Consider the following 57179-nt stretch of genomic DNA (forward strand, 5'->3'; position numbering starts at 1 on the left):
CGCGCCCAGTAATGGGCGCTGGCGCACGCTTCCATGCCAATCAGGCAGGGCGCTTGCCCGGCAAAATAGCTGCGCACTTGCCGGCGCGTGAGCGTTCGCTTGACCTGCACCGCTTCGTGCCGATCCACGCCATGCACCTGAAATACTTGCTTTGCCAAATCCACTCCAACGCGCGTAAGGTTCATCTTGGACTCCTTCCTTCGTTTGACTGGTTGGTGACAACTCCAGTCTGGCACATCGATGCCGGTGGAAGGGAGGAGTCCATCCCATTGGCCTTCGCCGGAATGACGTGGCTTCCTTCTTGATTGGCTTCTTCCTAGAACGGCGAATCCGGGAAGTAGAACTTGCTCGCGTTCTCCTTGGTGATCAGCTCGGAAGGAATGATGTAGGTCGCCGGAAGTTTCTCGCCCTTCAGGCGCGCTTCCGCGGTGAGCTTGATCGAGTCATACATGAACTTCGGCGAATACGAGACGTTGGCCACGATGCGCGGGTCCTTGCCGTCCATCAGCGTCTTGATCATGCCCTTGGCACCGGCGCCACCGAAGACGATCTTGATGTCCTTACGCTTCGACTGGTCGATGGCCTTCAGCACGCCGACGGCCATGTCGTCGTCGGCTGCCCAGACGGCGTCGATCTGCTTGAAGCGCGTCAGGTAGTCCTGCATCACCTTGAACGCATCATCGCGATTCCAGTTGGCGTACCGGGCGTCGAGGATCTTGATATCCGGGTGGTTCTTCATGACGCCGGTGAACGCGTCCCAGCGCTCGTTGTCGAGCGTGGTGGCGATGCCGCGCAGGGCGACCAGGTTGCCCTTGCCGCCCATCGCCTTGGCGAGATACTCGGCCGGGATCTTGCCGAAGGCGGTGTTGTCGCCCGAGACGTAGGCGTCCTGCGCGCTGGTGTCGGTCAGGCCGCGGTCGACGACGGTCACGTAGACGCCCTTGTTATGCACTTCAGTCACCGGTTTCGTGAGCGCCGCCGATTCGAACGGGAAGACGACCAGCGTGTTGATCTTGCTCACGGCCATCAAGTCCTGCAACTGATTGGCCTGCTCGGCGGCGTTGGCGGCGGTCTTGACGATGACTTTCAGGTCCGGGTTGGCTTTCTCCAGGTCTTTCTTGGCCTGGTTCGCCCAGAACACGATGCCGCCGGTGAAGCCGTGCGTCGCGGCCGGGATGGCGACGCCGAGCACGACTTTCTCGGCGGCAGTGGCGGGCGCCATGCCCACAGCGGCGAAGGTAGCCAGAGCGGCGGCGGTAAGCGTCAGTTTGCTGATGATCGATTTCATTGCGAATGTCTCCTTGTATTGCCGATTGATCGGAATTGCTGGTGACTGCGGTGGGTGAAACCTGTTGCGATGAAAACTCCGTTTTATCGCCGGCTGCGTTGCAGGAAGGCGACGATGATGATGACGATGCCCTGTACCGCGGCATTGAGATACACGCTGATGATGCTGGTCAGGTTGAGGATGTTGCTGATCACCGAGAGCAGGATGGCGCCGATCACGGTGCCGGAAATCCTGCCTTCGCCACCCTTCAAGGCCGTGCCGCCGACGATCACCGAGGCAATCGCTTCCAGTTCCCACAACAGGCCGGTCGTCGGCGAGGCGGAGCCCAGGCGCGGCACGTAAAGCACGGTGGCAATGCCGACGCAGATGCCGAGCACGACGTAGGTGAGCATCTTGATGCGGTCGACTTCGACCGCGGCGTAGCGCGCCACCTGCTCGTTCGAGCCGATCGCCTGCACGTAGCGCCCGTAGCGCGTGCGGTTGAGCACCAGCGCGCCGACCAGCGCGGTAAGCAGGAAGACCCAGATCGGGATCGGCAGGCCGAGCACGCTGCCGTAATAAACCGGGCTATAGACGTCGGAGACGGCGTTGTCGAGCGTGATCGCGCCGCCGTTGGCGAAGTAGGTGAGATAGGCGCGGAAGATGCCGAGCGTGCCAAGGGTGACGATGAACGGCTCGATCCGCCCCTTGGTGATCAGCAGGCCGTGCGCCAGCCCGAACAGCGCGCCGAGCAGGAGCGCGAAGACGATGCCGAGGGTGACGACGAGATACGGCGACTCGATCGCCGCGCTGATCGCGTTCATCAGCAGGATCATCGCGCCGGCGATCAGCGCCGCCATTGAACCGACCGACAGATCGATGCCGCCGGCGATGATCACGAAGGTCATGCCGACAGCAATGATGCCGATGAAGGCCGTGCGCGTAAGCACGTTGAGCACGTTGGCGGCGGTCGCAAAGTCGGGGTTCAGCACCCAGCCGGCAATGCACAGCAGGATCAGGCCAAGCAGCGGCCCGAGGTCCTGCAGGCGTTGCGCCAGGCGGCTGCCCTGGCTCGTCGCGAGGCTGGCTGCGGGAGAGTTCGCCAGCGTGCTGGTGGTGGCGTCAGTGGGTACCGGTGGCATGAGCGATCAACTCCTCTTCGGTTAGCTGGTCGGCGTTGAGCGTCGCCTGCACCTTGCCGGCGCGCATCACGACGACGCGGTGACAAAGGCCGATCAGTTCGACGAGCTCGGACGAAATGACGACGACGCCGCGCCCTTCGCGGGCCAGCCGCTGGATCAGGAAATAGATGTCGCGCTTGGCACCGACGTCGACGCCGCGCGTCGGCTCGTCGAGCACGATGATCTTCGGGTCGGCGTGCAGGAACTTGGCCAGTGCCAGTTTCTGCTGGTTGCCCCCTGAAAGCGATCCGGCCCGGTTGTTCAGGTCGCCGGTGCGGATACCGAATTCCTCGACCTTTTCGCGCAGGGCGACGCGCTCGGCCTTCGGGTCGAGCAGCGGATGCGCGTAGCGTTCGAGCGTCAGCAGCGTCAGGTTTTCGCGCAGGCCGAGCTTGACGTGCAGTCCCTTGCCCTTGCGGTCTTCCGACAGGTAAGCGATGCCGTGGCGCACCCCCTGGCGCGGGCTGCGCAGATCGACGACCTGGCCGTCGATCTCGATCCGCCCGGCACTGCGCGGACGCAGGCCGAGCAGCCCCTCGAACAGCTCCGTGCGGCCGGCGCCGACCAGCCCGGCAAAACCGAGGATTTCGCCCGGACGAATCTCGAAACTCACATCCTTCGCCCAGCCGGGCACGCTGACGCCGCTGGCCTTGAACATCGGTTCGGCGGCGGGCGGCACGTCCTTCGGCGGGAACATGTCGGAGACGTCGCGCCCGACCATCAGGTTGGCCATCTGCTGGCGCGTCGTTTCGGCGGTCGGCGCGCGCGCGACGAAGTTACCGTCGCGCAGGACGACGATCTCGTCGGTGACGCGTTCCACCTCCTCGAGCTTGTGCGAGATGTAGATGATCGTCACGCCCTCGGCTTTCAGCTGCGCGATCAGCGCGAACAGACGCTCCGTCTCGGTCGGCGTCAGCGTCGCCGTCGGCTCGTCCATCACCAGCAGGCGGGCGTTGCGCGATACGGCCTTGGCGATCTCGACGAGTTGCTTTTCGGCGACGATCAGCCGGCGCACCTTGGTTTCCGGATCGGCTTCCAGTCCGATGCGTTGCATGGCCGCCTTGGCGGCAGCGTTCATGCTGCGGTCGTCGAGGAACAGCCCCTTCTGTTTTTCGTGGCCGAGGAAGATGTTCTGCGCGATGGTCAGGTCTTCGGCGAGGTTGAATTCCTGGTGAATCAGAACAACGCCCTCGCGCTCAGCCTCGCGCGAGTTGGCGAAGCGATGCGGCACGCCGTTGATCGTGAAGTCGCCGTCGCTGGCCTGCTCGTAGCCGGAGAGGATCTTCACCAGCGTCGACTTGCCGGCACCGTTCTCGCCGAGGAGCCCGACGACCTTGCCCGGCTCGAGCGAAAAACTGACGCCGTGGAGGACTTCGACGAGGCCGAAGTTCTTTGTGACAGAACGGAAATCGACGGCAAGGCTCATGGCTGCCCCCCGGGTAACACGCCGCGCACGCGCATCGTTTCCTGCAAGGCCATGGCCGCGCAGCCGATCACGCCGGCGCGGTCGCCAAGCGGCGCGTAGAGGATTTCCAGGTGGCGCGTCGACAGCGGCAACGAGCGCTGGTAGATGCTCTGGCGGATCGCTGCAAGGAACATCGGGCCGATATGCGAGATGCCGCCAGCGATGAAGATGTGCGACGGGTTGAAGAAATTGACGACGGTCGCGAGCATCTGGCCGATCAGCTTGCCGGAGAGCTTGATGATCGCGTTCGCCGCCACGTCGCCGCCGCGGCTTGCCTGGCCGACGTCCTCTGGCGTGATCACGCCGTTGGTCGCCAGCACCTGCGCCAGCTGCGGGCTCTTGCCGGCCTTCGCCGCCTCGGTGCCCTGACGCGCGATCGCCGGGCCTGCTGCCATGATCTCGACGCAGCCCTGGTTGCCGCAATGGCAGCGCTCGCCGGCGGGATCGACGCAGATGTGGCCGACGTCGCCGGCCGAGCCGTTGCTGCCGCGATAGATCATGCGGTTGCAGACGATGCCGCAGCCGATGCCGGTGCCGACCTTGATGACGAGGAAGTTGGGCAGCTTGCGGTGCAGCCGCCACAGTTCGCCCATGGCCATCACGTTCACGTCGTTGTCGATGAATACGGGCGCAGCGTACTCGTCGCGCAGGTATTCACGGATCGAAAAACCTTCCCAGCCGGGCATGATCGGCGGCGCGACGAGCAGGCCGCTGTCGAACTCGACCGGACCGGGCACGCCGATGCCGATGCCGATCACCTTCTCGGCGCGGACATTGCAACGCTTGCGCAGGTCGCGCAGGATGTCCTTGACGCGCGAGAGGACGACGCCCGGACCTGCGGCGATTTCGATGGCTTCGGTGTGGTGGGCGAGAACGGTCATGTCCGGCGCCACCAGCGCGACGTCGACGCTCGATGCGCCGAGGTCGATGGCGGCGAGGACACCCATGCTGGCGGAGAGCAGCAGAGTTTCGGGACGACGGCCACCGGAGGATACCTGCGGCCCGGTTTCGTCGAGCATGCCGCGCTCGATCAGCGCCGCCGTCGCCATGTTGGCCTTGCTGCGCGAAAAACCGGATTGTTCGGCGAGTTCCGAACGCGAGATGCCCGACGACCAGAAAACCGTCTCCAGCACCGTGATCTCGGCGGGCGAAAGATCGTCCCAGCGAACCGTCACTTACCCCTCCTTATGGTCGAACACGAATGTCCGTCGGCTGACTTCACCTGTTTGGAGTGATGATAGGCAACGCCACTTCGGATATACAAGGCCAAACTTCGGCCAAATTATGTCTTAAGTCGCGCAGACGCGGAGAGAGAACCGCTTCGCCGCTACTGGAAGAATCGTACGATAAGTCGACGAGATCAGCGTGGCACGGCGGCTCCAGCGGAGCCGCCGCCAGGAGGTTGCTGCGTTATCGACTCACGCCAACCGTTCAGCGCCCGCTCATCGCAACGTAATCCCGCGCCTCCGGCCCGGTGTAGATCTGCCGCGGGCGGGAAATCTTCTGCTCGCTGTCGGTGAGCAATTCGAGCCAGTGCGCAACCCAGCCGCAGGTGCGCGGCACGGCGAACATCACGGTAAACATCGACGCCGGCAGCTTCATCGCGCGATAGATCAGGCCGGAGTAGAAGTCGACGTTGGGATAGAGCTTGCGCGAGACGAAGTAGTCGTCCTGCAGCGCGACCCGTTCGAGTTCCAGCGCGACGTCGAGCAGCTGGTTGTGGCCGGTTACCTTGAACACTTCCTCGGCGGTGGCCTTGATGATCCGACAGCGCGGATCGTAGTTCTTGTAGACGCGGTGGCCGAAGCCCATCAGGCGCTCGCCCTCGCCCTTCTTCACCCGCTCGATGAAGGCCGGGACGTTCTCCGGCGTGCCGATGTCCTCCAGCATGCGCAGCACCGCCTCGTTCGCCGCGCCGTGCAGCGGACCGTACAAGGCCGCCGCCGCGCCGGCCAGCGCCGAGTAGGGATCGGCCTGCGACGAACCGATCACGCGCATGGCGTTGGTGCCGCAGTTCTGCTCGTGGTCGGCGTGCAGGATGAACAGGATGTTGATCGCCCGCTCCAGCACCGGATCGGGTTCGTACTTGAACTCGGTCATGCGGAACATCATGCGCAGAAAATTGCCGATGTAGCTCAGGCTGTCGTCCGGGTAATTGACCGGCCAGCCGTGGTTGTGCCGGTAGGTGAAGGCGGCGATCGTCGCCACCTTGGCGATCATCCGCTCGACCTGCAGCCGGCGGTTGGCCGGGTCGGTCACCCGCCGCGAATCCGGGTAATGCGTGGACAGCGCGCCCACGGCGCTGATGAAGACACTCATCGGATGCGCGTTGAAGCGGAAGCTCTGGATCATCTGCTCGATGTTGGTATGCAGCAGCGTGTGGCGGCTGATGTCGAACTCCCACTTCGCCAACTGCTCCGCCGTCGGCAGTTCGCCGAAGATGATCAGGTAGGCGGTTTCGAGATACGAGCTTTGCGCCGCCAACTGCTCGATCGGGTAGCCGCGATAGCGCAGGATGCCGGCATCGCCGTCGATGTAGGTGATGGCGCTGCGGGTCGAGGCGGTATTGGTGAAGCCCGGATCGTAGCTCATCAGGCCGAAATCCTCCTGATTCACCTTGATCTGGCGCAGATCCATGGCCCGCACGGAGCCATCCACGATCGGGACCTCGTAAGACGTCCCGGTGCGATTGTCGACAACGGAGAGTGTGTTTTTTGACATGGCGCTTAACGTATAAGTAAGTAAAAATTTAACAAACAGAAGAAATTGGAAAGCAAAGCGATTATTCCAGAAATTTCTTTACTTGTGCGCATTGCGCATCATGTTGTGCGTATTTTTCACAATATACTAATAGGCGTGCGCAAGTCGCCGTCAGCACGGCCGGCTATTGGCTCACCGTTCTGCGTTGCTTACAGGAAGCGTCGAATCCGCTCGACAGCCTCAGCCAGCCGCTCGACGCTCGTCGTGTAGGCGAAGCGCAGATGGGATTTCGGCGCGCACTTGCCGAAATCGAGCCCGGGCGTCACCGCCACGCCGGCCGTCTCGAGCAAGCGGCGGGCGAAGGCGTCGCTGTCGTCGGTCAGCTGGCTGCAGTCGGCGTAGATGTAGAACGCGCCTTCGGGTTTGGCCGTCAGGCGGAAGCCGAGCGATTCGAGCGCGGGGGCAAGAAAATCGCGGCGGCGCTTGAATTCGGCGCGGCGTGATTCGAGGATTTCCAGCGTTTCCGGTTTGAACGCCGCCAGTGCTGCGTACTGTGCCGGCGTCGGCGGAGAAAGGTACAGGTTCTGCGCCAGCACCTCGACCTGACGGACGAAACGCTCGGGCACGATCGCCCAGCCGAGTCGCCAACCGGTCATGTTGAAGTACTTGGAGAAGCTCTGCACGACGAAGATATCGTCGCCGTATTGCAGCGCCGTCGGCACGTCGCGTTCGTAGGTCAGCCCGTGGTAGATCTCGTCGAGGATCAGTTGGCCGCCCTTCTCCCGAACACGGCTGGCGATGCCGGCCAGCACGGCGTCGTCGAACACCGTCCCGGTCGGATTGGCCGGAGAAGCGAACAAGGCCCCGGCGGTGCGCCCACTCCAGTAGCGATCGATATCGGCAACCGTCGGCTGGAAATTGCTCGCAGCATCGACCGGAATGGCGACCGGTATCCCCTCGAAGCAGCGGATGAAGTTGAGATTGCACGGGTAGCACGGATCGGTCACCAGCCATTCACTGCCGGGCTCGACGAGACAGGCCAGCGCCAGCAGCAGCGCCGCCGAGGCGCCGGACGTGACGACCACGCGCGACGCGGGAACGCTGACGCCGTAGCGCGTCCGGTAGAAATCGGCGATGGCGGCGCGCAATTCGGGCAGGCCGAGCGCCGGGGTATAAAACACCCGCCCGGAAGCGATGTGTTCCTGTGTCGCGGCGATGATCGGCGCCGGCGTCGGAAAATCCGGCTCACCGACCTCCATGTGAATGATGTCGCGCCCCTCCTGTTCCAGCTGGCGCGCGCGAGCCAGCAGTTCCATGACGTGAAACGGGGCGATATTGGCAAGGCGGGAAGCGGGATTCAGGGACATGTCGATCCATGGCGGAAGAAGGAGAGACGCAAAGTCTACACGCTTGCCTCTGCCCTGCGCGCAATGACGCTCATGGCGTGGCGCGTCTTTTCCGCCGACACGCAAGCACTCCGAACAATGCGAATGATGCGAACAACCCGGCCAGCCAGTCGACTCCGACCACCGGATAGAACGTCCGCGTCGGCAATCCGCTCGATGCGCTCTCGGGAAAAGACAATACTTCGACGAAAAAGCCCCCAGCTTGGCTGAGGGCTATTTCGTACAGAGACACTCTCCCTGACTATCCGCGCCTTAGCGACTCGTTCAACGCTTCCAGCGCCTCGGCGCCCGGGCAAAGTTCGGCAAGACTCAGCTGATTGAGCGGCGTTTCCACCGTATTGAGGTAGCGGTGCAGTTCCTCGCCGGTGCTGTCGACATAGATCAAGCCGGTGACGATCTCGCCGAGGGCGTGCCGTTCCTGCAAGTAGTTCATCGCCCCGACGCGGTCGGACGGATCGTAGTCCTCGCCGAGCTTGCGCAGGCACAGAACCGAACCGTCGTGCTGGACGACGCGGCGCAGTTCACCCGGAGCGTAGGTCGCGGAGATCTTGTCCTTGGGCAGGATCACGTCGAGCCTGTTGATCGCCTCGTTGTGCTCGCGCACGTAGTCGTAGCTCTTGGTCGAGCCGGCGTGGTTGTTGAAGGTCACGCACGGGCTGATCACGTCGATCAGCGCCGGACCACGGTGGCGCATCGCGCCCTTGATCAGCGGGATCAGCTGCTCCTTGTCGCCGGAGAAGCTGCGCGCGACGTACGTGGCTCCGAGTTGCAGGGCGAGCGCCACGAGGTCGATCGGCGAGTCGTTGTTCACTACGCCGCGCTTGCTCTTCGAGCCCTTGTCGGCGGTCGCGGAGAACTGGCCCTTGGTCAGGCCATAGACGCCGTTGTTCTCGACGATGTAGACCATGTTGACGCCGCGCCGCATGGCGTGCGCGAACTGGCCGATGCCGATCGAGGCGGAGTCGCCGTCGCCGGACACGCCGAGGTAGAGCAGGTCGCGGTTGGCCATGGCGGCGCCGGTCAGCACCGAAGGCATACGCCCGTGCGTGGTGTTGAAGCCGTGCGAGTTGCCGAGGAAGTAGTCCGGGGTCTTCGACGAGCAGCCGATGCCGGAGAGCTTGGCGACGCGGTGCGGCTCGATGTCGAGGTCGAAGCAGGCCTGGACGACGGACGCGCTGATCGAGTCGTGGCCGCAGCCGGCGCAGAGGGTGGAAATCGCCCCTTCGTAGTCGCGCTTGGTGTAGCCGAGCGCGTTCTTCGGGGTATCAGGGCGCAGTAGTTTGGGTTTGGCAAGATAGGTCATGAAGCCACCTGTTGACGCAACGGGGTCACGTTGTTTTGCTTGACGATGTCGGTGATGCGGCCGGCGATGAAGCCGGCGGTGATCGGCGTGCCGTCGTAGTGCAGGACGCGGATCAGGCGCTTCGGATCGATATCGCCTTCGTTGATGATCATCGTGCGCAGCTGGGCGCTTTCGTTCTGCTCGACGACGAACACGTAGTCGTGGTCAGCGATGAAGTCCATCACCTCGTCGGCAAACGGGAAGGCGCGGACGCGCATCAGATCGACATGCACGCCCTGCTTCTCGAGCATGGCGAAGGCTTCGGCCATCGCCGGGCTGGTCGAACCGTAATAGATCGCGCCGTAGCGGGTCGGCTGGCTGGCCTTCTGGCTGACCGGTGCCGGCACGAGCTTGCGCGCCGTGACGAACTTGCGGCGCAGGCGCTCCATGTTGTAGACGTAGTCGGTACCGGCTTCGCTGTACTTCGCGTAGGCGTTGCGCGTGGTGCCGCGACTGAAGAAGGCGCCCTTGGTCGGATGCGTGCCGGGGATCGTGCGGTACGGGATGCCGTCACCATCGACGTCGAGGTAGCGGCCGAAGTTCTTGCCGGCATCCAGATCGGCGGCGCTCATCACCTTGCCGCGGTCGTACTGGCGGCTGTCGTCCCAGTCGAAGGGCTTGCACAGCACTTCGTTCATGCCGATGTCGAGGTCGGACATCACAAAGACCGGGGTCTGCAAGCGCTCGGCGAGGTCGAAGGCCTGCGCGGTGAGGGTAAAGCACTCATACGGGTCTTCGGGGAAAAGAAGGATGTGCTTGGTGTCGCCGTGCGAGGCGTAGGCGCAGGCGATCAGGTCGGACTGCTGGGTACGCGTCGGCATGCCGGTGGACGGGCCACCGCGCTGGACGTTGACGACCACCGCTGGAACCTCGGCGAAGTAGGCGAGGCCAAAGAACTCCTGCATCAGCGAGATGCCAGGACCGGAGGTGGCAGTGAAGGCCCGAGCACCGTTCCACGAGGCGCCGATGACCATGCCGATCGCGGCAAGTTCGTCTTCGGCCTGGACGATGGCGTAACGGCCCATGCCGTTGTCCGGGTCGGTGCGGAACTTGCGGCAGTAGCTGATGAAGGCTTCGATGACCGAGGTCGACGGCGTGATCGGGTACCAGCCGACGACGGTCGCGCCACCATAGACGGCGCCAAGGCCGCAGGCGTCGTTGCCGTTGCTGAAGATGCGGTTGCCAACGCCGTCAGAACGCTCGACGCGCAGGCCGATCGGGCACGGCAGATGGGCCTTGGCTTCGTCGTAGCCGAGCTTCAGGGCCTGGACGTTGGAGGCGATCAGCTTTTCCTTGCCGCGGAACTGGTGCGAAATCAGCCCTTCGACGACCGAGAAATCCATGTCGAGCAGCGCGGTGAGCGCGCCGACGTAGAGGATGTTCTTCATCAGCTGGCGCTGGCGCGGGTCGGTGTATTCGCGGGTGCAGATTTCGGTCAGCGGCAGGCCGAGGACATTGATGTCGTCACGGAAGCGCGAACGCGGCAGCATCTTGGTGTTGTCGTAGAACAGATAGCCGCCCGGCGACAGTTCGGCGACGTCGCGGTCCCAAGTCTGCGGGTTCATGGCGACCATCAGGTCGCAGCCGCCTTTGCGCCCGAGCCAGCCTTCGCCGGAGACACGCATTTCGTACCAGGTCGGCAGCCCCTGGATGTTCGACGGAAAGATGTTGCGCGGTGCCACCGGGACGCCCATGCCCATCACGGCCCGGGCGAAGAGTTCATTCGCCGACGCGGAGCCGGTGCCATTGATGTTGGCGAACTTGATGACGAAGTCGTTGATTTTCTGCAAGGGTTGCACGGTACTCATGTTCTGGGAGCCTCTCTGCCGGCCTGGGCGGTCTCGATGTAGAACTTCTGCATGTCCCAGGCGCCGGTCGGGCAGCGTTCGGCACACATGCCGCAATGCAGACAGATGTTTTCGTCCTTGACCATGACCCGTCCGGTCTTCAGGCCGTTGGCGACGAGCAGATCCTGGGCCGTGTTTTTCGCAGGGGCCTTGAGCCGCCCGCGCAGGTCCTCTTCCTCACCGTCCGCGGTGAAGGTGATGCATTCGGTCGGGCAAATGTCGACGCAGGCGTCGCATTCGATGCAGGCCTTGGGGGTGAAGACGGTCTGGACGTCGCAGTTGAGGCAACGCTCCGCTTCGGAGCAGGCCATCAGCGGATCAAAGCCGAGTTCGAGTTCGAGCTTGATGTCCTTCAAGGTTTTTTCCAGCGCCTTGACCGGGACCTTCTTGCGCTCTTCCTCGGAGACCTGGTTGTCGTAGCTCCACTCGTGGATGCCCATCTTCTGGCTGGTGAGAGTGAAGGCATGCGGCGGCCGGTCGGCGGTCTTCTTGCCCTTGCAGAAGAGGTCGATGGAGATCGCCGCTTCGTGGCCGTGGGCGACGGCGGTAATGATGTTCTTCGGACCGAAGGCGGCGTCGCCGCCGAAGAAGACTTTCGGCAGGGTCGACTGGAAGGTCTTTTCGTCGAGGACCGGCAAGCCCCATTTGTTGAATTCGAGGCCGATGTCTTTCTCGATCCACGGGAAAGCGTTTTCCTGGCCGATGGCGACCAGCACTTCGTCGCATTCCATGAAGACGTCGGGTTCGCCCGTCGGGACGAGGTTGCGGCGGCCCTTCTCGTCGTATTCGGCCTTGACGATCTCGAACTTAACGCCGAGGAGCTTGCCGTTCTCATGCACGAATTCCTTGGGCACGTGCATGTTGATGATCGGGATCTGCTCGTGCAGGGCTTCTTCCTTCTCCCACGGGGAGGCTTTCATTTCCTCGAAGCCGCTGCGTACGACGACTTTCACGTCGGCGCCGCCGAGACGGCGGGCGGAACGGCAGCAATCCATGGCGGTGTTGCCGCCACCGAGGACGATGACGCGAGGCGAAACGGTGGTGGTGTGGCCGAAGGCGACATTGGCCAGCCATTCGATGCCGATGTGGATGTGCTTGGCGGCTTCCTGGCGGCCGGGGATGTCGGCGTCACGGCCGCGCGGAGCGCCGGTTCCGACGAAGACGGCATCCCACTGGTCGCCGTCGGTCATTTCCTTGAGGCTTTTGACCCAGTGGTTGAGCTCGAGCTTCACGCCCAGATTGAGGATGTAGTTGCATTCCTCGTCGATGACGCTGTCGGGCAGACGGAACTTCGGAATCTGCGTGCGCACCATGCCGCCGGGCGCCTTGCCGTTGTCGAAGATGCTGACTTCGTAGCCTTGCAACGCGAGGTCGCGCGCGACGGTCAGGGAAGCGGGGCCGGCGCCGATGCAGGCGACGCGCTTGCCGTTCTTCTTCTCCGGTGCCACGGGCAGCCGGTCGGAGATGTCGTCCTTCATGTCGGCCGCGACGCGCTTCAGCCGGCAAATCGCCACCGGCTCCTTGTCGATCCGCCCGCGCCGGCACGCCGGTTCGCACGGCCGGTCGCACACCCGTCCCAGAATTCCGGGAAAGACGTTCGACTTCCAGTTGATCATGTACGCTTCCGCGTAACGCCCTCCGGCAATCAGCCGGATGTATTCAGGTACCGGTGTGTGCGCCGGACACGCCCACTGGCAGTCCACTACCTTGTGGTAGTAAGCGTCTCCGCCTGTATTCGTCGGTTTCACGTGTTGAGAACTCCACTTGCTAACTAAATGGTCGACAGAAAAGTCGACTCCCGAAAAAAGCCCAGCGAAAATGAGTGTAGCACTCAGAACCTAGCGTTAGGAATTGCTAAATATTTCGTTAAATGTGACTAATCGGAACAACTCCAAAAACACAAAATACGCTAACCTTCTCAGTACTCAATAATCTCCAGGAGTTCCCTATGGCTTTGCGCGCAATCATTTTTGATGTCGACGGGACGTTGGCCAATACCGAGCGAGACGGGCACCGCCCCGCTTTCAACGCCGCATTCGCCGAACTTGGTCTGCCCTGGCACTGGGACGAGTCGTTCTACGGGACGCTGCTGGTAAAAGGGGGCGGTCTGGAACGCCTGTATTTCTATGCCGAGCATTTCGACCCGGCAACGCGCGCCCGTCCGGATTTCGACGAAATGATGCACCGGGTGCATGAGATAAAAACGCGCAACTACCAGCGTCTGCTGGCTGCGGGAGCCATTCCGCTACGCGCCGACATCGGACAACTGATCTGCGATGCGCGCACCGAAGGCGTCCGGCTGGGAATCGCGTCGAGTTCCAAGCAGGAAAACGTCGTCGGCCTGTTGCGCGCCAACCTCGGCCCGAACGCCGACGCGTGGTTCGACGCCATCGTTTCCGGCGAGCTGGTGCAGGCGAAGAAGCCTTCGCCGGACGTTTACAAGAAAGTGCTCGAGCAACTCAGTCTCCCGGCGCGTGACTGTCTCGTCGTCGAGGATTCGGCGCACGGCCTCGCCGCCAGCCTGGCGGCCGGCATTCCGACAGTCATCACGTTGAGCGATTACACGCACGACGAGGACTTCGAAGGGGCGCGCATGGTCCTGCACGAAACGGATCACCTATCACTGGAGGAGCTGCGCCTGTGGCACGCCACGGCGAGCACGAGCTGAGCTTCTCCCGTCTTTCCCGTTTGCCAAGGCCTGACCGTTTGGATCAGGCCTTTTCTTTGAGCGACCGTTTAGCGTAGACGTCGAAGCGACCGGCATTCCCTTCGAGCGAAAAACTCACCTTGCCGCCGGCAAGAGCCGGTGCCTTGCGCGGACGCTTGACCACGACGCGATGCGACGCCAGCGCCAGCGCCGCGTCCAGAAGTTCGTCGGCGTCCAGGTCATCACCGACCAGCGGGCGAAACAGGCGCATCTCCTTCTTGACCAGCGCGCTCTTGTCGCGATGCGGGAACATCGGATCCAAATAGATCACTTGCGGCGCTTCCTGCGGCACTTCTGCACCCCACGTTCGCATAATCTGAATGGCGTCCCCGACCCGCAGATGCATTTTCGCGATGATCGGCGCAATTTCCGCATCCTCGCGAGCGCGCGCCAAACCGTCCTCGAGCAGAACGGCAATCAGCGGCTGACGCTCGATCAGCGTCACCTCGCACCCCAGCGTGGCGAGAACGAACGCATCGCGCCCCAGACCGGCCGTCGCATCGACCACCGTCGGCCGGACGCCGGGCTGAACACCCACCGCCTTGGCGATCATCTGGCCGCTCCCCCCGCCGAACTGGCGGCGATGCCCGACGGCACCGCCAACGAAATCAACACGGACCGGACCGGGCGCCCCGGGGTGGAGATCCACCAGTTGCACGCCGAATTCACCGCCCTGAGCCCCGCACTGAAGGGAAAACTCGGCCTCACCTCCGAGGGGCAAACCGAGCCGCGTCGCCAAGTCCTTCGCCCGCTCCTCCGCATCGGCGGAAAGCGCCTCGACGCGCACCAGCACGTCCGGTCGCTCATTCTCCACCACGCACGCCCCCCTGCGTAAATGACGAGCAGAGACTGACGCATTTCTTCGCCAGGATATCCGTCGGATCGAGTACGACGACGGTTTTACCGGCCACGGGGAAGGCATCGCTTCGCTCGACCAGCAAGGGCAATTCGGTGCAGCCGAGCACGATGATTTCGGCACCGCGCTCAACCAACGAAGCCATCGCAAACATGAGATCGTCGACGCATTTCCCACTGGTAAAGCCGGCCTTGACGCCCTGCGCCCCATAGATGGCGTCCATCACCCGCAGCTGGTTTTCCGTGTCGGGCACGAGCAGTTCGAATCCCGCCGGGACGATCACGTCGTGATAGACGCGGCTGCCGATCGTCCCGCTCGTCGCCAGAAGACCGACCACTTTCCGCCCCTGGCAGTGCTTCCTGATGTACTCCACCGTTTCGAACAGCATATTGACGATCGGAATCGCCAGATACGGCTGGATCCGCTCGACGAAGGCGTGCGCGGTATTACAGGGAATGGCGATGATGTCCGCCTCGTCCGCTTCGAGTTTCTTGCATGTCGAGTACAGCGCGATGGTCGGATCGACACCGTCACCGAGCAGGTTTTCCGTCCGGTCTGGAATTTGCGGATTCTGCTCGACGACGACCTTGAAATGCTCCTGATCGCGCCCTGCCGGAGTATTGCGCACGATCTTGTTCATGAAGTCGACCGTCGCCGCCGGCCCGACGCCGCCGACCACGCCGATCTTGAACGGTCGGGCCTTCTGCGTGGCGCCGCCGACCGCCGCGTAGTCGGCGTAAATCTGGTTGGCATCGACGATCGGAATGCCCCGCTCCTGAAGGGCGTTGATCACTACCGGAATTTCGGAAAACCCGGGCAGAATCAGCTGGGCGCCCTGCCCGACCAGATCCTCGCAGGCCCGCATCAGCTTTTCTACCGAAGCGCCGCGCAGGCATCCCGCCTTGATTCCGTCCGGACCGTAGATGGCCGGCATGACGCAATCGCGTTGAATACTGTCCGCCGGATAGTGGATGCTCCATTCCCCTGCCGGAAAATAACGCTCGAACAGCGTGCGGGAACGCACGTAATCGGACGTCAGCACACCGAAATTCCTGACGCCCGGATACCGGCGCTGAACGTGGTCACGCAGCGCCTCCATCATATTGACGATGGGCAGCGTCGCCTCCGCCGAAATTTCGTCGATAAACGTGTGGCTGAGGAAGCACGGCAGCAGTACCGTGTCGACGTGCCGATCGGCAAACCCCTGGATCATGTCGAAGACGTAGATCTTCCGGCCGTTCTGCGACGCACCGCGATCGCCGGGATTTTCCTCTTCGCGGAAAGGGTGCTGCTCGAAAAGGATTTCTGGCTGACTCGAACCGCTCCTTGCCGGCAAGGCCTTGACCAGCTTAAGAAAAACGTCGGCGGCACCCAGCGCGCCAAGCCCTCCGACAATACCAAAACGCCGCCTGTTTCCTTGATCCGGCACGACACCAACCTCCAAAAAAGAAACCGCGGCGACCAGGCACCGCGGCTGCATTCGCTTAAAAGTTCCGACAAATTACCTACGCCCACTTCTCCAGGTCCAGCTCTTTCTCGGCTTTGGCCACGATAGCGCTTCCCGCCATGTCACCCGTAACGTTCAGCGCAGTCCGTCCCATGTCGAGCAGCGCGTCGATACCGAGAATCATGGCATAGGCAGCTGCGACGGCCGAACCGGTTTCGACTTTCAAGCCGATCGATTCGAGCACCATCAGCAGCATTATCGCACCGGCACCCGGCACACCGGCGGTGCCGATACTTGCCAGCGTCGCGGTAATGACGACCGTCATCTGCTGATCCATGGTCAGCGGATGACCGGTTGCGTAGCCGATGAACATGGCACAGACGCCGAGATAGATCGCCGTCCCATCCATGTTGATGGTGGCACCGAGCGGCAGGGTGAAGGAACTGATGTTGCGTGGCACGCCGAGGTTTTCTTCCGATACACGCATCGTCACCGGCAAGGTGCCGCTCGAAGAGCGCGTGACGAACGCGGTGATCATCGCCTCGTCAGCACCCTTCAGGAAGCGGAACAGGCCCAGGTTGAAAACCGCCATGAAACCACCGTAGCAAATGAAGAGGTGCGCCACCAGACCAAGATAGACAGCCAGCGTGACCATCAGCAACGGCCCGAGCGCCTTAGGACCCTGCTGGGCGAAGACGATGGCGATCAGGAAGAAGACGCCGATCGGAGCATACTGCATGATGCCGCGAACCAGCCGGTACATGGTTTCCGCCGCGGCGTTGATCAACTGGAAGAGGTTCTCGGCATGCCGGGCCAACGCAGCATCCTTGGCATCCTTGACGTAGGATATGGCCAGACCGAAAAGCACCGAGAAGAAGATGATAGGCAGAACATCTCCCTTTGCCAGCGACTCGGCCGGATTGGTCGGCACGATGTTCAGCAGGATCGTGCCGATCTTCGGCGCCTCGGCCACCTTGCCCTTGATCGCTTCGTTGCCGATGATGTTCATGCCGTCCCCGGGCTGGAGAATGTTGGCGAACACCAGACCGATGGTCACGGCCACCGCGGAGGTCAGCAAGTAATAGAGAACGATCTTCACGCCCACCCGCCCCAGGCGGGACGGCGCGATGCTGGCCGCACCGGCGATCAGCGAGAAGAGAATGACCGGCACCACGATCATCTTCAGCAAGCGTATGAAGATATCGCCGAAAAACCTGGTGTTATCGACGAAGGTCTTGACCGTGTCCGGACTGCCATATCCCAGCACGATTCCCAGCACGGCACCGGCAATCAATCCGATCAGGATTCGCATCAGCAGATTCGACTTGAAGTACCAATCCAGCATCCCTTTGTTTTCACTCACGATGGCTCCTCCCAGGAAGATGCAACAACAGTTGAAAAAAACAAACGACAAGCAACGCAATTCATGCTTCGACACGCGACTGGTGATCTGGAATCAGCATAGATGACCCGCCCGTGTTTTGCGATGCATCGGTTCATTGAGGCATCTCACCGGAATGTGTCCCCTAAAAAGCACAGCCCGGCAAGCATTACGCCTGTCGGGCTGTTGTTCGGCCCCCCCGGGTGTAGACCGGGGCGAAACCGGGATCGCGCTGGGAGCGGAGGGCGCTTACACCGTCACGCTTTCCGCCGCTTCCTTGAACTCCTCGATCTGGTCGAAGTTCATGTAGCGATAGACATCCGCCGCCTTGGCATTGACCGCCTGGATCTGCTCCATGTACTCGGCCACGGTCGGGATCTTGCCCATCAGCGCGCACATCGCCGCCAGCTCGGCCGATCCGAGATAAACCAGCGTGTCGATGCCCAGGCGGTTCGGGAAGTTGCGCGTCGAGGTCGACATCGCCGTGCTGCCCTTCTTCACCTGCGCCTGATTTCCCATGCACAGCGAACAGCCCGGCATTTCCATGCGCGCGCCGCTCTTGCCGAGCACGCCGTAGTAGCCTTCCTCGGAGAGGATCATGGCGTCCATCTTGGTCGGCGGAGCAATCCACAGGCGGGTCGGGATGTCCGACTTGCCGTCGAGGACCTTGCCAGCGGCGCGGAAGTGGCCGATGTTGGTCATGCACGAGCCGATGAAGACTTCGTCGATCTTGGCACCGGCGACTTCGGACAGCAGCTTGACGTCGTCCGGATCGTTCGGGCAGGCGACGATCGGCTCCTTGATCTCGGCGAGATCGATCTCGATCACGGCGGCGTACTCGGCGTCGGCATCGGCCTTGAGCAGTTGCGGATTGGCGATCCAGTCCTCCATCGCCTTGACGCGGCGGGCCAGCGCCTTGGCATCCTGGTAGCCGTTGGCGATCATCCACTTCAGCAACGTGGCGTTCGAACGCAGGTACTCGATGATCGGCTCCTTGTTCAGCTGCACGGTACAGGCGGCGGCGGAGCGCTCGGCCGAGGCGTCGGTCAATTCGAAGGCCTGCTCGACCTTGAGATCCGGCAGCCCTTCGATTTCAAGGATGCGGCCGTTGAAGACGTTCTTCTTGCCCTTCTTCTCGACGGTCATCAAGCCTTGCTTGATGGCGTAGTAGGGAATGGCGTTGACCAGGTCGCGCAGGGTGATGCCGGGATTCATCTGCCCCTTGAAGCGCACCAGCACCGATTCCGGCATGTCCAGCGGCATGGTGCCAGTGGCGGCAGCGAAGGCCACCAGTCCGGAACCGGCCGGGAAGGAAATGCCGATCGGGAAGCGGGTGTGCGAATCGCCGCCGGTGCCGACGGTATCCGGCAGGCACATGCGGTTCAGCCAGCTGTGGATGACGCCGTCGCCCGGACGCAGCGAAACGCCGGAACGGTTGGTGATGAAGCCGGGCAGCGTACGGTGGGTCTTGATGTCGACCAGCTTCGGATACGCGGCGGTGTGGCAGAACGACTGCATGACGAGGTCGGCCGAGAAGCCGAGGCAGGCCAGATCCTTCAGTTCGTCGCGGGTCATCGGGCCGGTGGTGTCCTGCGACCCGACGGTGGTCATCTTCGGCTCGCAGTAGGCGTTCGGGCGGACGCCCTTGCCTTCCGGAAGGCCACAGGCACGGCCGACCATCTTCTGCGCCAGCGAGAAGCCCTTGCCGGTATCGACAGGTTCCTGCGGCATCTTGAACAGCGTCGAGGGCGGCAGGCCGAGCGCTTCGCGGGCACGCGCCGTCAGGCCGCGGCCGATGATCAGCGGGATGCGGCCGCCGGCACGCACTTCATCGAGGATGACCGGAGTCTTCAACTGCGATTCGGCGATGACCTGGCCGTTCTTCAGCGCGACGACCTTGGTCGTGGCGGCATCGATCTTCAGCTCGATCTCGTCGCCCATTTCCATTTGCGCGACATCGATTTCGACCGGTAGCGCACCGGCGTCTTCCAGCGTGTTGTAGAAGATCGGCGCAATCTTGGAGCCGAGCGCCACGCCACCGAAACGCTTGTTCGGCACGAAGGGGATGTCCTCGCCGGTCCACCACAGCACCGAATTGGCCGCCGACTTGCGCGAGGAACCGGTACCGACTACGTCGCCGACGTAGGCGATCAGGTTGCCCTTCCTGGCCAGCACTTCGAGCTGCTGGATCGGGCCGCGGACGCCCGCCTGGTCCGGCTCGATGCCGGCGCGCGGGTTCTTCAGCATGGCAAGGGCGTGCAGCGGAATATCCGGACGGGTCGTCGCATCCGGCGCCGGCGACAGGTCGTCCGTGTTGGTTTCGCCGGTGACCTTGAACACCGTCAGCTTCTGGCTGGAGGGCACTTCCGGGCGCGAGGTGAACCATTCGGCGTCGGCCCAGGACTGGACGACAGCCTTGGCGTTGGCGACGCCCTGGTCGGCCAACGCCTTGACGTCGTTGAAGAAATCGAACACCAGCAGCGTCTTTTTCAGGGCCTCGGCAGCGACGGCGCCGACTTCGGCATCGGCCAGCACGTCGATCAGCGGCTTGACGTTGTAACCGCCGAGCATGGTGCCGAGCAGTTCGGTCGCCTTGGCGCGGGAGATCAGCGGACAGGAGGCTTCTCCCTTGGCCAGTTTGGCCAGGAATTCGGCCTTGACCTTCGCGGCGTCATCCACGCCGGCCGGGACACGATAGGTGATCAGTTCGACGAGCGTCTGCTCCTCGCCTTGGGGCGGGTTCTTGAGCAGTTCGATCAATTCCTGCGTCTGCTTGGCACTCAACGGCAGCGGCGGAATGCCTTGGGCGGCGCGTTCAGCTACGTGTGCGCGATACGATTCCAGCATGAGAACGTCCTTTCAGAAAAGTCAAAAAATGGGAAAGCCCGAATGTTCTGGACGGCCATTGTACGGCCCTGTCATGCCCCTGCACGCCTTTGGCAACTTGATATTATTGCAGCAGGTATTGCGGATTGTGCACGAAACGCACTAAGCGACAAGCAGCACCGTTTCCCCTGCATAATCGACCCGCTGGCCCGGACGCAGCTTGGCCCGCTTGCGCGTTTCAACCTGTCCGTCCACACGAACGTTACCTGCGTCGATCTCGGCATGCGCCATACCTCCCGAGTGACACAACCCGGTCGTCTTGAGCAGTTGATCGAGCTGGATGTACTCACCGCGAACCTGAAGTGAAATGGACATGGGCGTGGCCTCAAAGTTCAAGCGGCGGGAGACCGTAGCGGCGACGCGCCCGGTCACAATCGTCGTCGCCGATGCCGAGTGGCGCATACGGCGCGAAATCGCGGCATGGCCCGGGCCGCTCACGATAGATCGAACAGCGCACGCTGCGGCCGATCTCGCCTTCGAGGGCAATACAGCGCGGCGGTGCGTCGTCGGTACCGCACATGCGCACCAGCGTCGCGGTCAACGGGATCGTCATGTCTTCGGGAACACCGCTCTTTCCCGGCGAAGCCAGGTCCTGGCGGTGGAAATCGACACGAAAGGCGGCGCAACAGGCGCCACAACTCAGGCAAGGATGTTCAGGCACGTTTCTGACTTCTACTGTAAAAAAACGCGCAGATTGTCGCGCAGCACCGCGTTTGTCGCAAACGTCCCGCCAGACTCATTCAACCCGGATTATCCATTTGCTATTTTTCTTGGTTGTTTGTGACCTCTGACGTGGTTGGTGGCTGAGCCGCTGGGTTCCGCGCCTGACGCGCGGGTAGCTTTTTCTTGTTTCGCCAAGAAAAAGTTACCAAAAAGAAGGCGACCCCCGGTCGGCGCCCCGCCTGCGGCGGGGTGCCCTGCGCTACTCGCCCTGAGCGGGGGCTGCGCAACTCGGGCTTCGCCCTCAAACAGTGCTCGCCCACAACCCCGCTCAAGCCTCCGTTGCTCGGCGCCTCTCAGGGGGATGCTCAAAACCATCGGATTTTCACCGCCATCGCATCAAACTCCACTCGGTTTTCCTCTTGCCCTCTGCGTCGTCGAGCAGCGCAGGGCGCAACGGGAAAAAGGGCGAGGACTGTTTGAGGGCCGCAGGCCCGAGTTCCGCAGCCCCCCGTTGCACCCGAGCAGCGCAGAGTACCCGGCAACGCCGGGCGACGCAGCGGGCGCGCCTTCTTCTTGGGTACTTCTTCTTGGCAAAACAAGAAGAAGTGCCTCGCCGGTCAGCGGCGAAAACCAGCGATTCACCAACCTCCCACGCCTGAGATCACAAACAGCCAGGAGACACAGCAAATAGACAATCCGGGCTCAACGTCCCTCCGGGGAAAGTTTCTGCGTCAGCCAGTCGCCCTGCGGCGCCGCGTACGCGCGCATCGACTGCAACAGTTGCGCAGGATCCCCGGCCACGCGCAGCAACTCGACGTGCTCCGGCTTCACGAAACCTTCACCAGACATGTGCCGCACCATCGCGACGAGCGGATCGAAAAACCCGTTGACGTTCAACAAACCGACCGGCTTGGTGTGGATGTGCAATTGCGCCCAGGTGACAATCTCGAACAGTTCGTCGAGCGTGCCGAAACCGCCCGGCAGCGCGACGAAGCCGTCCGCCCGATCGGCCATCGCCGCCTTGCGCGCGTGCATGCTGTCGACGACGATCATCTCGCTCGCGTGCGGATGCGCCAGTTCGCGCTCGGCCATGAACGTGGGGATCACCCCGAAAACCCGTCCGCCGGCTTCGAGCACGCCGTCGGCGACAACGCCCATCAGCCCGACGTGCCCACCGCCCCAGATCAGCTCGATATTTTCTCTGGCCAGCAAGCGGCCGAACGACGCCGCCGCCTCGACATACCTGGCATCGCGTCCCGAGGACGCCCCACAAAAAACGCAAATCGAATGCATGACTCACCACCCCGGACAAAAGCGGATTATCCCCGCATCGACCGCGAGCGGCCAGCGTCAGGGCAAATCGACGACGGCGCGGTACAGACGATGTCCCGAATCGCGATATTTGCGTTCGAAGGGTGTCAGCGGCTGCGCGGCGTCGAAGGCTTCGCAGGCCATCGGGCAACCCGTCAAGGTCGTCACCGCCAGGCAGAACTCGTCGACGTAGATCCGCCAGTTGCTGCGGCATTCCAGCCGACCGCCGAGTTCGAGCATCGCCGGGAAGACCGGATGGCCGTGCCAGCGCCTTGAGAGGTGGCCGATCTTCGGCCAGGGATTGGGGTAAAGCAGATAGTGGCGCGACAATCGGACACCGGCGTCGCGCATCAATCGCCAGTAGTCGACGAGATCGGCACGCACCAGATCGAGATTCGGCGGCAACATTGCCGCATCAAAGCGTCCGAGACGCGCTTCGGACTGATCGACGCCGATCACGTAATGATCGGGAAACGCCCGGGCCAGCGCGATCGAGCTTTCGCCGACACCGCAGCAGGAATCGAGGATCAGCGGCGCGTTCGCCGCTTCGCGTTCGCGCCGTTCGGAACTCGCCTCGAACGCGGCGCGGTTGTAATCGGCGTACGGCTTGCGGAACGGCGTATGGCGATGGCGCTCCAGCAGGCGGGCGAGTTGCTCGTGGACGCCCGTCTGGGCGCTGGTGGGCACGCGGGAGTTGGCGCGCATGACGGACTAAGCCAACCGTAGGCTAGCGGCCAACACCGCATCGACGTCAGCCACCGAGGTCAGTGAACGAATGCGGCAGTACAACGATTCAGCCTGCGGATAACAGCGGCGGAGCGAGTTCAACCACAGCTTCAGCCGGCCTGGTGCATGCCGGGGGACGACGCACAGCTTCACCCGGTGCCAGAATTCGTCGAGCAGCGGCGCCAGCTCGCGCCATTCGGCATCGCGGTCCGCAGCGCCTCCAGCGGCACGGATGCGGCGGGCGAGAAACGGGTCTGCAACCGCCCCGCGTCCGATCATCACATCGTCGCAACCGGTCAACTCCCGGCAACGACGGTAGTCGGACTCCGACCACACCTCGCCGTTGGCCACCACCGGCACTGACACCGTTTCGCGCACCCGCGCAATCCACTCCCAGTGCGCCGGCGGACGATAACCCTGCTCCTTGGTTCGCGCGTGCACAACCAACGAAGCAATACCGCCGGATTCGAGTGCCGCTGCACAGGCCAGCGTCTTGCCCGTATCGGCCACGCCAAGACGCATTTTTGCAGTCACCGGAATTCTGTGCGGCACCGCACCGCGCACCGAGGCGGCGATGCATGCCATAAGCGCGGGATCTTCGAGCAACATGGCACCACCGCCGTGGCGATTGACCGTCGGTGCAGGACAACCGAAGTTCAGGTCGATCCCGGCCGGGCCGAGTTCGGCGAGCCGGGCCGCCGATTCGGCCATCCGCTCCGGATGACTGCCGAGCAACTGGACGAAAACGGGGATACCGGCAGGCGTGCGACTGCCGTTTAGCAATTCCGGGCAGACGCGCCGAAAGGTACGCAACGGCAAGCGGGTGCCCGTCACGCGCACGAATTCCGACACGGCACCATCATAGCCACCCACACGCGTAAGCAGATCACGCAGCAGGCTGTCGGCCAATCCCTCCATGGGGGCCAGAATGATCTTGCCCATCTGAAATCAACCGAACAGTGCGTCGATATCCAGATCGTCGGCGCCCCACGCCGTCGCCGGCTCGGTACGGACGATCTCTCCTTCAGCAAGCAGGGACTCGTAGCCACACACCCGGTTGCGGCCATGCTCCTTGGCATAGTAGAGCGCCTCGTCGGCCCGACCGAGGGCGTCGGTAGGCACGTCGAGAGACGACACTGCGGTGAATCCGATCGAACACGTCACCTGACCGACCTGGGGAAATTCATGCTCCTCGACGGAGCGGCGCAAACGCTCGAAACCGGCTGCCGCCAGCTGTACATCATCCGCATTGAGGATCACCACGAATTCTTCGCCTCCGAAGCGGAACAGGCGGTCGCCGTCGCGGAACGTCCGGCGCATCAGATCGCCCATGCGCAACAACACTTCGTCGCCAAAAAGATGGCCGAAGGAATCGTTGATCCGCTTGAAGTGATCGATATCGACGACGCACAGCCAGGCCGGCGAGTCGTTCACCTCGTCGTGGCGCCGCTCGTTGCACGGCAGGCATTCGCAGCGCGGCGCCAAGGCTGCCGTCAGCAGGCGGTCGAAGGTCTCATCGAAGGTCTTGCGGTTAAGCAGGCGCGTCAGCGAATCCAGTTCGCTGTAATCGAGCATGCGGATCTGATTGCCGAAGATGCGCACCAACATCTCCACGCCAGCGGAATGATCGTTCGATACCGGAACGTCGCTGCCAAACGCCAGAATCAGATCCTCGTCGCACAACTCCGACGACTGGAGCCGGAGGGCGCCACAATGCCGACCGGCGTCGCTGCGCAGCACCATCCCGTCGCTCCCGGCAGCGTCGACGATGATCTCCGGCCACGGCGCCGCGTTGGGGCTGACGGTCGTCGTGCCGTTGCAGACGCGAACCCCCATCCCGCGGCGTGCATCGCGCGAGAAAACGCCGACCTGCGTACGCTCACCGAGCAGCGACGCTACCGCGCCGACCAGGATCGACGGCAGCCGGGCGCGATCACGGCAGGAGGAAATCGACTCAACGCTTTGCAGGATGGGCAACACGGTCTGGTAAAAAAGGCGCTGTGGGATAATTTGCTGATTTTATTTGGTCAGGCCAGCGACCACAACACCTTTCAACGATGCCAAACGCCTTCGCCGAACCACCTGTTCCCGTTGTACTCGACACCAACATCGTCATGGACATGCTGCATTTCGGCGATCCGCGCACGGCTTGGCTTCGTGAGTCGATCGCCGGCGAGCAAATACAGTGCTTCAGCGACAGCAGCTGTCTGGCGGAACTCGAACGCGTCGCCGCCTACCCGCAGTTCCGGCTCAGCGAAGAGGAACAGCGGGTTCTGCTGCACACTTGGCGCGGCCTCGTCACGCTCTGCGAAGCGGGCGACGACAGTGCGGCTCCGGCGCTCCCCCGCTGCCGCGACGCCGACGACCAGAAATTCCTCGAACTGGCCGCCCGCTGCCGCGCCAAGGTACTCATCACGCGCGACAAGGAACTGCTGCGCCTGGCCCGCCCTCGCCGGATGCCGGCGCCGTTCGCCATCGGCACCGCCGAGGAAGCCGGGCGACTAGCAGGCTGTCGGGCTTGATGGGTCGAAGCGAAAAAAGCGGGGGGCGAGAACAGTTTTTTTACGGATTTCAAGCGAATAGTCGTTCTATTCGCGCCGAAATGCGGGAAAAAATGGGCCGCCCTCCCACTTTTTGCAGCCGACTCGGTCAAGTCCGACAGCCTGCTACTCCTTGAGCTTGCGCCGGAACACCCAGCGCGCGCCGTCTGACGCCGCCGGATCGAAGGTGTAGCCCTCTTCAGCAAAGTCGCGCAGGCCCGTGGGCTCAACGAGGCGCCGGACGATCGCGTAGCGCGCCATCAATCCTCGTGCGCGCTTGGCGTAGAAGCTCACCACCTTGTACCGCCCGCCGCTCCAGTCCTCGAACACCGGCTGGATGACCGATGCCGCCAGCGTCTTTGGCTTGACCGACTTGAAGTACTCGGTCGATGCCAGATTGACCACTTCCGCCGCGCCGGCCTCGCGCAGGGCAGCGTTCAGTGCCGCGGTGATCCGCTCGCCCCAGAAGGCGTAGAGATCCTTGCCGCGAGGATTGTCGAGGCGAATGCCCATTTCGAGCCGGTAGGGCAGCATCAGGTCGAGCGGGCGCAACAGACCATAAAGCCCGGAGAGGACGCGCAGATGCGCCTGGGCGAAGCGCAGATCGTCCCCGGACAGTGACGGCGCATCGAGCCCCTCATAGACGTCGCCGTTGAATGCCAGCACCGCCTGTTTGGCTTTCCCCGGCGCGAACGGCACGGCCCAGTCCTGGTAACGCGAGACGTTGAGCGCCGCCAGTTGATCGCTGATGCCCATCAGCGACGCCACCTCCGCCGGTGACAACTGCCGCAGCCGATCGATCAACAGTTGCGATTGATCGAGGAAACCGGGCAGCGACGCCTCCGTGGTCGTCGGCGGCGTCTGGTAGTCGAGGGATTTGGCGGGCGAAAGCAGGATGATCATGAACAAGTCCGTAAGGCAGGAAAAACAAGACCGGCACGGCGATGCACGCGTTGCGTACATCCGCAAGCGAAGCGCGGCACAGCGCTTGTTACAATAGCCGATTATTTGAATCACTGGAATTTCACGATGAAACGCAACCGCCTCTCCTCCCGCAAACGCATGTCCTCCGACGCCACCGAACTCGGGCGCCTGGCCACCGGCCTTGCGGAAGCCGGCGGGCGCCTCGAGCGCGAATTCTGGGAGCGGCAACTCGTCGACCTGATCGACCGCATCCTGCAGGATGGCGGCGAGGACGACCTCAACGCCGCGCTCGACCGCCTGTTCGACTCGCACGCCGCGGCGCACGACTGCCTCGCCGACACCATCGAGGCGCGGGCCGAATCGTGTGTGCTGACGCATCAGGGGCAGGACTACGACATCATGCTGTTCAATTCCCCGCTGCTGGCCTGGTCGCGCTTCTCGATCCCCGCCGGCACCATCCCCGGCGGCACGCTGGAAGCACTCAAGGTGCAGCTCGGCGCGCACGTATTTTCCGGTGCCGCGCAGATCACGCTGATCGATTACCTGTACAGCCCCGACCAGCTGCCGCGCAGCTTCGTCGATACCTGGCAGCTGATGCGCGACCTCGGCGGCGCCGCACTGTGCAACCAGGCGCCGGCGCTCGACGTTTCGGCCCTGCCCGAAACCAACCAGTTTCTCTCCGACACCCGCTACCTGATCGGCGCTGTCGCCGTCCCGCGTGGCATGCCGCTGTTCCGCTGGAACGAGCAGGACGGCGTCACCCGCGAATCAGCACTGAAGGAATGGATCAAGCAGGGCTGCCCGTCGCTGGAACCGCTGCTCGCCGGCTGCGCTTTCCAGCCGCTGCTCGCCGATGCCTACCACGCCGCCTGCCGCCTCGCCGACATGGCCTCGCGCCCGTACTCGCTGCGCGCCTCGGTCGCCTTCCTGCAGACAACGCTCGGCAAGCCGGCCGAATCGCTGCGCGCGATCATCGGCGGCTTCCACGACAAGCGGCTGGAGGAATACCGCATCGGTTTCGGTCCGCGTGACGAGGACATCGTCTATCACGGCGTGGTCTGGCCGCTGCTCGGTAGCGAGGATGAAGCGACCGACGTCGTCGGTGAAGTCGAAAACCTCCTGCGCGAATCCGGCATCAAGGAAGTCGTCGTGCACAATCAGCAGTTTCCGTTCGAGTTCTGCGACGACTGCGGCGCGCCGCTCTATCCGAACGTCGAGGGCGAAACGGTGCATGCCGAAATGCCCGACCTCGGCAACGCGCCGTCGCAAACCCTGCACTGACTACCATGAACAACGCCGACCTGCTCCAGCGCAGCCTCGCCGCCGTCTGGCATCCGTGCACGCAGATGAAACAGCATTCCGGCGGCCGCGATGCGGAACTGCCGCTGATCCCGATCGCCCGCGGTCAAGGCGCCTGGCTTTACGACTTCGATGGCCGGCGCTATCTCGACGGGATCAGCTCCTGGTGGGTCAACCTTTTCGGCCACGCCAATCCGCGCATCAACGCCGCGCTGCGCGCGCAGCTCGACGAACTGGAGCACGTCATCCTCGCCGGCTTCACGCACCAGCCGGTCGTCGAGCTCTCGGAACGCCTGTCGGCGCTGACCGGTGGCGCGCTGGGCCATTGCTTCTACGCCTCCGACGGCGCCTCGGCGACCGAGATCGCGCTGAAGATGTCGTTCCACAGCTGGCGCAACCGCGGGCGCGAGAAGAAACAGGATTTCCTCTGTCTCGAAGGCAGCTACCACGGCGAAACCGTCGGCGCGCTGGCCGTCACCGACGTGGCGATCTTCAAGGACGCCTACGCACCGCTGGTACGCAGCGCCGCCACCGTGCCGACGCCGGATGCACGCCGCGCCGAACCGGGCGAAACGCCGGCCGACGTCGCCCGCCGCGCCGCCGCTGCGCTCGAAAAGCACCTGGAAGCGCATCACGAAACGATTGCCGCCTTCATCGTCGAGCCGCTGATCCAGTGCGCCAGCGGCATGGTCATGTACGACCCGGAGTATCTGCGCCTCGCCCGCGCCCTCTGCGATCGCTACGAAGTGCATCTGATCTGCGACGAAATCGCCGTCGGCTGCGGCCGCACCGGCACTTTCTTCGCCCATGAGCAAGCCGGTATCAAACCCGACTTCCTCTGCCTGTCGAAAGGCATCTCGGGCGGCTACCTGCCGCTGTCGATCGTCCTCACCACCGACACGGTGTACGCAGCCTTCTACGATGACGCCACCGTGCGCGGCTTCCTGCACTCGCACTCCTACACCGGCAACGCGCTGGCCTGCCGCGCGGCGCTGGCCACGCTCGACATCTTTGCCGAAGACAAGGTGCTGGAGCAGAACATCGTCCGCGCACAGAAACTCGCTGCGACACTCGCCCCGCTCGCTGACTACCCGCAAGTCAGCAATCTGCGCCAGCGCGGCATGATCATCGCCTTCGACGTCGCCTGCGACGACCCGAAGTTCTCGCGCCACTTCTACCGTGCGGCGCTGGAACGCGAGGCGCTGACACGGCCGATCGGCCACACCGTCTATCTGATGCCGCCGTACATCGTCGATGACGAACAAATTGACCATCTGGGCCGCGCAGTCGGTGGCGCCCTCGACGCCACGCTCGCCGCATGATCTGGGACGAACTCGAAAGCGGCCTGGCCGATCTTGAACGAGACGGTCTAAAACGCCGCCGCCGCACGCTCGACGCCCCCTGCGGCCCACTGGCGCGGGTCGACGGACGCGAACTGATCAGCTTCTGCAGCAACGACTACCTCGGCCTCGCCAACGACCCGGCGCTGGTCGAAGCGGCGTGCGCCGGCGCACGCCGCTGGGGCGTCGGCAGCGGGGCCTCGCACCTCGTCAGCGGCCATCTGACACCGCACGAATTGCTGGAGGAAAAGCTCGCCGCGTTCACCGGCTTCGACCGTGCCCTGCTGTTCTCGACCGGCTACATGGCCAACCTCGGCATCGTCGTCGCGCTGGTCGGACGCGGCGATGCGGTGTTCGCCGACAAGCTCAACCACGCCTCGCTGATCGACGCGGTGCAACTCTCCCGCGCCGACCACGAACGCTACCCGCACGGCGACCTTGCCGCCCTCGAACGACTGCTCGCGGCCAGCACGGCCAAGCGCAAGCTGATCCTCACCGACGCCGTGTTCAGCATGGACGGCGACCTTGCGCCACTGCCCCAGCTACTGCAACTGGCGGAACGCTTCGACGCCTGGCTGGTGGTCGACGACGCGCACGGCTTCGGCGTGCTCGGCGACCAGGGCCGCGGCAGCCTCAGCCACTTCGACATACCGGCCAACCCGCGCCTGATCTACATGGGAACGCTGGGGAAAGCCGCCGGCGCCTCGGGCGCGTTCGTCGCCGGCTCGGAGACAGTCATCGAATGGCTGCTGCAGCGGGCGCGCACCTACATCTTCACCACCGGTTCCAGCCCGATCATCGCCTGCGCCCTGCTGGCCAGCCTGGAACTGATCGAACGGGGCGACGAGCGGCGCCGCCACCTGCACCGGCTGACCGATACGCTGCGCGCCGGACTCGCCGGATCGCGCTGGCAGCTGATGCCGTCGCCGACAGCGATCCAGCCGGTGATCATCGGCGACAACCACGAAGCGCTGCGCGTCGCCCTCGCCCTTTTCGAGCGCGGCCTGTGGGTCCCGGCAATCCGTCCGCCGACGGTGCTGAAAGGCACGGCGCGGCTGCGCGTCTCGCTCAGTTCGGCGCACAGCGAAACGCAGGTGCAACTGCTCGTCGACGCGCTGCGCGAACTGGAGGATCCGGCATGAACCGCCCCGATCTCGTGTTGCTGCACGGCTGGGGCCTCGGCCGCACGGTATGGTCGCCCTGCCTGCCGGTGCTGGCGGAAACGGTCGCGCCACGATTCGCCGACCTGCCCGGCTATGGCGACAGCCCTGAGCGCGGGCAAACCTTCATGGAAGCCGCGCAAGCGCTGGCAGACACACTTTCGCCCGGCGCCACGCTCTGCGGCTGGTCGCTCGGCAGCCTGCTGGCGCTGCAGGCCACGCAACTCGCGCCGGAGCGCGTCGGCCGGCTGATCCTGGTCGGCGCGACGCCCTGCTTCGCGCAGCGCGACGATTGGCCCGCGGCGCAACCGCCCGCGCTGCTCGACGAATTCTCATCCGCCGTGGCTAACGATGCCAAAACCACGCTGCAACGTTTCGTCGCCGTCACCAATCAGGGCGATGCCAAGGCGCGCAGCATCGGCCGGGAGATCGCACGAACGGTGTTCTCCAACCCACTGCCGTCGACCGAAACCCTGCTCGCCGGCCTTGGCTGGCTGCGCGATGTCGACCTTCGCAACATCGTCACCGGAATCGCCTGCCCGGTGCTGCTGATCCACGGCGAAAACGATCCGCTGATGCCGCTGGCCGCCGCGCACTGGCTGGCCGACCAATTGCCGCAAGCCGAACTCGAGATCTTCCCGGGCGCGGCGCACGCGCCCTTCCTCAACGACCCCGAACGCTTCGCCCGCCGTATCGGCGCTTTCCTCCATGCCCCTGAGTTCGCTTAAGCAACGCGTCCGCGACGCCTTCGACCGCGCGGCAGCCACCTACGACGGCGCCGCCGTGGTGCAGCGTCGCGTCTGCGAGAGGCTGCAGGCGGCACTGATCTGGACTGCCGAACCGCCACAACGCATTCTCGACGCCGGCTGCGGCACCGGCTACGGCGCCCGCCTGCTGCGCGCCCGCTGGCCGCAGGCGCAGATCGCCGGCGTCGATTTCGCCCCGGCCATGGTTACCGCCGCACGAAACACCTTCGATTGCTGCCAGGCCGCCGACATCGAGAAACTGCCGTTCGCAGCGGCGAATTTCGACCTCTGGTGGTCCAGCCTGTCGATCCAGTGGTGCCACGCCGACATCGTCTTCCAGGAAGCGGCACGCGTCCTCCGTCCGGGCGGGCAGATCGCGTTCAGCACGCTCTGCCCCGACACCTTCGCCGAGCTGCGCGCCGCCTTCGCCGGCATCGACCAGCACCGCCACACCCTGCCGTTCAACGAACCCGACAGGCTGCATACAGCGCTGGACGCCGCCGGCCTGCGCGATATCCGCCTGATGCGCGAACGGCACACCATCTACTACCCCGACCTCAAATCGCTGCTGCGCTCGATCAAGGACATCGGCGCGCAGAACGTCGGCGACGGCAACCGCCAAGGCATGATGGGCCGCGCCGCCTGGCGCAAGGTCGAAGCCGCCTACGAACAATTCCGCACGCCGGCCGGGCTGCCGGCGAGCTACGACGTCCTGTTGGGGTATGCACAAAAATGAGGCAAGCAAATGAGTGACCAAGCACACCGCAACGCGCCGGCCTGGTTCGTCGCCGGCACCGATACCGAAGTCGGCAAGACTTTCGCCACCTGCGCGCTGTTGCTGGCCCTGAAACACCGCGGCCAGCGCGCCATCGGCATGAAGCCGGTCGCCGCCGGCACCGGCGCCGACGGCAAGAACGACGACGTCGAACGCCTCGTTGCGGCCTCCGGCGTCGCCGCGCCACGCGAACTGATCAACCCCTATCTTTTCCAGCCGGCGATCGCGCCGCACATTGCCGCTGCCGAAGCCGGCGTCTCGATCGATATCGACCATATCGTCACCGCCTTCGAACAATTGCGCCCGCTGGCCGATGCCGTTCTGGTGGAAGGCGTCGGCGGTTTCTGCGTGCCGCTGGACGAACACAGCGACACCGCCGATCTGGCGGAAAAACTCGGGCTGCCGGTGATCCTCGTTGTCGGCATGCGGCTCGGCTGCATCAATCACGCCCTGCTGAGTTGCCAGGCCATTGCCGCACGCGGCCTGAAACTCGCCGGCTGGATCGCCAACCGCATCGATCCGGCCATGTCGCGTTTCGAGGAAAATCTCGCCGCGTTGCGCGCCCGCATCGACACCCCACTGCTCGGCGTCATTCCCGCCGCCAGCACACCCGAAGCCGCCGCGGCGCTGCTGCAAATTCCCGAACGCTAGTGCCCTGCAGCCAGTTCGGCGATCAGTTGCCGAATGACTGACTCCAGTTCCGCCACCTGTCCCGGCGCGCCGTCGAGTTCCCCCAACGCCGACTGTTCCTCCAGTTGCCAGGCGATTTCACGCCCGCGTTCACAGGAAAAACTGGCCAGCACGCTCTTCACCGTGTGCGCCTCACGCCGCAGTTCGGCTGCATCGCCCGAGGCCAGCGCCACATCGAGCGCCGTGCAGTAGTTTTCTCCCTCGGCAACCAGCATCGCGACGATCTCGGCAATGAGGGCGGTATCGCCGTCGAGTTGCGCCAGCGCCTGTTCCCGGTCGTATATCGGTCCATCACCGAACATCATTACCCCCGCGCACAATTCATTGCCAGCTCGGCAGCCACCAACGGTGGTTCATCCTGATAGCGCGCATGGATATCCAGCACTTCGTCCCAAGCCGCGAAGAAAGCATCGACGCAGGCCGGATCGAGGTGATTGCCCATGTTTTCGCGCAGATACGCCTGGGCGCGCTCGAGCGGCCAGGCCGGTTTGTAGGGACGCACCGAGGTCAGCGCATCGAACACGTCGGCGACGGCGACAATCCGCCCGAATAGTGGAATGGCTTCGCCCTTGATGCCATAGGGATAGCCGGAGCCGTCGAATTTCTCGTGATGCGAGACGGCAATTACCGCCGCCGTCTGAAACACCAGCGATTCGCTGCCGCTGAGCAACTCATGCCCGATCACCGTGTGCCGCTTCATTTCGTCGAATTCTTCCGGCGTCAATTTGCCCGGCTTGAGCAGGATGCCGTCCGGAATGCCTATCTTGCCGATATCGTGCATCGGCGCGGTGCGCAGGATCAGTTCCTGATCGTCGACCGGCAGCCCGAGCCGGCGAGCGATCAGCTGCGAATAATGGGCTATCCGCTGGATGTGGGCACCGGTCTCGGGGTCACGGAATTCGGCGGCACGGGACATCCGGAAGAGCAGTTCCTGCTCGCGCGCATGCACCGCCAGCGTGGCCTTTTCGACCTCCGACGCCAGCCATTCGGCCTTGTCGGCCAGTTTCTTGCGACTGGCGCCGAGAGCCAGCATGTTGCGCACGCGCGCGGAAAACTCGATACGATCGACCGGCTTGGTCAGAAAGTCGGTAGCTCCCCGCTGCAGCGCCTCGTAGCGAACTTCCTTGTCGTCGTTGGCGGTGATCATCAGGATCGGCAGATCCTCGCAACCACCAACCTGGCGCAACCGGGCGATGAACTCGATCCCGTCGAGATCGGGCATCATGTAGTCGACGACGACCAGATCCGGCCGGTTTTCCGAACACCAGGCCAGGCCGCGTGGCGAATCCTGGAACAGCAGCGGTTCGCAGTCGCCCAACCGCCGGACGAGAGCGCTCAACAGGGTCAGGTTTATGTCGCTATCATCGACAATGGCGATCCGGTTCATGCCTTTCTTCTCCTCGTGGCGTCGCGCCAGTATAGCAATCGCCCCAGCGATGCTCTAGTCATGCCGCTCCCGCTGGACTACCCGTGCGAGAGCCACGGCCAGCAGTTCCAGTTCCTGCGCCAGCCGTTCGATCAGGTCATCCGTTTCGCCGCACGCGCCCCTTGCCGCAAGCCGCTCGATACGCTGGGCGAGATCTTCTGCCGGGCGCGCATGAAACAGCCCGAGATTGCCGCGCAAGGCGTGCGTGACAAAGAGCAGGGCGTTGGCATCGCATGCCGCACGCCGCGCCCGCAGTTTGCCCAGCTCCGCCGGATACCGGTCCAGGAAGGCGGCAGCGACAATATCGAGCACCTCCGGATCGGCTCGCCGTAGCGCCGCGGCGTAATCAAAGGAAGAGGACACAGGCGTTCGGCCGCTTCCCGGAACAGGGGCCATGGTACGCGACGATGGCGTATCGCCCTGCACGTGGCTGATAAGCGGAGAGAATGACCCGGCCGTGGCGGTCGCATCGAAAGCAACGCCGGCACACACCCCGAAGTGCGCAGTGAAATGAAAGGTGCTGCCCCGCCCGGCCTCACTCTCGGCCCAGATGCGGCCGCCCAGCGCTTCGGACAGACGCCGCGAGATCGACAGCCCCAGCCCGCTTCCGCCGTAGCGCCGGGTCATCGAGCTGTCCTGCTGGGTGAAGGCATCGAAAATGGCGTCGAGCTTGTCTGCGTGAATGCCGATGCCGCTGTCCTTGACCGAGAACTGGCAGAGCACGCCCGTCTCATCCTGCTCCAGCAACGCCACCGTGAGGATGATTTCACCGTGTTCGGTGAACTTGATCGCATTGCCGACCAGATTGACCAGGATCTGCCGCAGCCGCCCCGGGTCTCCGACAACCTCCTGCGGCACCTCCGTGCCGATGTCGCAGACGAGTTCAAGCCCCTTCTTGAAGGCATCGATGGCCAGCGACTGCAACGTCGCATCGATCGTGCGCCGGAGATCAAATGGAATGTTCTCGATCTGCAGCTTGCCGGCCTCGATCCGGGAGAAATCGAGGATATCGTTGAGTACGGTGAGTAACGATTCGGACGATGACTTGACGACCTGCAGGTACTCGCGCTGCTCCTCGTCGAGCGCGCTGTCGAGCACCAGCTCGGTCATCCCGATGATCCCGTTCATCGGCGTGCGGATTTCGTGGCTCATGTTGGCGAGGAAGTCGGACTTCGCCCGGTTCGCCGCTTCGGCAGCCTCCTTGGCGCGCTGCAGTTCCTCGGACACGCGACGGGCTTCGCTGATGTCGGCAATGTAGCCGTTCCACAGCATGAGGCCGTCCGGCGAACGTTTCGGCCGGGCCTCGGTATGCGCCCACACGATCTCGCCGGTTTGGCGGTGCGTGAGCCGGTAGTCCTGTGCCCACGGCACCTCGCGCGCTCTTGAATCGGCAATCGCCGCGCGAATCCGACGCAGGTCATCGGCGTCGATCTGCGCGCGGAACTGGTCGGCATCAGCCATCGCCATTTCTGCCGGCACGCCGCAAATCCGTTCGAGGCCGGAACTGAAGAAGGAGAAATACGAATTGCCGCTGGCCGGCTGTACGAACTGGAAAACCGCGAGCGGCAGATTCTCCGTCACTTCGACCAGACGTTCCTGCGCCTGCTTCAGCCGTGTCACGTTCTGCCAGATGCCGGTGAATACCGCGTTGCCGTTGGGCAGGCGCTCGGGTTCCGGGTTGATCTCGCTGCGGATCCAGCGGATCGATCCATCCGGAATCCGCACGCGGAACTCGTCGCGCCAGGGCACCAGCCGCTCGGCGGCGTCCATCACTCCGTCATAAATCCGCTGGCGATCCTCGTCGACGATCTGCCGGGTCGCCACGAAGGGATCGGCGAACAGCGCCTCACGGTCCAGTCCGCGAATTTCCATCGCCCGGTCGTTGATGAAGGTATAGCGGATCGTTCCGTGCCCGACTTCCCACTGGAAGACCACGCCGGGCAAGGTATTGGTGATGTGCAGCAAGCGCTGCTCGGCCGCCGCGATGATGGCCTCCTGCCTCTTGCGCTCGGTGATGTCGGTGCGGATCGAGATGTACTGCACGGGAACGCCGGCTTCGTCGCAAAACGGGACAATCGTGGCGCTGACCCAGTAACGACCACCGCTTTTCGTTCGGTTGCACATCTCACCCTGCCAGACCCGCCCGGCGGCAATCGTCCCCCACATCTCTGCATAGAATTCCGGCTGATGGGCGCCTGACTTGACGAGGCGATGGTTCTGGCCGATCAGTTCGTCGCGTGAATAGCCGTTGATCTCGCAGAAGCGGTCGTTGGCATGGGTAATGTTGCCGTTCACGTCGGTCGTACTGACGATCGCGTGCTGATCGAGCGCGAACTTCTGATTGGCCAGATCGGCCAGGGCGCCGCGCAAATGCCGCTGGGCGACCTCGCGCTGCTTGACCAGATCGCTCATCAGCGTCGACAGCGCTTCGATGTCATCAGTCTCGCGCGGCAGCGGCGCATCACCGCCCGAACCGATCATTTCGTTCGCCGCCTCGCGCAAGGATTCAATCGCCCGGCGGCTGCGCGCCAGTTCCTCGCGCAACCGGTCATTGGCCTGCAACACCTCGTGCGAACTGAGTTCGAGACCGCGTGCGGTCAGTTCCAGGTCGCGATCGTTTTGTTCGTAGGCGGCACCGACCCGATCGAGAAACCCTTCAAGACCGGCGAGAAAGCGCATCGTCTCGGGCGCGAGCCCCGGCTGGCTGGACAAGGCGCCGAGATCCGCCAGCACCCGTTTCAGGCGCGATTCGTCGCTCCCGAACACGCGCCGGAGTTGGCGAGCAAGCAGCCTATGCACGATCGTCAGCGTACGGAATCATCGCATCGCCCTCATTCAGTCGGTCCATTCATCGATGTAGGCGACCATCACCGTCTGGTTGTGCAGCTTGCTGGTATCGCCGGGAGCAGGCGGGCTGATTTCGCCGAAGGAGTAGAAGCCGGCCAGCGGGACATCCTTGCCGAAAACATCGAGAACCCCCTCGACTTCCTCCTCGACGCGCTCGCCCATGACCAGCTCGCGCCCCACGCAACTGACCATGAACACCATCCCGGTGCCTCGACCGTTTCCCGGCAACATGCGCATCGCCGACTCGGCGGCGGACTCGGCGCCGCCGACCAGCCGGTCCGTGCTGGCATGCGTCATCCGCAAGTAACTGCCCGGCACGATATCGTCACCGAATCGCAAGGCGCCCGCTGCAACATCGATACCCAGCATGGAACGGATCAGCCCGACTTCCTGATGATTCGCATCAAGCATGGCAAACGGGAAGAACTGGCCAACGAGCGGCAGATCTTTCGCGTAGTCGCCGAGATAGCGCCGATAAACATCGAGCGCGGGTTCGCCGTCGAGTTCGTACAGAATGTTCCCGTCGCAACGCGTGACCTTGCGCGCGGCCCCGAACGGCGTCCAGCCGCCATGTACACCAAAGCCGAAACGCAGCCGTTCCCCGTAAAGGCCGAGCGCCACCGCCGTCTCGGCATCCACGCCAGAATCATCCAGCACCAGCGTCGTGTAATACCCTTCGTGCCGGCTGGCCAGTCCGCCCGTTACCGGCACGCCATCCCCCAACACCTCATTGAAGCCCGCGAGAAACGCGCCGCCCCGGATCCCCACGCCCTGTCCGAGCAGTACAACAGCCCGTAGACCGTCCTTTGACAACGACTCGGCAAGGCGCTGTCCGGTAGCGAACGAGGAGTCCTTGCCGGCCAGCCTCGCGGACACCGTGACGACCCGTGCATGCTCGAAACGCACGCCGGTCAGCACGCAGGCGTCGGTCTCGACCCCGCCCGAAGAAACCGAATACGCCGCCGAACAGCCGATGCGCCGCGCCGCCGGCAGTTCCCTGGCCAGCGCCGGTGCCACGGCCTCGAGAACACCGGAACGCCCAAAAGCAAAAACCAGGTCGGGCTGAAGCGCGACAAGAGGCGACAACAGCGCCCCGATATCTGCGCCCTCGCGCAGGGTGACCTGAACGGTCTGCATGAAATCCCCCCTGAAGCCCTTGGTGACAAGCCGCGGACGACAAATGGACGCGCCGTGGCAAATGGGCAATAATTCCGGGCCATTCTAGCCGGTTTCGCCATGAAATTTCTCTTCGATCTGTTCCCCGTCATCCTGTTCTTCGCGGCCTTCAAACTGAGCGACATCTTCGTCGCCACCGGCGTCGCCATCGCCGCCACCTTTGCCCAGATCGCCTGGGTGTGGTTCAAGCACCGCAAGGTCGATACGATGCTCTGGGTCAGCCTCGCGATCATCACCGTCTTCGGCGGCATGACCCTGATCTTCCACAACGAAACCTTCATCAAGTGGAAGCCGACCGTCCTCTACTGGGCGCTCGCCGCGGGACTGGCCGGCAGCACGCTGTTTTTCCGCAAGAACATGATCCGCACGCTGCTCGCCGAGCAGATCGACGCGCCGGACTTCGTCTGGCAACGCCTCAACTGGTCATGGATCGGCTTTTTCACTTTCATGGGCCTGGCCAATCTGGCCGTGGCCTTCGCCTTCAACCTGTCGACCGAGATCTGGGTCAATTTCAAGCTGTTCGGCGGCATCGGGATGATGCTCGTCTTCGCCGTGATCCAGGGTCTCATGCTGTCGAAATACATCGAGGAAAAGAAATAATGCTCTACGCCATCATCGGAGAAGACGTCCCCGGCTCGCTGGAAAAGCGCCTGGCGGCCCGCCCGGCCCATCTGGAGAGACTGAAAGCGCTGCAGGACGAAGGGCGGATGATCGTCGCCGGCCCCTGCCCGGCCATCGACAGCCCCGACCCGGGCCCGGCCGGTTTCTCCGGCAGCCTGATCGTCGCCGAATTCCCGTCGCTGGAAGACGCCAGGGCCTGGGCCGATGCCGACCCTTACGTCGCCGCCGGCGTGTACGCCAGGGTCACCATCAAGCCGTTCAAGAAAGTTTTCCCGTCTTGAGCAACATCGAGTCGCTGCTGCGCGAACGGCTCGCCTTCCTCGAACCGCTTCGCTGCGAGGTCATCGACGATTCGGCCCTGCATGCCGGCCATGCCGGCGCCCGCGAAGGCGGCCATTACCGCTTGCTGATCGTCTCGACCCACTTCGTGGGCAAGACGACGCTGCAGCGCCACCGACTCATCTACGACGCATTGGGCGAACTGATGCGGAGTAGAATACATGCGCTGAGCATCCGCTCATTGACGCCTGAAGAAGCGCCGTGATCGACCATCTCGGTTTCCCCCGGTCACCCGCATAGACGCGGCCCGGACCGACAACCCACCAGGAACACGCAACATGAATACACCCTCGAAACTCGCTGCTGCCCTCTTCGCCAGCGCCCTGTTGTCGTCCCCGCTGCTGGCGGCCGACAAACCCTTCGTCAAGGTCAACGGTGCGGCCGTCTCGCAAAGCTTCGCCGACACCTTCATGGCCGAGCAGAAGGCCAAGGGCGCGGCCGATTCGCCCGAGTTGCGCAACGCCGTGCGCGAGGAACTGATCCGCCGCGAAATTCTTTTCCAGGAGGCCAAGAAGGCCGGTCTCGACAAGAAGCCTGACATCGCCGCGCAAGCCGAAGCCGCCAAGCAGGCCATCCTGATCCGCAGCTACGTGCAGGACTACATCAAGAAGCATCCGATCGAGGAAGCCAAACTGCGTGTCGACTACGAAAAGGTCAAGGCCCAGGTCGGCGGCACCGAATACAAGGCCCACCATATCCTGGTCAAGGAAGAAGCCGAAGCGCAGACGGTCATCGACAACCTCAAGAAGGGCGCGAAGTTCGACGAACTCGCCAAGCAGTCGATCGATCCGGGCTCGAAGGAGAACGGCGGCGATCTCGGCTGGGCGGCCTCCAGCAACTACGTGAAGCCTTTCGCCGACGCCCTGGCCGCGCTGGAAAAGGGCAAGTACACCGAGAAGCCCGTGAAGTCCGATTTCGGTTACCACGTGATCATGCTCGAAGACACCCGCCCGACCACCTTCCCGCCGTTCGAGGAGGTCAAGCCGCGCCTGCTGCAACAGGCGCAGGCGCAACAGATCACCAAGATGGTCGAGGGGCTGCGCGCCAAGGCCAAGGTCGAATAAGCCAGTCTGACCCCGCAACAAGCCGCCGGAGCGCATTGCGCCACCGGCGGTTTTTTCCGCCCTGCTGACGAACTACGAGGTCGCGCCCGCGGCAATCTCGCACAGAGGTGCCTTACCGATCATCCGCCGATATTTTTCCGCCCGACGGTGTCCGTCACGATAACCACCATTGGCGGAAACCGTTCCCGCCTCGAGGTGATCGAGATGACGGAATAGTATGCGCGCCGACATCACGCGACGCCGATAGCCGGCTGCCAGCAAGACATCCTGCGCCTCGTAGCCAGGAATCCGCTCCGTCATCAGGAATTTCTGGGCCGCATCGCGCATGATGCCCAAATTCCACAGCGCGAAAAAACTCTTGATGTAGGTTTCACGAAAAGGCTTGGGCGGCCTCGAAGGAAGTCCGAGCGCGAACTTCGCACGGCGGAACTGGTGGCTGGAAAAGCGCGTTGCGAACCGCCATGCCGACTGTAACCAGCCGCGATTGATCTGATCGAGACAACCGACGACAAACAGCTTTTCATCGGAAAGGCAGTGCGCGAGCATTTCACCAAAGAGTCTTCCGTCGTAAACCAGCGTGTCGGTATGCAGCAGGAACAGGTAGTCACACGACGTTCGCGCCTGGATGAGATTCAGCGCCCGTCCGTGCGCCAGAAAACCGGCTTCCGGCCCATCCGGCTGCCGCTCGATCAGATGAATCCAGTCGAGCGATCGCAAATAGGCACTGCTCTCGTCGGACGAACCATTATCGACAACCCAGATTTGGGCATCGTAGCCGGACAGCGATTTTCTCAACAATTCAAGGCACGCCCGGGTCATGTCCGCCGTCTTGTAGTTAACCAGAGCGACGGCGAATCTCGGCGCTGCGGAGACCGCCTCCAGGGCGTCGGAGCAAAGAACAAGAGAGGAATGACTCATTGAAACACCGTGAGGATAACGAGGAAGCCGCATCCTACGGCGCGCCGCTTAAACGGATCTTAAGCGAATGGTTTCAATATGTAAGTAGTTGTTATTACTATTAAAACGGGTTAAGAAACGGCAAAAACCGGTTAGCGCGAAGCCCCCGCAGGAAAAATACACGTGTTGGATCACCCTTGTTCGGCCCCGATCTGCACGAGACAACCGCTCGCTGCCGAATCGAAAATCGCCTGAACCACCCGCAGCGTTTGCACGGCATCACGGCCAGGAACCTTCGGTGCAGCCTCGCCACGGACCACCGCACAGAAGTGCCGGAGCTGGCGAACCAGCGGGTCCTCGTTCGACGCCGGAAGACGTTCACGGGCGAGCGGAACACCCCATCCTTTTTGCTCGCCGTAACGCCACAACTCCAGACGGGGAACGGACAATGCACCCTCCGTCCCGGAAATCAGGTAGCAGTTTTCGTCGTTGTACGGGTAGAACGGATTCTCCCCGGAAGTCAATTCCCAACTCCACGGACCGACGGCCGTGTCGGAAACGGTCAGCGAGCCCAGCGCGCCGTTGGCGAAACGCAACAGGATCGCCGCCGTGTCCTCCACCGGATAGCCGCGCACGGCGTTCGACGTCATCGCCTGCACCGCGACGATGTCGCCGCAGAGGTAGCGCAGGTCGTCTATATCGTGCACCGCGTTGGTCAGCACCGGCCCGGCGCCCGGCGAGCGGCGATGCACGGCCTCGAAGTAGTCCTGCGCCTTGAGCAGCATCCACTGCGCTGAAATCGCCGTCACCCGCCCGATCCGTCCGCTCTGGATCACCTCGCGGGCCACCTCGATGATCGGGTTGTGTCGCCGGTGATGCCCGACCAGCAAGGCCACGCCAGCCCCTTCCGCCGCCTCTGTCAATTGCAGCGCGTCGGCTACGTTGTCGGCGATCGGTTTTTCGACCAGCAACGGAATCCCGCGCGCGACGCATGCCAGACCTGCCGGGACGTGCAGGACGTTCGGCGTAGCGACGATCGCGGCATCCGGACGGACTTTATCGAGCATCTCGCCGTAATCGGCGAAGCACGGAACCCCGAGTTCCTGGGCATACGCGGCGGCCGCAGGCGTCGGATCGGCAATCGCCACCAGGCGGCAACCTGTCTCCTGTCGCATCGTCTCGATATGTTTGCGTCCGAACAGGCCCGCGCCGATCACGGCAATGCCGATGATTTCCATCGTTCTCTCTCCCTGAAAGATGATCGGCAGGAATGTAGCGAAGCACCACGGAAGCCACACCCGACCAAGGTCGGGATGATTCGCCGGATCTGCGACGCCGCGAACTGAGCGCCTTCTCCCGGGGTAGAATCGAACGAAAACAAGAGACGGTCGACCGTCCGCCGAGGGAGAACCCCCTGGTGCCGCCGCGATTCATTTTTTGCCCGGCGTTCAGGACTACAGCGAGCAGGCATGTCATTCACTTCACAACAGGCGCTGGTCAACGCCAAGATCAGCATCCCCGCCCCAGGGCCACATACCATCACCCGGCCGCGCCTGGTCGACGAACTTCGCGACGGATTGCGGCGACCGCTGACAATCGTCACCGCGCCGGCCGGATTCGGCAAGACAACGATGGTGGCCGATGCCCTGCGTGACGAAACGGGGCGTTGCGACGTCGCCTGGCTGTCCCTCGACGCCGAAGACAGGCACCTGATCCGATTTCTTTACCACTTGGTCGCCGCCGTGCAGTCGGCCGTGCCGAACGTCGGCCGCGCGCCGGTATTCCTGATCGGACGGCTGCAGTTGCCGGCGGCCAGCGATCTGCTCACGGCCTTGCTCAGCGAACTGGCGGAGACATCGCGCGACGTGGTGATCGTCCTCGACGGATACCACGCCGTATCCAGTCCAGAAACCGACGCGGCCGTCGCCTTTCTCGTCGATCACCTGCCGACGCAACTGCATCTGGTGTTCATCAGCCGCGAAGTACCGCCGCTGCCGCTGGCCCGCTGGCGCATGCAGCAACGGCTGAGCGAAATCGGGCTCGAATCGCTGCGCTTCTCCGCGAACGAATCCGCACGGTTTCTCACGGAAGCCATTGGCCTCGCTCTGCCAGAAGACCTTCTGCGCACCCTCGAACGAAAGACCGAGGGCTGGATCGCCGGGCTGCAGATGGCCGCGCTCTCCCTGCAACACTCGGCGGACGACGCCTCGATGGCCAGCTTCGCCCAGCGGGTGGATGCCTTCGGCGGTGAGCACCGGCACGTGCTCGACTATCTGGCGGAGGAAGTCTTCAACCGGCAACCGCAAGAGATCCGCGACTTCCTGCAGCGAACCTCGGCGCTCGACCGCCTCAGCGCCCCCCTTTGCGACGCCGTCACCGGCACTGCAAACAGCCGCAACCTGCTGATCCGCCTGGAACAAGCCAACATGTTCCTGATGCGCCTCGACGAAAACCGGCAGTGGTTCCGCTATCACCCGCTCTTCGCCGAGTTCCTGCGCGCCGGGTGCGACACAGAGGAACAGCAGCGCCAGCATCTGCAGGCCAGCCGCTGGTTCGCCGCCAACAATTTCGAGGAAGAGGCGATCCGCCACGCCTTCGCCGCACGCGACTTCCCGAGCACCGTTCGCCTGCTGCGCGACTTTGCCGACAAGGTGCTGGCCCGGGGCGAACTGTCCAAGCTGCGCAGCTGGCTCGACGAACTGCCGGACGACCTGGTCCGCGCGCACAGCGACCTCGCCTGCTACAAGGCCTGGACGCTCTGCCTGGCGGGAAGAACGGCAGAAGGACAACCCTACGCCGCCTTGGCGCGGGAACTCGAATCCGCTGACGAGCCGCTGCATCGCCGCGGCATGCTCGGCGCCATTCACGCCTACATCGCCCTGAGCTGGGGCGACCCCAAGGATGCCGTCACGCTCGCCAAACAGGCGCTGGGACGACTCGGTGACTGCGCCTCGTTCTTCCGCGTCTATGCCCACAGCCTGCTCGGCCAGGCCCAGGCTCTCTCCGGCGAACGCGTCGCGGCGACCGCCACCCTCAGCAAGGGCGTCCAACTCGGGCAACAGCTCGACAACCACTTCATGACCGTCGACACGATGGGCGCGCTGATCCCGATGATGATCGGCCAGGGCAAGCTGCGCGAGGCACGGGCGATGTGCCAGAAGGCCATCAGCCGCTTCGTCGATGCCAAGGACTCTCCCGCCCCGGTCGCTGCGCTGCTCTACATCCGGCTCGGCATCATCGACCACGAACAGAACGATCTCGAATCGGCCCGTTACCGTCTGCTCACCGGCATCGAACTCTCCCGCCAACTCGGCATGGTGTTCTACGCGCTGCTCGGCCTGCGTGCGCTTGCCAAGCTGCAACACGTCTGCGGCGAGCGCGACGCCGCCTGGGACACTCTGGCGGAGGCCAGCGAGATCGCTCAGCGCCCCGAAAGCACCCGCCGCGCCCGCCTCATCTCGCTCGTCATCGCCGAGCTTCAGTTGCGCGAAGGAAATGTGGAAGGCGCGATGCGAACGCTGGATGAGACCCGCGCCCTTCCGTGCGCCGGCGGCGAAGAGGAGGATCTTCTCGCCGCCCGCATTTACCTCGCGCGCCACCAACCGACGCGCGCATTGAACATCCTGTCCACGCTGGAGAAAAACGCCCGGGCGGAAGGTTTCCACGGCAGCCTGATCGTCATCCACATCCTGCAAGCGCTTTGCCGGAAAGCCGCCGGCGAAAAAGCCGCCGCGACGCGCAGCCTGAGCACGGCCGTCTCGCTCGCGGCACCCGGCGGCTACCGGCGGGTCTTCCTCGACGAAGGCCGCGCCGTGGCCGATCTGCTCGGCGAAACGCGCCACGTCGATCCGGGCTTCGTCAACCGCCTGCTCGAAGCATTCGCCCTCGACGAGGAAACGCTCCCGTCTTCCGCCCTGCAACAGAGCCTGAGCCGAATGGAACGGGAAATCCTCAAGCTGCTCAACCTCGGCCTGACCAACCAGCAAATCGGCGAAAAGCTCGGCATCACCGTCAGCACTACCAAGTGGTACCTGACCCAGATGTTCGGCAAACTTAACGTCCGCAACCGCACCCAGGCCATCGCTCGATCCAGGCAACTCGGACTTCTGTAGTTGCCGCTAAAAGATTTCCTTGCTTTCCACAATCGCGTTGCCTAGATTGAAAGCGAAGGATGAGTTAGAGGCCCACAGGATCAGCAAGTTAGCGGATGAAGCAGAAGCTACGTTTCGGGTTCGTACAGGAAGTGCCTGACAACTCTATGTAGTGGGAGAGCATCACCCGGTGGCACTGGCCTGTCGGGCCTCTTGTTTGCCTCCTCGGCTCCTGCTTCCATAAAACAAAAAGCCCGAATCACTCGATTCGGGCTTTTTGCTTGAACGACCGCTATTGCGAATAGCGCCAAAATCTTGGCGTCTCCACGGGGATTCGAACCCCGGTACCTACCGTGAAAGGGTAGTGTCCTAGGCCTCTAGACGATGGAGACAGTCCGTAAAAAGAAATATCTGGAGCGGCAGAAGAGTCTCGAACTCTCGACCTCAACCTTGGCAAGGTTGCGCTCTACCAACTGAGCTACTGCCGCGTGACCTATGGCTCCCCGACCTGGGCTCGAACCAGGGACCTACGGATTAACAGTCCGGCGCTCTACCGACTGAGCTATCGGGGATCAGAGGGCGCGCATTATATAACCATGTACGGTAAAGGCGATAGTGGTTTAGCTATTTTCTTTGCATTTGTCGCCAAAAGAAAAGGCGACCCCACGTTACGCAGTCGGCATCGCCGACTTCCCCCGGCCCGCGTCCGTGGCCCGGCGCTGCACAAGGGGAAGCTAAAAACCATAGGACTTTTACCGCTGGCGGAGAAAAATCCGCTCGGTTTTCCTCCTGCCCTCTGCGTCGTCGAGCAGCGCGGGGCGCCCGGCGAAGCTGGGCGACGCAGCGGGCTGCACGCTATTCTTGGGTATTTCTTCTTGGCAAGACAAGAAGAAGCTCCTCGCCTGCAGGCGAAACACAGCGCTTCAGCGACCAGCCAGGCCAGAGTTCACAAACAACCAAGTGAAATATTCTGGCGGTTCCGGCAACACTGATCAGGCGTAGCGAACGCCGTCGCGCTTGAAGCGCGTCAGCGAGAAGAGAATTTCGCTGGCGTAGGCCGACAAGCCGAGCCGTCGGCGCATCGACTCGATCCGCGTGCAGACGTCCTCGCGTGACGGCCCGCGGAGAATGCTGTAGAGATTGTACGGCCAGTCCGGGAGGCCCCGCGCCCGCTCGTAGCACAGCGCAATCGCCTCTTCGCCGGCCAGCTGGTTGCCGATCTGCTCGGTCAGGGCCTCCGGCACATCCTGCACGAGCATCGCACTCACCCCATCATTCGGTCCGTCACTGGCGACTACGACGCCAAAGCGCTTGATCGTCCCCTCGGCACACCAGCGGCGGATCCGCTCTAGCAGTTCATCTTCGTTGCAGCCGACCCGGCTGGCCAGCACGGAAAACGGCCGGATGAACAAGGGCAGTCCCTCCTGCAGAGCCATGACCAGGCGACGACCGATTTCGTCGAGCACCGTCGACTGGCGCCCGTCGCCGGCATCGCGCCGGAACTCGCGCAACATCGGGAGGGCGACCACCGGATAGCCGGCCGCCTGCTCGATGGCGCCGAGCGCCGCCTGCAGGCGCCCTTCCGACCCGGCGGTGACCACGAACCACAGGTTATAGCGGTGATCGCGTGCGTAGTTGTGGTTGACCTCGGGAAAGCGATTGACCGCCCGCGCTACCGTTTCGAGCTTTTCCGGCGGCACGGCCATCGCGGCCAGCGTGCTGGCGCCAATGCGCTTGGGCGCGAAAACGGCGCCAACGCGAGAGATCCGCCCTTCGCGGCGAAGCTGTTCAAGCATGCGCAACACGGCGCTTTCCGCCACCCCCAGGCGCTCGGCCAGTTCGGCGAACGGCGCCGGGCAGATCGGGAAGTTCTGCTGGAATTCGTGTAGCAGGCGGGCGTCGATCCGGGCGTCGAACAATTCACCTGAGGCTTTATCGGACATTGAAGGCATGAAAAAACGGCTGGAATGGTCGAAGCATAGTATGTCCCCATGCGGAGGCAAAACAAAATTCACATCCGTGACTTCCCCTGCGCGTAAAAAACCGTCATTTGATGCAGCTTTTCGACAACACACCGTTCAAACATTGGTGAAATAATTGGCATACAGCCAAAGTCATATTAGGTAGTATCGAGCTGGGAGCGCCTTTGTCTCCCCGGAATACAACGGGGCAAACAGAAGAACATCCGCAGGCAGCGCTCCTGTCCATGGTTTCGAATCACACCTTTGCACACTCATACAAGGGAGAGTTTTCGATGTCGCTTTTCAGAACGGGGGCATTCCTTTTCGCAGCGTTTTCCTGCGCTGGACAATCGCTGGCGACGGACATCGTCGTCGGCCAGGTCGCGCCGCTGACCGGCCTGCTAGCACCGACGGGCAACCATGTCCGTGCCGGCGCGCAGCTTTATTTTGACGCAGTCAACGCTGCCGGCGGCATCAACGGTCAGAAGATCAAGCTGGTCAGCAAGGATGACGGTTACAAGATTCCGGAAACGATCAAGCAGACCCGCGCGCTGATCGAGGCTGAGCAGCCGATCGCGCTGTTCGGCTACGCCGGCACCGGCAACATCGGCGCAGTTCTGAAGGAGAAGATCCTCTCGGACAACGAGATCCCGCTGGTCATGATCCGCACCGGCGCCTCCTCGCTGGCGAAGAGCGGCAACCCGTGGATGTTCATCACCCGTGCCGGCTATCACCAGGAAATCGAAAAGATCTTCAAGCTCTACGGCTCCTCGGGCTACCGCAACTATGCCGTGTTCTATCAGGACGACCCGTTCGGTCAGGACGGCCTGGCCAGCGCCGAAGCGCTCGCCGGAAAATACAACAGCAAGATCGTCGCCAAGGGCGGCTACCCGAAGAACACCACGGACGTGGACGCCGCCGTCAAGGCCATCGCCGCCGCCTCGCCGCATGCGGTGATCATGGTCGCCAATACTCCGGCGAGCGCGGCCTTCATCAAGAAGGCCAGGGAAACGGGCATGCGCACGCAGTTCATCGCCATCTCGACGACGGACGCCGCACAACTGGTCGAGATTCTCGGCGCGGCAGGCGCGGCCGGAGTCGCCATCACCCAGGTCGTGCCGCACCCGGAAAACCGCACCGTACCGCTCTCGCGCGAAGTGGCTGCCAACTACGCCAAGTTCAAGCCGGAAGGTGTCCACCTCAACCATGTGCTGATCGAGGGCTATGTCGGCGCCAAGGTGCTCGTCGAAGGATTGCGCCGCGCCGGCCCGGGGGCAACGCGCAAAAAGCTGCGCGACACGCTGGAGCAGATGAAGACCTATGACCTCGGCGAGTTGGTGATCAGCTACTCGCCGACCGATCACGTCGGTACCGGTTTCGTCGACATCAACATCATCAGCAGCAACGGCAAACTGCTTAAATAGCACACCCGCAAGATGAACACGCGCCTGACGATCAGCCTCGTGATCGCACTTGCGCTGGCCTGCCTGCTCGTCGCTGGCTACAAGCTGTCGGCGGCATGGCGGGCGCCCCGCGCGACGACCGTGCCTGTTCCGGCCTGCACCCCGTCCGAGCGCGACTGTTCCGTCACGCTGCCGGGCGGCGGCCAGTTGACCCTCTCCGTCACCCCGCGTCCGATTCGCGCACTGCAGACGCTCAATCTGCTCGTCGTGTTCAGCGGCGCGCGCGCCGACCTCGTCGAGATCGACTTCGACGGCGCCGATATGAGCATGGGGTACAATCGGCCGCGGCTTGCCGGTCAGGGCAAGGAATTCACCGGCACGACGATCCTGCCCGTTTGCGTCACCGGGACGATGACCTGGAAAGCCACCGTACTGGCGAGCATCGACGGAGAACGGATCGCCGTGCCGTTTCTTTTCGACGTTGCCGGACGCTGAGGAACTTCGGCAAATCAGAAAAAAAGGGGGAAGCATGTCACGACAGCGCTACTGGATCGCCGCCGGCGTCTGCCTGACCGCGCTGCTCGTCTGGCTGGCGTTCTTCTGGGAGCCCGACATCGGCGCACCCGCGGGACATTCCGGCGTCGTACGCCCGGCCACCGCCCCGCCCTCCGGTGGCGATTTCACGCTGGAATCACCGGGCGGCAAGCTGTCGCTGCAGGATTATCGCGGCAAGGTCGTCCTGCTTTATTTCGGCTACACCTTCTGTCCGGACGTCTGCCCGACCGCCCTGTCGGCGCTGGGACAAGCCCTCGCCGCACTGGCTCCGGACGAACTGGCACAGGTGCAAGGTGTTTTCGTTTCCGTCGACCCCGAGCGCGACACGATGGAAGTCCTGAATGTCTACGCCCCCTTCTTCCATCCGCACATCGTCGGGGCATCGGGAACGCCGGCACAGGTCGCGGAAGTCGCCCGTCGCTATGGCGTGAGCTACATGAGACAGAAATCGGTCGATGATCGCCCCTACACCGTCGACCACTCGTCGTTCACCTATCTGATAGATCGCGAAGGCCGCCTTGCCGCCACGCTGCCGCATGGTGCGCCAGCAGCGGACATCGTTGCGCAGATTCGCCGTCACCTTGGAAGAAAGGGATAACCACCATGAAACTCGCCAAGCCATTGCTCATCTCGCTGTTCCTTGCCGCCATCGCCGGACCGGCCCTGGCCGATTCCGCGCTTTCGGTCCACGCGCCCTATGTCCGCCTGATGCCGCCGGGAATCAAGACGACAGGCAGTTTCATGCTCATCAAGAACGATGGGAATGATGACCGACGCCTGGTCCGCGCCGAAAGCCCGGCAGCGAACATCGTCGAACTGCATACCCACCTCAACGAAAACGGCGTGATGAAGATGCGCCCGGTACCGCATATCGAGGTCAAGGCGCACGGCCAGACCGAACTCAAGCCGGGCAGCTTCCACGTCATGCTGATCGAACTGACCGCCCCCCTCAACGAAGGCGACAAGGTGCCGATCACCCTGAAATTCGACGATGGCAGCAGTATCGCGATCGAGGCGCCGGTCAGGAAGCTGCAAGCGAGCATGCCCATGCAACACAAGTAAAGTTCGCTCCCCCCGGCCGAACTCGCCAGAACAAGCAAGCCCGACTAGACCGCCTCGCTCACTCAAACCCGGCCTAAACCCGTAAAATTGCGGGCCTGCTGTTGAGACAATACCGCTCAAGGCAAACTCTCCGAGTCCGCGACGCCATGCCCATCGAAATCATTGAAACCCGCCGCCTGTACCGGCAGATCGCCGACCAGATCGCCGGCCTGATCGCCGCCGGCGAATACACGCCGGGAATGCGCCTGCCGGCTGAGCGTTTGCTCGCGGAGCAACTCAGCGTCAGCCGGCCGAGCGTGCGCGAAGCCCTGATCGCCCTGGAAGTCGAAGGCTGGGTTGATATTCGCGGCGGCACGGGGGTATTCGTTCGCGACCGTCCGCCCGCCGCGCCCGAGGAAGAACTGCAACCGGAAGCAGCCGAGCGTAAAGAACCGCCCGCCGTCGGACCGATCGAACTGCTCGACGCGCGCGACATGGTCGAACCGGAAGTTGCTGCTCTTGCGGCGAAGAACGGTTCCGAAGAGACGCTGGGAACGCTCTCGCGGATACTCGGCGAAATGGTCTGCTGCGCCTCGACCGACCCGCGACACATGGAGCTCGACCACCAGTTTCACGCCGCACTCGCCGACGCCACGGGCAACGGCGCGCTGATACAGGTCATGGAAACCCTCTGGGCGATGCGCCTCGCGCCGCTCTACGTGCAACTGCAGAACCACTTCCACAACGAGGCCGTCTGGCAACAGGCGATCCTCGAACACCGCGAAATCTACGAAGCGGTCAGGGACCACGACGCCAAGGCGGCGCGCGCCGCGATGCATCGCCACGTGCATAACGCGCGGAAGCGTTACGTCTCCAACTGGCAGGAATCCTGACCTCTCTTTTTCCACTACGCTTTACCCACCCATGCCTTTCGAATCAATCGACACCCGCCGCCTGTACCGCCAGATTGCCGACCAGATCATCCGCCTGATCGACGCCGGGGAATACAAGCCGGGGGAACGTCTGCCGGCCGAGCGGATACTGGCCGAGCGCCTGGCGGTCAGCCGGCCGACCGTGCGGGAAGCGCTGATCGCGCTGGAAGTCGAAAGCCGGGTGGAAATCCGCGGCGGGTCCGGGGTGTTCGTCCTCAACCGCACGGCGCCCGCCTCGTCCCGCGCGGCGGCGACGACAAACGGCATACCGACACCGGGTCCGTTCGAAGTCCTCTTCGCCCGTGACCTGATCGAGCCCGATATCGCCGCACTGGCGGCAAAAAACGCCACCGAACGGCACCTTTCCGCGCTGGCGCAAGCGCTCGGCGAAATGGTCTGCTGCTCGGCCGGGGACATCAAGCGGCTCGAATACGACCGTGAATTCCATTTCGCCCTCGCCGAAGCCTCGGGCAACAGCGCCCTGCTGCTGGCCATCCAGGCCTTGTGGACGACGCGCGTGCAACCGGTCTACCTCTGCCTGGAGGACCATTTCCACTCCGAGCAAGTCTGGCAGCGCGCCATCATCGAACACCGGGAAATACTCGAAGCCATCAAGCACGGCGACGCCAAGGCGGCGCGTTCGGCAATGCACCGCCACATGCGCAACGTCCGCACCCGCTTCTCCTCGGCCTGGCGCGAGGAGTGAACATCGCATGGGCGCGACAAAGCCAGACGGTGCCGATTGCCCTTGCGGCAGCGGACGAAGCTACCGCGACTGCTGCAAGCCGTACCACGAAGGCCAGCCCGCCCCCTCCGCCGAAGCACTGATGCGCTCGCGCTACAGCGCTTACGTCAAACGTCTCGCCCCCTACCTCCTCGCCACCTGGGATGCGCCAACGCGCCCGTCAACGCTCGACCTGGACGATGACGACACCCGCTGGCTCGGCCTCGAGGTCAGACGCCACACGGCGACCGGCAATGACAACGCCACCGTTGAGTTCGTCGCCCGCTACAAGGTCGCCGGACGCGCCCACCGGCTGCACGAAGTCAGCCGCTTCGTGCACCGCGATGGGCGCTGGTATTACGTCGACGGCGAGTTTCCCGAGCCCGGCAAGCAGCAGAAGAAAAGTTGATGCCGGAGACGCTGCCGATCCTCTACCGCGACGAGCATCTGGTCGCCATACACAAACCGTCGGGACTGCTGGTACATCGCACCTGCCTCGACCGCCACGAGACCCGCTTCGCCGTGCAGATTCTGCGCGACCAGATCGGCCGGCACGTGCATCCGGTCCACCGGCTCGACCGCGGCACCTCCGGCGTGCTGCTCTTCGCCCTCGATCGCGACGTCTGCAGCCGCCTCGCCGCGCAGTTCGAGACGCAACAGGTGGAGAAAACCTATCTTGCCATCGTGCGCGGCCACCCCGCCCCGGAAGGCCTCATCGACCACCCGCTGACCCGTCAATTCGACGCCTACGAGTTCCGCCCGGCCAACGCCACCGGAGAGGCGCAGGATGCCGTCACCCGCTTCCGCCGGTTGGCCACAATTGAACTCCCCTACGCAGTCGATCGCTACCCTAGCAGCCGTTACGCCCTGCTCGAACTCGCGCCGCTGACCGGACGCCGGCACCAGATCCGCCGCCATCTCAAGCACATCGCCCACCCGATCATCGGCGACGCCACCTACGGCAAGGGACGCCACAACCGGCTGTTTCAGGAACTGTTCGGCTGCCATCGCCTGCTGCTCGCCTGCAAGAAAATCCGCTTCACCCACCCGGTCAACGGCGAGTTCATCGTCGTCACCGCGCCACTCGCACCGGATTTCACCAGCGTCATCGACGCGCTCGGCTGGGAGCCGGCTTAGTCGCGTTTGTAATCACTTTCCCAGACGGGCAGAACCCCCGCCTCGCCCTCGGGACAAGCGAACGCCGCATCGATGCCGACCCCGCCCACCCAGGCGAGCCGCCCATCGACCCAGAGAAACGGCAGGCGCGGACGTTCCCACGGCGGCACGCCGCCCTCCTGCAACAGGTTGCGCAAGGTCCGGCGCGGACGTTTCGCGCCCGGCTGCAAACGCTCGCCGCCCTGTCTGGGCACAAGGGAAACGCTTGCATCGACCAACAACGCGCGGCGCAAGCCCTGTCCTTTCGATTCAGCAAAGCGCACGCGCCCGCCCGCCCACGGCAAGATCTCCTGCCCCGCCCAGGCCAGCGGCTCGTTCGGCGGAAGCGGACGCAGCGGAACCACATGCACTTCGCCGCGATAGACGTGCAGCTCGCCTTCCGCGGTCGCCACGCAGACCTCCGACAACGCGTCAGCGGTCTTCAATTGCGCCAGCGCCTCGTCGATCCAGGCTGTATCCGGCGCCTGAAAGCCGGCGCGCTGCCAGACATGGCGCAACAGGTTGCGCGCGCGTTCGTGCGGCAGCGCGTTGACCGCGGCCAGCGCCAGCCGCCCGCGCGCTGTCGCAACGGCGACTCGGTCCATTTCAGCCAGATCGTCGAGCAGCGTGGCTGCCGCGGCGAAGTGGCCGGCGGCACGGGCCAGCGAGCGTTGCGTGCCCGAAAACGACGCTTCCAGACGGGGAAAAATCTCATGGCGCAGGAAGTTGCGCCGAAAGTGCCGGTTTGCGTTGCTTTCGTCCTCGATCCAGCGCAGCCCGTGCGCCCCGGCATACGCCTCGATTGCCGCGCGCGGCACGTCGAGCAGGGGCCGCACCAGCGCCGGCCCGCGCACCTGCGGCCGCTCTGCCAGCATCCCCGCCGCCCCGGCAACGCCCGCGCCACGCAACAGGTTGAGCAGCACCGTTTCGGCCTGGTCGCCCCGATGGTGCGCCAGTGTCAGCCAGTCAGCCCGGCGATCGGCAAAAACGCCGTGCCGCAACCGCCGCGCTGCCGCCTCCAGTCCTTCGCCGGTATTACGGGGAACCTGCACACGGGCCACCTCGATGGGAACAGCCAGCCCGTCGCAGAGATCGACACAGAACTCCGCCCAGGCATCGGCATGGGGACTCAGCCCGTGATGGACATGGACCGCTTCAAGACTGACGCCCGGACCATGCCGCCGCACCACAGCCTGCAAGGCGTGCAGGAGGACCACCGAGTCCATCCCGCCGGACAGGCCGACGCACACGCGCCCCCCGCGGGAAAGGCGGGATGAAAAAAAAGCGGAAACCGCCGACTCGACCGGGGCAGCCGAATCTCCCGGCGGCCGTTCAGGACGCCGGCTGCTCTTGGGTTCGGCCATAGGCCATCAGGCGCTTGAAGCGCGTTTCGAGCAAGTCGTCGATGGACAGGGCATCGAGTTTCTTGAGTGATTCGCCAAGCGCCTTGCGCAGATTCCGGGCCATCAGCTCCGGATCCCGGTGCGCGCCGCCGACCGGTTCGTTGACGACCTTGTCGATCAGGCCCAGCGACTTCAGCCGTGGCGCGGTGATGCCCAGGATTTCCGCCGCGTCGCTCGCCTTCTCGGCGCTTTTCCACAGGATCGAGGCACAACCCTCCGGCGAGATGACCGAGTAGGTGGCGTATTGCAACATCTGCACGATGTCGCCGACGCCGATCGCCAGCGCCCCGCCGGAACCGCCCTCCCCGATCACCGTCACGATGATCGGCACCCGCAGGCCGGCCATTTCCTGGAGATTGTGCCCGATCGCCTCGGACTGGCCACGCTCCTCGGCGTCGATCCCGGGATAAGCGCCGGGCGTATCGATGAAGGTCAGCAGCGGCAAGCCGAACTTCTCGGCCAGGCGCATCAGGCGCAACGCCTTGCGATAGCCTTCCGGGCGCGGCATGCCGAAGTTGCGGTACAGCTTCTCCTTGGTATCGCTCCCTTTCTGATGACCGATCACCATCACCGGCCGCCCGTCGAACCGGGCGAGACCGCCTACGATCGCCGGATCATCGGCGAAGGCACGGTCGCCATGAAGCTCCTCGAAATCGGCAAACAGCAACCGGAGGTAGTCGAGCGTATAAGGCCGCTGAGAATGACGAGCCACCTGGGCGATCTGCCAGGGCGTCAGCCGCGAATACACGTCCTTGGTCAGCTGCTGGCTCTTTTTTTCCAGTTGCGCGACTTCGTCCGAGACATCGACAGCGCCATCGTCCTGCGATGCGCGCAGCGCTTCGATCTTCCCCTCCAGATCGGCAATTTGTTGTTCAAAATCAAGGAATGAGGTTTTCATCAGAGGGCGTCCGTGAGAAGTGGCAGCCATTCTAGCGCAAAGCTGGAACACCGGATTCCGGGCGAGGAAATCAACAAAGATGCAAAAAATATCTCGAAAACACTTTACAACCCTGGAATGCCTCCCTATAATGCGCACTCTTTCGAGCACGGGGGTATAGCTCAGCTGGGAGAGCGCTTGCATGGCATGCAAGAGGTCAGCGGTTCGATCCCGCTTACCTCCACCAAGCGATCGAAAGAGAAAAGTTTTAGTCCGGGTCCCCATCGTCTAGAGGCCTAGGACACTACCCTTTCACGGTAGGTACCGGGGTTCGAATCCCCGTGGGGACGCCAAGGTTTTTGCAGTACTGCAGCAATGGAGTGGTAGTTCAGTTGGTTAGAATACCGGCCTGTCACGCCGGGGGTCGCGGGTTCGAGTCCCGTCCACTCCGCCAAGCATTAAGAAGAAACGATCGACCGGCAACACGCCGCTCGATCGTTTTTTTGTTCACCCGTCAGAAAATCCGCGCCAAATCGATCGCCAGAACAGACCGTGACCAAGCTTGAGCAGACCCGCCAGACCCTCCGCGATGCCATCCTGGCTGCGCAACGTCCGGTGCTCGCGCTTTCCGGCGGTAAGGACTCGGTGATGCTCCTCGACCTGTGCCTGCCGTATCGTGACCGGTTGCACGTCGTCTGGGCCCGCACCACGGAAACCTTCCCGCACATGATCGAGTTCGTCCGGCGCAACGTGGCGGGATGGGATTTCGTCGAACTCGTCGGTGATCAGGCGAAGCATTTCGCGAAGTACGGCTGGCCGTCGGCGATCATTCCGGTGCGCCACCGGCCGCACGAGAAAAATCCGGGCATCCTGATTCAATCGGACGGGTACTGCTGCAAGGATCTGCAGTACCGACCGCTCGCCCGCTACGTCAAGCGTTACGGCGCCGATCTCGTCCTGCATGGGCAGACGGCCGAAGATCTGCGCAACGTGAAGCTGTCGTTTCCGAAAATGCTTCGTCCGCTGGCACGCGACCGGATCGTCGCCCCGCTCGACGCCTGGACCGCCGACGAAGTGCTCGATTATTGCCGGACACACGACATCGAATTGCCTCAGCAATACGGCGACGGCCTGCCCGATTCGCTCGAATGCTGGAACTGCACGGTGCGCACCGACCTGCAGCGTTTCCTCTGGATGCAGAAGCGTTATCCGGAACTTGCAACCCGCCTGGCGGCGATGATGCGCGACGTCTACGGCGCCGTGCTAACGGACTACGAAACCCACATCAAGCCGGTCATCGACGCCGCCGACGCCAAGGGAAAGCCGTGACACCCGCGTACTGGATTCAGGCGTCGCAGGATCTGGCGCAAGTCGATCCGGTCATGGCCGAACTGGTCGAACGCCATGCCGGCGAATCGATTGTCTCGCGCGGTGATCCGTTCGCGACGCTAGTCCGCTCGATCGTCGGCCAACAGATTTCGGTCAAGGCCGCCGACAGCGTCTGGGCACGCCTGATCGCCGCGCTCCCTGCCCTGACGCCCGCTGCCGTCCTCGCCTGCGCCACCGAACAGTTGCGCGCCTGCGGCCTGTCGGCGCGGAAGGTGGAATACGTTTGCGACCTGGCCGCCCACTTTGACGGCGGCCGGATTCACACACACCGCTGGCCGGCAATGGAAGACGCCGAGATCATCGACGAACTCACCGCCGTGCGCGGCATCGGCGTCTGGACGGCCGAGATGTTCCTGATCTTCAACCAGTTGCGCCCGGACGTCTTCCCGCTCGACGACATCGGCCTGCAGAAAGCCGTCGCCCGGCACTACCTCGCTGGCGAACGCCCGTCGCGCCGCCAGCTTGCCGACGTTGGCGATCGCTGGCGCCCCTGGCGTTCTGTTGCCACGTGGTACCTGTGGCGCAGCCTGGACCCGGTGCCGGTCGAATACTGACGTACCTGGCGTAGCTATTGCTTCGGCACGATGAAGTATAAAGACCTCGTCATACCGGCGCAGGC

Annotated in this window: 53 protein-coding genes, 6 tRNA genes and 1 pseudogene; 27 read left to right on the top strand and 33 right to left on the bottom strand. The window is 63.5% G+C overall.

Translation table 11 applies throughout. The features are described from left to right. From BO74_RS04650 to BO74_RS04695, 10 genes and pseudogenes are all read right to left on the bottom strand, one after another. Positions 1-185 (bottom strand): annotated as a pseudogene (locus tag BO74_RS04650) (IS110 family transposase); the annotation flags it as partial. A gap of 131 nt (positions 186-316) precedes the next feature. Continuing rightward, positions 317-1288: a substrate-binding domain-containing protein gene (locus BO74_RS04655; protein WP_496440407.1), complete on the bottom strand. Its 972-nt coding sequence runs from the start codon at positions 1286-1288 to the stop codon at positions 317-319. A gap of 83 nt (positions 1289-1371) precedes the next feature. Next, entirely contained in the window at positions 1372-2409 is a 1038-nt protein-coding gene (locus BO74_RS04660) for an ABC transporter permease (RefSeq protein ID WP_496440408.1), read from the bottom strand. After that, positions 2390-3874, bottom strand: a complete 1485-nt coding sequence (locus BO74_RS04665; protein WP_305073487.1) for a sugar ABC transporter ATP-binding protein — start codon at positions 3872-3874, stop codon at positions 2390-2392. The genes BO74_RS04660 and BO74_RS04665 overlap by 20 nt, the downstream gene beginning before the upstream one ends. Beyond that, a complete protein-coding gene (locus tag BO74_RS04670) occupies positions 3871-5088 on the bottom strand; it encodes an ROK family transcriptional regulator (RefSeq protein ID WP_496440411.1) in 1218 nt (405 codons plus the stop codon). The genes BO74_RS04665 and BO74_RS04670 overlap by 4 nt, the downstream gene beginning before the upstream one ends. Before the next feature lie 256 nt (positions 5089-5344). After that, positions 5345-6634, bottom strand: a complete 1290-nt coding sequence (locus tag BO74_RS04675; protein ID WP_496440413.1) for a citrate synthase — start codon at positions 6632-6634, stop codon at positions 5345-5347. Between the two features lie 188 nt (positions 6635-6822). Further along, entirely contained in the window at positions 6823-7980 is a 1158-nt protein-coding gene (locus tag BO74_RS04680; RefSeq protein ID WP_496440414.1) for a pyridoxal phosphate-dependent aminotransferase, read from the bottom strand. A 280-nt stretch (positions 7981-8260) separates the two neighbouring features. After that, entirely contained in the window at positions 8261-9322 is a 1062-nt protein-coding gene (locus BO74_RS04685; protein ID WP_496440416.1) for a 2-oxoacid:ferredoxin oxidoreductase subunit beta, read from the bottom strand. Then, positions 9319-11169 (bottom strand): 2-oxoacid:acceptor oxidoreductase subunit alpha, encoded by a 1851-nt coding sequence (locus BO74_RS04690; RefSeq protein WP_496440417.1) that lies wholly within the window; start codon positions 11167-11169, stop codon positions 9319-9321. The genes BO74_RS04685 and BO74_RS04690 overlap by 4 nt, the downstream gene beginning before the upstream one ends. Then, on the bottom strand, positions 11166-12956 hold the full coding sequence (locus tag BO74_RS04695) for an FAD-dependent oxidoreductase (RefSeq protein ID WP_496440419.1): 1791 nt from the start codon (positions 12954-12956) through the stop codon (positions 11166-11168). Before BO74_RS04695 ends, BO74_RS04690 begins: the two co-directional genes overlap by 4 nt. Before the next feature lie 200 nt (positions 12957-13156). Between BO74_RS04695 and BO74_RS04700 the strand changes: the two genes are divergently transcribed. Next, positions 13157-13876, top strand: a complete 720-nt coding sequence (locus BO74_RS04700) for an HAD-IA family hydrolase (RefSeq protein WP_496440421.1) — start codon at positions 13157-13159, stop codon at positions 13874-13876. A 43-nt stretch (positions 13877-13919) separates the two neighbouring features. Here the strand turns inward: BO74_RS04700 and BO74_RS04705 are convergent, their stop codons facing one another. From BO74_RS04705 to BO74_RS04750, 10 genes are all read right to left on the bottom strand, one after another. Further along, a complete protein-coding gene (locus BO74_RS04705; RefSeq protein ID WP_496440422.1) occupies positions 13920-14732 on the bottom strand; it encodes a class I SAM-dependent methyltransferase in 813 nt (270 codons plus the stop codon). Beyond that, entirely contained in the window at positions 14719-16200 is a 1482-nt protein-coding gene (gene cuyB / locus BO74_RS04710) for a cysteate racemase (protein WP_496440424.1), read from the bottom strand. Before cuyB ends, BO74_RS04705 begins: the two co-directional genes overlap by 14 nt. A 76-nt stretch (positions 16201-16276) precedes the next feature. Further along, complete coding sequence (locus tag BO74_RS04715) at positions 16277-17581, bottom strand: dicarboxylate/amino acid:cation symporter (RefSeq protein ID WP_496440426.1); 1305 nt, start codon at positions 17579-17581, stop codon at positions 16277-16279. Between the two features lie 267 nt (positions 17582-17848). After that, positions 17849-20446, bottom strand: coding sequence for a bifunctional aconitate hydratase 2/2-methylisocitrate dehydratase (gene acnB / locus BO74_RS04720; RefSeq protein ID WP_496440428.1), 2598 nt, complete (start codon positions 20444-20446; stop codon positions 17849-17851). Between the two features lie 141 nt (positions 20447-20587). Continuing rightward, positions 20588-20800 (bottom strand): RNA-binding S4 domain-containing protein, encoded by a 213-nt coding sequence (locus BO74_RS04725; protein WP_496440430.1) that lies wholly within the window; start codon positions 20798-20800, stop codon positions 20588-20590. Positions 20801-20810: 10 nt separating this feature from the next. Then, a complete protein-coding gene (locus BO74_RS04730) occupies positions 20811-21146 on the bottom strand; it encodes a YkgJ family cysteine cluster protein (RefSeq protein WP_496440432.1) in 336 nt (111 codons plus the stop codon). A 704-nt stretch (positions 21147-21850) separates the two neighbouring features. Further along, complete coding sequence (locus BO74_RS04735; RefSeq protein ID WP_496440433.1) at positions 21851-22441, bottom strand: LOG family protein; 591 nt, start codon at positions 22439-22441, stop codon at positions 21851-21853. 57 nt (positions 22442-22498) lie between these two features. After that, positions 22499-23164: a tRNA (guanine(46)-N(7))-methyltransferase TrmB gene (gene trmB, locus BO74_RS04740; protein WP_496440435.1), complete on the bottom strand. Its 666-nt coding sequence runs from the start codon at positions 23162-23164 to the stop codon at positions 22499-22501. A 6-nt stretch (positions 23165-23170) separates the two neighbouring features. Continuing rightward, positions 23171-24127 carry a tRNA dihydrouridine synthase gene (locus BO74_RS04745; protein ID WP_496440437.1) on the bottom strand — a complete coding sequence of 319 codons (957 nt, stop codon included), beginning with the start codon at positions 24125-24127 and terminating at the stop codon, positions 23171-23173. Between the two features lie 6 nt (positions 24128-24133). Next, positions 24134-25162, bottom strand: a complete 1029-nt coding sequence (locus tag BO74_RS04750) for a GGDEF domain-containing protein (RefSeq protein ID WP_496440439.1) — start codon at positions 25160-25162, stop codon at positions 24134-24136. A gap of 80 nt (positions 25163-25242) precedes the next feature. Between BO74_RS04750 and BO74_RS04755 the strand changes: the two genes are divergently transcribed. Then, positions 25243-25707 carry a putative toxin-antitoxin system toxin component, PIN family gene (locus BO74_RS04755; RefSeq protein WP_496440441.1) on the top strand — a complete coding sequence of 155 codons (465 nt, stop codon included), beginning with the start codon at positions 25243-25245 and terminating at the stop codon, positions 25705-25707. Positions 25708-25851: 144 nt separating this feature from the next. On the opposite strand, the gene yaaA is transcribed toward BO74_RS04755, so the two are convergent. Next, the gene (yaaA, locus tag BO74_RS04760) at positions 25852-26628 is read right to left on the bottom strand and encodes a peroxide stress protein YaaA (RefSeq protein ID WP_496440442.1); all 777 of its coding nucleotides are present in this window, start codon (positions 26626-26628) and stop codon (positions 25852-25854) included. 126 nt (positions 26629-26754) lie between these two features. Here yaaA and BO74_RS04765 point away from each other — a divergent pair, with 126 nt between their 5' ends. The 6 genes from BO74_RS04765 to bioD are packed head-to-tail and all read left to right on the top strand — an operon-like array spanning position 26755 to position 32620. Next, the gene (locus BO74_RS04765; protein ID WP_496440444.1) at positions 26755-27930 is read left to right on the top strand and encodes a DUF2863 family protein; all 1176 of its coding nucleotides are present in this window, start codon (positions 26755-26757) and stop codon (positions 27928-27930) included. 5 nt (positions 27931-27935) lie between these two features. Next, the gene (gene bioA, locus BO74_RS04770; protein WP_496440445.1) at positions 27936-29270 is read left to right on the top strand and encodes an adenosylmethionine--8-amino-7-oxononanoate transaminase; all 1335 of its coding nucleotides are present in this window, start codon (positions 27936-27938) and stop codon (positions 29268-29270) included. Beyond that, positions 29267-30430, top strand: coding sequence for an 8-amino-7-oxononanoate synthase (gene bioF / locus BO74_RS04775; protein WP_496440446.1), 1164 nt, complete (start codon positions 29267-29269; stop codon positions 30428-30430). Before bioA ends, bioF begins: the two co-directional genes overlap by 4 nt. Continuing rightward, positions 30427-31176, top strand: a complete 750-nt coding sequence (locus BO74_RS04780; RefSeq protein ID WP_496440448.1) for an alpha/beta fold hydrolase — start codon at positions 30427-30429, stop codon at positions 31174-31176. The genes bioF and BO74_RS04780 overlap by 4 nt, the downstream gene beginning before the upstream one ends. Continuing rightward, complete coding sequence (bioC, locus tag BO74_RS04785; RefSeq protein WP_496440449.1) at positions 31157-31930, top strand: malonyl-ACP O-methyltransferase BioC; 774 nt, start codon at positions 31157-31159, stop codon at positions 31928-31930. The genes BO74_RS04780 and bioC overlap by 20 nt, the downstream gene beginning before the upstream one ends. Before the next feature lie 9 nt (positions 31931-31939). Beyond that, on the top strand, positions 31940-32620 hold the full coding sequence (gene bioD / locus BO74_RS04790; protein WP_496440451.1) for a dethiobiotin synthase: 681 nt from the start codon (positions 31940-31942) through the stop codon (positions 32618-32620). Here the strand turns inward: bioD and BO74_RS04795 are convergent. The 4 genes from BO74_RS04795 to BO74_RS04810 are packed head-to-tail and all read right to left on the bottom strand — an operon-like array spanning position 32617 to position 38069. Further along, a complete protein-coding gene (locus tag BO74_RS04795; protein ID WP_496440452.1) occupies positions 32617-32964 on the bottom strand; it encodes an Hpt domain-containing protein in 348 nt (115 codons plus the stop codon). The genes bioD and BO74_RS04795 overlap by 4 nt on opposite strands. Continuing rightward, positions 32964-34046, bottom strand: coding sequence for an HD domain-containing phosphohydrolase (locus BO74_RS04800; RefSeq protein ID WP_496440454.1), 1083 nt, complete (start codon positions 34044-34046; stop codon positions 32964-32966). The genes BO74_RS04795 and BO74_RS04800 overlap by 1 nt, the downstream gene beginning before the upstream one ends. Before the next feature lie 54 nt (positions 34047-34100). Further along, on the bottom strand, positions 34101-36884 hold the full coding sequence (locus BO74_RS04805) for a PAS domain-containing protein (RefSeq protein WP_496440455.1): 2784 nt from the start codon (positions 36882-36884) through the stop codon (positions 34101-34103). Positions 36885-36920: 36 nt separating this feature from the next. Beyond that, on the bottom strand, positions 36921-38069 hold the full coding sequence (locus BO74_RS04810; RefSeq protein WP_496440457.1) for an FIST signal transduction protein: 1149 nt from the start codon (positions 38067-38069) through the stop codon (positions 36921-36923). 99 nt (positions 38070-38168) lie between these two features. Between BO74_RS04810 and BO74_RS04815 the strand changes: the two genes are divergently transcribed. The 4 genes from BO74_RS04815 to BO74_RS04830 all read left to right on the top strand — a co-directional run bounded on the left by BO74_RS04815 (position 38169) and on the right by BO74_RS04830 (position 40132). Beyond that, a complete protein-coding gene (locus tag BO74_RS04815) occupies positions 38169-38708 on the top strand; it encodes a septation protein A (protein ID WP_496440458.1) in 540 nt (179 codons plus the stop codon). Beyond that, positions 38708-39010, top strand: a complete 303-nt coding sequence (locus BO74_RS04820; RefSeq protein ID WP_496440459.1) for a YciI family protein — start codon at positions 38708-38710, stop codon at positions 39008-39010. Before BO74_RS04815 ends, BO74_RS04820 begins: the two co-directional genes overlap by 1 nt. Further along, the gene (locus BO74_RS04825; RefSeq protein WP_496440460.1) at positions 39007-39273 is read left to right on the top strand and encodes a BolA family protein; all 267 of its coding nucleotides are present in this window, start codon (positions 39007-39009) and stop codon (positions 39271-39273) included. Before BO74_RS04820 ends, BO74_RS04825 begins: the two co-directional genes overlap by 4 nt. A 73-nt stretch (positions 39274-39346) precedes the next feature. Beyond that, a complete protein-coding gene (locus BO74_RS04830; protein WP_496440461.1) occupies positions 39347-40132 on the top strand; it encodes a peptidylprolyl isomerase in 786 nt (261 codons plus the stop codon). Between the two features lie 72 nt (positions 40133-40204). Here the strand turns inward: BO74_RS04830 and BO74_RS04835 are convergent, their stop codons facing one another. Further along, positions 40205-41050: a glycosyltransferase family 2 protein gene (locus BO74_RS04835; RefSeq protein ID WP_496440462.1), complete on the bottom strand. Its 846-nt coding sequence runs from the start codon at positions 41048-41050 to the stop codon at positions 40205-40207. Between the two features lie 170 nt (positions 41051-41220). Next, positions 41221-42267, bottom strand: coding sequence for a Gfo/Idh/MocA family protein (locus BO74_RS04840; protein WP_496440463.1), 1047 nt, complete (start codon positions 42265-42267; stop codon positions 41221-41223). Between the two features lie 231 nt (positions 42268-42498). Here BO74_RS04840 and BO74_RS04845 point away from each other — a divergent pair, with 231 nt between their 5' ends. Then, positions 42499-45141, top strand: coding sequence for a winged helix-turn-helix domain-containing protein (locus tag BO74_RS04845; protein WP_496440464.1), 2643 nt, complete (start codon positions 42499-42501; stop codon positions 45139-45141). 295 nt (positions 45142-45436) lie between these two features. Here BO74_RS04845 and BO74_RS04850 read toward each other — a convergent pair. The 3 genes from BO74_RS04850 to BO74_RS04860 all read right to left on the bottom strand — a co-directional run bounded on the left by BO74_RS04850 (position 45437) and on the right by BO74_RS04860 (position 45692). Continuing rightward, positions 45437-45512: transfer RNA gene (locus BO74_RS04850), tRNA-Glu, on the bottom strand. A gap of 20 nt (positions 45513-45532) precedes the next feature. Next, positions 45533-45608, bottom strand: a tRNA-Gly gene (locus BO74_RS04855). Positions 45609-45616: 8 nt separating this feature from the next. Then, positions 45617-45692: transfer RNA gene (locus BO74_RS04860), tRNA-Asn, on the bottom strand. Positions 45693-45716: 24 nt separating this feature from the next. Between BO74_RS04860 and BO74_RS04865 the strand changes: the two genes are divergently transcribed. After that, a complete protein-coding gene (locus BO74_RS04865) occupies positions 45717-46112 on the top strand; it encodes a hypothetical protein (RefSeq protein WP_496440466.1) in 396 nt (131 codons plus the stop codon). Here the strand turns inward: BO74_RS04865 and ahbB are convergent, their stop codons facing one another. Next, complete coding sequence (gene ahbB, locus BO74_RS04870; RefSeq protein ID WP_496440467.1) at positions 46113-47063, bottom strand: siroheme decarboxylase subunit beta; 951 nt, start codon at positions 47061-47063, stop codon at positions 46113-46115. Positions 47064-47374: 311 nt separating this feature from the next. On the opposite strand from ahbB, the gene BO74_RS04875 reads away from it, so the two are divergent. The 8 genes from BO74_RS04875 to BO74_RS04910 all read left to right on the top strand — a co-directional run bounded on the left by BO74_RS04875 (position 47375) and on the right by BO74_RS04910 (position 52873). After that, entirely contained in the window at positions 47375-48505 is a 1131-nt protein-coding gene (locus tag BO74_RS04875; protein ID WP_496440468.1) for an ABC transporter substrate-binding protein, read from the top strand. A 12-nt stretch (positions 48506-48517) separates the two neighbouring features. Then, on the top strand, positions 48518-48979 hold the full coding sequence (locus tag BO74_RS04880) for a hypothetical protein (protein ID WP_496440469.1): 462 nt from the start codon (positions 48518-48520) through the stop codon (positions 48977-48979). A gap of 34 nt (positions 48980-49013) precedes the next feature. Further along, complete coding sequence (locus BO74_RS04885) at positions 49014-49637, top strand: SCO family protein (protein WP_496440470.1); 624 nt, start codon at positions 49014-49016, stop codon at positions 49635-49637. A gap of 5 nt (positions 49638-49642) precedes the next feature. Then, positions 49643-50101, top strand: coding sequence for a copper chaperone PCu(A)C (locus BO74_RS04890; protein WP_496440471.1), 459 nt, complete (start codon positions 49643-49645; stop codon positions 50099-50101). A gap of 146 nt (positions 50102-50247) precedes the next feature. Then, a complete protein-coding gene (locus BO74_RS04895) occupies positions 50248-50973 on the top strand; it encodes a FadR/GntR family transcriptional regulator (protein ID WP_496440472.1) in 726 nt (241 codons plus the stop codon). Between the two features lie 31 nt (positions 50974-51004). Further along, complete coding sequence (locus BO74_RS04900) at positions 51005-51718, top strand: FadR/GntR family transcriptional regulator (RefSeq protein WP_496440473.1); 714 nt, start codon at positions 51005-51007, stop codon at positions 51716-51718. A gap of 7 nt (positions 51719-51725) precedes the next feature. Then, complete coding sequence (locus BO74_RS04905; protein WP_496440474.1) at positions 51726-52145, top strand: YchJ family protein; 420 nt, start codon at positions 51726-51728, stop codon at positions 52143-52145. After that, positions 52145-52873: a pseudouridine synthase gene (locus BO74_RS04910; protein ID WP_496440475.1), complete on the top strand. Its 729-nt coding sequence runs from the start codon at positions 52145-52147 to the stop codon at positions 52871-52873. Before BO74_RS04905 ends, BO74_RS04910 begins: the two co-directional genes overlap by 1 nt. Here BO74_RS04910 and tilS read toward each other — a convergent pair. Next, the gene (tilS, locus tag BO74_RS04915) at positions 52870-54255 is read right to left on the bottom strand and encodes a tRNA lysidine(34) synthetase TilS (RefSeq protein ID WP_496440476.1); all 1386 of its coding nucleotides are present in this window, start codon (positions 54253-54255) and stop codon (positions 52870-52872) included. The genes BO74_RS04910 and tilS overlap by 4 nt on opposite strands. Further along, complete coding sequence (locus BO74_RS04920) at positions 54224-55192, bottom strand: acetyl-CoA carboxylase carboxyltransferase subunit alpha (protein ID WP_496440477.1); 969 nt, start codon at positions 55190-55192, stop codon at positions 54224-54226. The genes tilS and BO74_RS04920 overlap by 32 nt, the downstream gene beginning before the upstream one ends. 150 nt (positions 55193-55342) lie before the next feature. Here BO74_RS04920 and BO74_RS04925 point away from each other — a divergent pair. The 5 genes from BO74_RS04925 (at position 55343) to BO74_RS04945 (ending at position 57114) form a co-directional block, all read left to right on the top strand. After that, positions 55343-55418 (top strand) — tRNA-Ala (locus tag BO74_RS04925). A gap of 30 nt (positions 55419-55448) precedes the next feature. Beyond that, a tRNA-Glu gene (locus BO74_RS04930) sits at positions 55449-55524 on the top strand. Positions 55525-55548: 24 nt separating this feature from the next. After that, a tRNA-Asp gene (locus BO74_RS04935) sits at positions 55549-55625 on the top strand. A gap of 98 nt (positions 55626-55723) precedes the next feature. Then, on the top strand, positions 55724-56500 hold the full coding sequence (locus BO74_RS04940; protein WP_496440478.1) for a phosphoadenosine phosphosulfate reductase domain-containing protein: 777 nt from the start codon (positions 55724-55726) through the stop codon (positions 56498-56500). Further along, positions 56497-57114, top strand: a complete 618-nt coding sequence (locus tag BO74_RS04945) for a DNA-3-methyladenine glycosylase family protein (RefSeq protein ID WP_496440479.1) — start codon at positions 56497-56499, stop codon at positions 57112-57114. Before BO74_RS04940 ends, BO74_RS04945 begins: the two co-directional genes overlap by 4 nt. Positions 57115-57179: the final 65 nt, after the last annotated feature.

Source organism: Propionivibrio pelophilus DSM 12018, from assembly GCF_059569095.1.

Excerpts from the sequence above, each read along its gene's own strand:
- BO74_RS04655 (WP_496440407.1), bottom strand. The coding sequence starts at position 1,288 with ATGAAATCGATCATCAGCAAACTGACGCTTACCGCCGCCGCTCTGGCT.
- BO74_RS04660 (WP_496440408.1), bottom strand. The coding sequence starts at position 2,409 with ATGCCACCGGTACCCACTGACGCCACCACCAGCACGCTGGCGAACTCT.
- BO74_RS04665 (WP_305073487.1), bottom strand. The coding sequence starts at position 3,874 with ATGAGCCTTGCCGTCGATTTCCGTTCTGTCACAAAGAACTTCGGCCTC.
- BO74_RS04675 (WP_496440413.1), bottom strand. The coding sequence starts at position 6,634 with ATGTCAAAAAACACACTCTCCGTTGTCGACAATCGCACCGGGACGTCT.
- BO74_RS04680 (WP_496440414.1), bottom strand. The coding sequence starts at position 7,980 with ATGTCCCTGAATCCCGCTTCCCGCCTTGCCAATATCGCCCCGTTTCAC.
- BO74_RS04685 (WP_496440416.1), bottom strand. The coding sequence starts at position 9,322 with ATGACCTATCTTGCCAAACCCAAACTACTGCGCCCTGATACCCCGAAG.
- BO74_RS04690 (WP_496440417.1), bottom strand. The coding sequence starts at position 11,169 with ATGAGTACCGTGCAACCCTTGCAGAAAATCAACGACTTCGTCATCAAG.
- BO74_RS04700 (WP_496440421.1), top strand. The coding sequence starts at position 13,157 with ATGGCTTTGCGCGCAATCATTTTTGATGTCGACGGGACGTTGGCCAAT.
- acnB (WP_496440428.1), bottom strand. The coding sequence starts at position 20,446 with ATGCTGGAATCGTATCGCGCACACGTAGCTGAACGCGCCGCCCAAGGC.
- BO74_RS04725 (WP_496440430.1), bottom strand. The coding sequence starts at position 20,800 with ATGTCCATTTCACTTCAGGTTCGCGGTGAGTACATCCAGCTCGATCAA.
- BO74_RS04735 (WP_496440433.1), bottom strand. The coding sequence starts at position 22,441 with ATGCATTCGATTTGCGTTTTTTGTGGGGCGTCCTCGGGACGCGATGCC.
- trmB (WP_496440435.1), bottom strand. The coding sequence starts at position 23,164 with ATGCGCGCCAACTCCCGCGTGCCCACCAGCGCCCAGACGGGCGTCCAC.
- BO74_RS04745 (WP_496440437.1), bottom strand. The coding sequence starts at position 24,127 with ATGGGCAAGATCATTCTGGCCCCCATGGAGGGATTGGCCGACAGCCTG.
- BO74_RS04755 (WP_496440441.1), top strand. The coding sequence starts at position 25,243 with ATGCCAAACGCCTTCGCCGAACCACCTGTTCCCGTTGTACTCGACACC.
- yaaA (WP_496440442.1), bottom strand. The coding sequence starts at position 26,628 with ATGATCATCCTGCTTTCGCCCGCCAAATCCCTCGACTACCAGACGCCG.
- BO74_RS04765 (WP_496440444.1), top strand. The coding sequence starts at position 26,755 with ATGAAACGCAACCGCCTCTCCTCCCGCAAACGCATGTCCTCCGACGCC.
- bioA (WP_496440445.1), top strand. The coding sequence starts at position 27,936 with ATGAACAACGCCGACCTGCTCCAGCGCAGCCTCGCCGCCGTCTGGCAT.
- bioF (WP_496440446.1), top strand. The coding sequence starts at position 29,267 with ATGATCTGGGACGAACTCGAAAGCGGCCTGGCCGATCTTGAACGAGAC.
- BO74_RS04780 (WP_496440448.1), top strand. The coding sequence starts at position 30,427 with ATGAACCGCCCCGATCTCGTGTTGCTGCACGGCTGGGGCCTCGGCCGC.
- bioC (WP_496440449.1), top strand. The coding sequence starts at position 31,157 with ATGCCCCTGAGTTCGCTTAAGCAACGCGTCCGCGACGCCTTCGACCGC.
- bioD (WP_496440451.1), top strand. The coding sequence starts at position 31,940 with ATGAGTGACCAAGCACACCGCAACGCGCCGGCCTGGTTCGTCGCCGGC.
- BO74_RS04795 (WP_496440452.1), bottom strand. The coding sequence starts at position 32,964 with ATGATGTTCGGTGATGGACCGATATACGACCGGGAACAGGCGCTGGCG.
- BO74_RS04800 (WP_496440454.1), bottom strand. The coding sequence starts at position 34,046 with ATGAACCGGATCGCCATTGTCGATGATAGCGACATAAACCTGACCCTG.
- BO74_RS04810 (WP_496440457.1), bottom strand. The coding sequence starts at position 38,069 with ATGCAGACCGTTCAGGTCACCCTGCGCGAGGGCGCAGATATCGGGGCG.
- BO74_RS04815 (WP_496440458.1), top strand. The coding sequence starts at position 38,169 with ATGAAATTTCTCTTCGATCTGTTCCCCGTCATCCTGTTCTTCGCGGCC.
- BO74_RS04820 (WP_496440459.1), top strand. The coding sequence starts at position 38,708 with ATGCTCTACGCCATCATCGGAGAAGACGTCCCCGGCTCGCTGGAAAAG.
- BO74_RS04830 (WP_496440461.1), top strand. The coding sequence starts at position 39,347 with ATGAATACACCCTCGAAACTCGCTGCTGCCCTCTTCGCCAGCGCCCTG.
- BO74_RS04835 (WP_496440462.1), bottom strand. The coding sequence starts at position 41,050 with ATGAGTCATTCCTCTCTTGTTCTTTGCTCCGACGCCCTGGAGGCGGTC.
- BO74_RS04840 (WP_496440463.1), bottom strand. The coding sequence starts at position 42,267 with ATGGAAATCATCGGCATTGCCGTGATCGGCGCGGGCCTGTTCGGACGC.
- BO74_RS04845 (WP_496440464.1), top strand. The coding sequence starts at position 42,499 with ATGTCATTCACTTCACAACAGGCGCTGGTCAACGCCAAGATCAGCATC.
- BO74_RS04865 (WP_496440466.1), top strand. The coding sequence starts at position 45,717 with ATGTACGGTAAAGGCGATAGTGGTTTAGCTATTTTCTTTGCATTTGTC.
- ahbB (WP_496440467.1), bottom strand. The coding sequence starts at position 47,063 with ATGTCCGATAAAGCCTCAGGTGAATTGTTCGACGCCCGGATCGACGCC.
- BO74_RS04875 (WP_496440468.1), top strand. The coding sequence starts at position 47,375 with ATGTCGCTTTTCAGAACGGGGGCATTCCTTTTCGCAGCGTTTTCCTGC.
- BO74_RS04880 (WP_496440469.1), top strand. The coding sequence starts at position 48,518 with ATGAACACGCGCCTGACGATCAGCCTCGTGATCGCACTTGCGCTGGCC.
- BO74_RS04885 (WP_496440470.1), top strand. The coding sequence starts at position 49,014 with ATGTCACGACAGCGCTACTGGATCGCCGCCGGCGTCTGCCTGACCGCG.
- BO74_RS04890 (WP_496440471.1), top strand. The coding sequence starts at position 49,643 with ATGAAACTCGCCAAGCCATTGCTCATCTCGCTGTTCCTTGCCGCCATC.
- BO74_RS04895 (WP_496440472.1), top strand. The coding sequence starts at position 50,248 with ATGCCCATCGAAATCATTGAAACCCGCCGCCTGTACCGGCAGATCGCC.
- BO74_RS04900 (WP_496440473.1), top strand. The coding sequence starts at position 51,005 with ATGCCTTTCGAATCAATCGACACCCGCCGCCTGTACCGCCAGATTGCC.
- BO74_RS04905 (WP_496440474.1), top strand. The coding sequence starts at position 51,726 with ATGGGCGCGACAAAGCCAGACGGTGCCGATTGCCCTTGCGGCAGCGGA.
- BO74_RS04910 (WP_496440475.1), top strand. The coding sequence starts at position 52,145 with ATGCCGGAGACGCTGCCGATCCTCTACCGCGACGAGCATCTGGTCGCC.
- tilS (WP_496440476.1), bottom strand. The coding sequence starts at position 54,255 with ATGGCCGAACCCAAGAGCAGCCGGCGTCCTGAACGGCCGCCGGGAGAT.
- BO74_RS04920 (WP_496440477.1), bottom strand. The coding sequence starts at position 55,192 with ATGAAAACCTCATTCCTTGATTTTGAACAACAAATTGCCGATCTGGAG.